Origin of the sequence: Allobosea rubneri, from assembly GCF_032464875.1 — a bacterium.
Lineage (GTDB): Bacteria > Pseudomonadota > Alphaproteobacteria > Rhizobiales > Beijerinckiaceae > Allobosea > Allobosea rubneri.
This window is the reverse complement of record NZ_JAWDID010000042.1, coordinates 1-45,404: the sequence shown is the minus strand read 5'-3', so window position 1 is coordinate 45,404 and position 45,404 is coordinate 1. Positions and strand designations below refer to the sequence as shown.

Annotated in this window: 52 protein-coding genes and 1 tRNA gene; 19 read left to right on the top strand and 34 right to left on the bottom strand. The window is 67.9% G+C overall.

Annotated elements, in window-relative coordinates; genetic code table 11:
• The coding region (locus RKE40_RS21785; protein ID WP_316020305.1) for a M48 family metalloprotease at nucleotides 1–813 on the bottom strand (813 nt) is incomplete at its 3' end.
• Nucleotides 814–826: 13 nt separating this feature from the next.
• Nucleotides 827–1,648 (bottom strand): hypothetical protein, encoded by an 822-nt coding sequence (locus RKE40_RS21780; RefSeq protein WP_316020304.1) that lies wholly within the window; start codon nucleotides 1,646–1,648, stop codon nucleotides 827–829.
• Between the two features lie 28 nt (nucleotides 1,649–1,676).
• On the opposite strand from RKE40_RS21780, the gene RKE40_RS21775 reads away from it, so the two are divergent.
• Both RKE40_RS21775 and RKE40_RS21770 read left to right on the top strand, forming a co-directional pair.
• Nucleotides 1,677–1,753 (top strand) — tRNA-Arg (locus RKE40_RS21775).
• Between the two features lie 202 nt (nucleotides 1,754–1,955).
• Nucleotides 1,956–2,231: a hypothetical protein gene (locus tag RKE40_RS21770; RefSeq protein WP_316020303.1), complete on the top strand. Its 276-nt coding sequence runs from the start codon at nucleotides 1,956–1,958 to the stop codon at nucleotides 2,229–2,231.
• A 27-nt stretch (nucleotides 2,232–2,258) separates the two neighbouring features.
• Here the strand turns inward: RKE40_RS21770 and RKE40_RS21765 are convergent, their stop codons facing one another.
• The 5 genes from RKE40_RS21765 to RKE40_RS21745 all read right to left on the bottom strand — a co-directional run bounded on the left by RKE40_RS21765 (nucleotide 2,259) and on the right by RKE40_RS21745 (nucleotide 5,887).
• The gene (locus RKE40_RS21765; protein ID WP_316020302.1) at nucleotides 2,259–2,630 is read right to left on the bottom strand and encodes a hypothetical protein; all 372 of its coding nucleotides are present in this window, start codon (nucleotides 2,628–2,630) and stop codon (nucleotides 2,259–2,261) included.
• A 98-nt stretch (nucleotides 2,631–2,728) separates the two neighbouring features.
• Entirely contained in the window at nucleotides 2,729–3,982 is a 1,254-nt protein-coding gene (locus tag RKE40_RS21760; protein WP_316020301.1) for an MFS transporter, read from the bottom strand.
• A 330-nt stretch (nucleotides 3,983–4,312) separates the two neighbouring features.
• Nucleotides 4,313–4,501, bottom strand: a complete 189-nt coding sequence (locus RKE40_RS21755) for a DUF3008 family protein (RefSeq protein ID WP_316020300.1) — start codon at nucleotides 4,499–4,501, stop codon at nucleotides 4,313–4,315.
• 73 nt (nucleotides 4,502–4,574) lie between these two features.
• Nucleotides 4,575–5,312 carry a spermidine synthase gene (locus RKE40_RS21750; protein WP_316020299.1) on the bottom strand — a complete coding sequence of 246 codons (738 nt, stop codon included), beginning with the start codon at nucleotides 5,310–5,312 and terminating at the stop codon, nucleotides 4,575–4,577.
• Between the two features lie 95 nt (nucleotides 5,313–5,407).
• On the bottom strand, nucleotides 5,408–5,887 hold the full coding sequence (locus tag RKE40_RS21745; RefSeq protein WP_316020298.1) for a DUF2938 domain-containing protein: 480 nt from the start codon (nucleotides 5,885–5,887) through the stop codon (nucleotides 5,408–5,410).
• A gap of 204 nt (nucleotides 5,888–6,091) precedes the next feature.
• Here RKE40_RS21745 and RKE40_RS21740 point away from each other — a divergent pair, with 204 nt between their 5' ends.
• Entirely contained in the window at nucleotides 6,092–7,198 is a 1,107-nt protein-coding gene (locus tag RKE40_RS21740) for an ROK family protein (protein WP_316020297.1), read from the top strand.
• Nucleotides 7,199–7,343: 145 nt separating this feature from the next.
• On the opposite strand, the gene RKE40_RS21735 is transcribed toward RKE40_RS21740, so the two are convergent.
• The 8 genes from RKE40_RS21735 to RKE40_RS21700 all read right to left on the bottom strand — a co-directional run bounded on the left by RKE40_RS21735 (nucleotide 7,344) and on the right by RKE40_RS21700 (nucleotide 13,630).
• Complete coding sequence (locus RKE40_RS21735; RefSeq protein WP_316020296.1) at nucleotides 7,344–8,333, bottom strand: alpha/beta hydrolase; 990 nt, start codon at nucleotides 8,331–8,333, stop codon at nucleotides 7,344–7,346.
• Between the two features lie 74 nt (nucleotides 8,334–8,407).
• The gene (soxA, locus tag RKE40_RS21730; RefSeq protein ID WP_316020295.1) at nucleotides 8,408–9,166 is read right to left on the bottom strand and encodes a sulfur oxidation c-type cytochrome SoxA; all 759 of its coding nucleotides are present in this window, start codon (nucleotides 9,164–9,166) and stop codon (nucleotides 8,408–8,410) included.
• Nucleotides 9,167–9,173: 7 nt separating this feature from the next.
• A complete protein-coding gene (soxZ, locus tag RKE40_RS21725) occupies nucleotides 9,174–9,500 on the bottom strand; it encodes a thiosulfate oxidation carrier complex protein SoxZ (protein ID WP_316020294.1) in 327 nt (108 codons plus the stop codon).
• A gap of 4 nt (nucleotides 9,501–9,504) precedes the next feature.
• Nucleotides 9,505–9,999: a thiosulfate oxidation carrier protein SoxY gene (locus RKE40_RS21720; RefSeq protein ID WP_316020293.1), complete on the bottom strand. Its 495-nt coding sequence runs from the start codon at nucleotides 9,997–9,999 to the stop codon at nucleotides 9,505–9,507.
• On the bottom strand, nucleotides 9,962–10,423 hold the full coding sequence (gene soxX / locus RKE40_RS21715; protein WP_316020292.1) for a sulfur oxidation c-type cytochrome SoxX: 462 nt from the start codon (nucleotides 10,421–10,423) through the stop codon (nucleotides 9,962–9,964). Before soxX ends, RKE40_RS21720 begins: the two co-directional genes overlap by 38 nt.
• Before the next feature lie 116 nt (nucleotides 10,424–10,539).
• On the bottom strand, nucleotides 10,540–12,729 hold the full coding sequence (locus RKE40_RS21710; RefSeq protein ID WP_316020291.1) for a xanthine dehydrogenase family protein molybdopterin-binding subunit: 2,190 nt from the start codon (nucleotides 12,727–12,729) through the stop codon (nucleotides 10,540–10,542).
• A 91-nt stretch (nucleotides 12,730–12,820) separates the two neighbouring features.
• Nucleotides 12,821–13,288, bottom strand: coding sequence for a (2Fe-2S)-binding protein (locus tag RKE40_RS21705; RefSeq protein WP_316020290.1), 468 nt, complete (start codon nucleotides 13,286–13,288; stop codon nucleotides 12,821–12,823).
• A gap of 108 nt (nucleotides 13,289–13,396) precedes the next feature.
• Nucleotides 13,397–13,630, bottom strand: a complete 234-nt coding sequence (locus RKE40_RS21700; protein ID WP_316020289.1) for a hypothetical protein — start codon at nucleotides 13,628–13,630, stop codon at nucleotides 13,397–13,399.
• Nucleotides 13,631–13,719: 89 nt separating this feature from the next.
• On the opposite strand from RKE40_RS21700, the gene RKE40_RS21695 reads away from it, so the two are divergent.
• Both RKE40_RS21695 and RKE40_RS21690 read left to right on the top strand, forming a co-directional pair.
• Entirely contained in the window at nucleotides 13,720–16,323 is a 2,604-nt protein-coding gene (locus RKE40_RS21695; RefSeq protein WP_316020288.1) for a DUF3772 domain-containing protein, read from the top strand.
• A 43-nt stretch (nucleotides 16,324–16,366) separates the two neighbouring features.
• Entirely contained in the window at nucleotides 16,367–16,849 is a 483-nt protein-coding gene (locus RKE40_RS21690; RefSeq protein WP_316020287.1) for a CAP domain-containing protein, read from the top strand.
• A 26-nt stretch (nucleotides 16,850–16,875) separates the two neighbouring features.
• Here RKE40_RS21690 and RKE40_RS21685 read toward each other — a convergent pair whose 3' ends face one another.
• Both RKE40_RS21685 and RKE40_RS21680 read right to left on the bottom strand, forming a co-directional pair.
• Nucleotides 16,876–17,700, bottom strand: coding sequence for an OmpA/MotB family protein (locus RKE40_RS21685; RefSeq protein ID WP_316020286.1), 825 nt, complete (start codon nucleotides 17,698–17,700; stop codon nucleotides 16,876–16,878).
• Nucleotides 17,701–17,714: 14 nt separating this feature from the next.
• Nucleotides 17,715–18,485, bottom strand: a complete 771-nt coding sequence (locus tag RKE40_RS21680) for a motility protein A (RefSeq protein WP_316020285.1) — start codon at nucleotides 18,483–18,485, stop codon at nucleotides 17,715–17,717.
• Between the two features lie 235 nt (nucleotides 18,486–18,720).
• On the opposite strand from RKE40_RS21680, the gene RKE40_RS21675 reads away from it, so the two are divergent.
• Both RKE40_RS21675 and RKE40_RS21670 read left to right on the top strand, forming a co-directional pair.
• Nucleotides 18,721–20,529 carry a glucan ABC transporter ATP-binding protein/ permease gene (locus RKE40_RS21675; protein ID WP_316020284.1) on the top strand — a complete coding sequence of 603 codons (1,809 nt, stop codon included), beginning with the start codon at nucleotides 18,721–18,723 and terminating at the stop codon, nucleotides 20,527–20,529.
• Between the two features lie 106 nt (nucleotides 20,530–20,635).
• Nucleotides 20,636–20,965 (top strand): DUF1330 domain-containing protein, encoded by a 330-nt coding sequence (locus RKE40_RS21670; RefSeq protein ID WP_316020283.1) that lies wholly within the window; start codon nucleotides 20,636–20,638, stop codon nucleotides 20,963–20,965.
• A 6-nt stretch (nucleotides 20,966–20,971) separates the two neighbouring features.
• Here the strand turns inward: RKE40_RS21670 and RKE40_RS21665 are convergent, their stop codons facing one another.
• Genes RKE40_RS21665 through RKE40_RS21655 form a run of 3 tightly spaced genes read right to left on the bottom strand, consistent with a single transcriptional unit; the run spans nucleotide 20,972 to nucleotide 24,013 of the window.
• Complete coding sequence (locus RKE40_RS21665) at nucleotides 20,972–22,279, bottom strand: HlyC/CorC family transporter (RefSeq protein WP_316020282.1); 1,308 nt, start codon at nucleotides 22,277–22,279, stop codon at nucleotides 20,972–20,974.
• Between the two features lie 10 nt (nucleotides 22,280–22,289).
• Nucleotides 22,290–23,435, bottom strand: a complete 1,146-nt coding sequence (aroB, locus tag RKE40_RS21660; protein ID WP_316020281.1) for a 3-dehydroquinate synthase — start codon at nucleotides 23,433–23,435, stop codon at nucleotides 22,290–22,292.
• On the bottom strand, nucleotides 23,432–24,013 hold the full coding sequence (locus RKE40_RS21655) for a shikimate kinase (protein ID WP_316020280.1): 582 nt from the start codon (nucleotides 24,011–24,013) through the stop codon (nucleotides 23,432–23,434). Before RKE40_RS21655 ends, aroB begins: the two co-directional genes overlap by 4 nt.
• A gap of 144 nt (nucleotides 24,014–24,157) precedes the next feature.
• Here RKE40_RS21655 and RKE40_RS21650 point away from each other — a divergent pair, with 144 nt between their 5' ends.
• The 3 genes from RKE40_RS21650 to xerD are packed head-to-tail and all read left to right on the top strand — an operon-like array spanning nucleotide 24,158 to nucleotide 27,125.
• Nucleotides 24,158–26,008, top strand: a complete 1,851-nt coding sequence (locus RKE40_RS21650; protein WP_316020279.1) for an aminodeoxychorismate synthase component I — start codon at nucleotides 24,158–24,160, stop codon at nucleotides 26,006–26,008.
• Nucleotides 26,009–26,038: 30 nt separating this feature from the next.
• Nucleotides 26,039–26,182, top strand: a complete 144-nt coding sequence (locus tag RKE40_RS21645) for a histidine kinase (RefSeq protein WP_066477230.1) — start codon at nucleotides 26,039–26,041, stop codon at nucleotides 26,180–26,182.
• A 7-nt stretch (nucleotides 26,183–26,189) separates the two neighbouring features.
• The gene (xerD, locus tag RKE40_RS21640) at nucleotides 26,190–27,125 is read left to right on the top strand and encodes a site-specific tyrosine recombinase XerD (protein WP_316020278.1); all 936 of its coding nucleotides are present in this window, start codon (nucleotides 26,190–26,192) and stop codon (nucleotides 27,123–27,125) included.
• Nucleotides 27,126–27,136: 11 nt separating this feature from the next.
• Here xerD and RKE40_RS21635 read toward each other — a convergent pair whose 3' ends face one another.
• The 3 genes from RKE40_RS21635 to RKE40_RS21625 form a co-directional block, all read right to left on the bottom strand.
• Nucleotides 27,137–27,466 carry a polyhydroxyalkanoic acid system family protein gene (locus RKE40_RS21635; protein ID WP_316020277.1) on the bottom strand — a complete coding sequence of 110 codons (330 nt, stop codon included), beginning with the start codon at nucleotides 27,464–27,466 and terminating at the stop codon, nucleotides 27,137–27,139.
• A gap of 118 nt (nucleotides 27,467–27,584) precedes the next feature.
• Nucleotides 27,585–27,794 (bottom strand): hypothetical protein, encoded by a 210-nt coding sequence (locus RKE40_RS21630; RefSeq protein ID WP_066477233.1) that lies wholly within the window; start codon nucleotides 27,792–27,794, stop codon nucleotides 27,585–27,587.
• A gap of 121 nt (nucleotides 27,795–27,915) precedes the next feature.
• Nucleotides 27,916–28,701, bottom strand: coding sequence for an IclR family transcriptional regulator (locus RKE40_RS21625; protein WP_316020276.1), 786 nt, complete (start codon nucleotides 28,699–28,701; stop codon nucleotides 27,916–27,918).
• 163 nt (nucleotides 28,702–28,864) lie between these two features.
• On the opposite strand from RKE40_RS21625, the gene RKE40_RS21620 reads away from it, so the two are divergent.
• The 6 genes from RKE40_RS21620 to RKE40_RS21595 all read left to right on the top strand — a co-directional run bounded on the left by RKE40_RS21620 (nucleotide 28,865) and on the right by RKE40_RS21595 (nucleotide 33,805).
• The gene (locus tag RKE40_RS21620; RefSeq protein WP_316020275.1) at nucleotides 28,865–29,527 is read left to right on the top strand and encodes an amino acid ABC transporter permease; all 663 of its coding nucleotides are present in this window, start codon (nucleotides 28,865–28,867) and stop codon (nucleotides 29,525–29,527) included.
• Entirely contained in the window at nucleotides 29,524–30,174 is a 651-nt protein-coding gene (locus tag RKE40_RS21615; protein WP_066477239.1) for an amino acid ABC transporter permease, read from the top strand. Before RKE40_RS21620 ends, RKE40_RS21615 begins: the two co-directional genes overlap by 4 nt.
• Entirely contained in the window at nucleotides 30,161–30,892 is a 732-nt protein-coding gene (locus tag RKE40_RS21610; RefSeq protein WP_316020274.1) for an amino acid ABC transporter ATP-binding protein, read from the top strand. Before RKE40_RS21615 ends, RKE40_RS21610 begins: the two co-directional genes overlap by 14 nt.
• Nucleotides 30,893–30,932: 40 nt before the next feature.
• Entirely contained in the window at nucleotides 30,933–31,715 is a 783-nt protein-coding gene (locus RKE40_RS21605) for a transporter substrate-binding domain-containing protein (protein ID WP_316020273.1), read from the top strand.
• A 108-nt stretch (nucleotides 31,716–31,823) separates the two neighbouring features.
• Nucleotides 31,824–32,864: a succinylglutamate desuccinylase/aspartoacylase family protein gene (locus tag RKE40_RS21600; RefSeq protein WP_316020272.1), complete on the top strand. Its 1,041-nt coding sequence runs from the start codon at nucleotides 31,824–31,826 to the stop codon at nucleotides 32,862–32,864.
• A complete protein-coding gene (locus RKE40_RS21595) occupies nucleotides 32,861–33,805 on the top strand; it encodes a threonine ammonia-lyase (protein WP_316020271.1) in 945 nt (314 codons plus the stop codon). Before RKE40_RS21600 ends, RKE40_RS21595 begins: the two co-directional genes overlap by 4 nt.
• 3 nt (nucleotides 33,806–33,808) lie before the next feature.
• On the opposite strand, the gene RKE40_RS21590 is transcribed toward RKE40_RS21595, so the two are convergent.
• Entirely contained in the window at nucleotides 33,809–34,555 is a 747-nt protein-coding gene (locus tag RKE40_RS21590) for a transporter substrate-binding domain-containing protein (RefSeq protein WP_316020270.1), read from the bottom strand.
• A gap of 236 nt (nucleotides 34,556–34,791) precedes the next feature.
• Between RKE40_RS21590 and RKE40_RS21585 the strand changes: the two genes are divergently transcribed.
• Nucleotides 34,792–35,067 (top strand): hypothetical protein, encoded by a 276-nt coding sequence (locus RKE40_RS21585; protein WP_316020307.1) that lies wholly within the window; start codon nucleotides 34,792–34,794, stop codon nucleotides 35,065–35,067.
• Between the two features lie 28 nt (nucleotides 35,068–35,095).
• Here RKE40_RS21585 and RKE40_RS21580 read toward each other — a convergent pair whose 3' ends face one another.
• On the bottom strand, nucleotides 35,096–35,743 hold the full coding sequence (locus tag RKE40_RS21580) for a YtxH domain-containing protein (RefSeq protein WP_316020269.1): 648 nt from the start codon (nucleotides 35,741–35,743) through the stop codon (nucleotides 35,096–35,098).
• 108 nt (nucleotides 35,744–35,851) lie between these two features.
• Nucleotides 35,852–36,061: a hypothetical protein gene (locus RKE40_RS21575; protein WP_316020268.1), complete on the bottom strand. Its 210-nt coding sequence runs from the start codon at nucleotides 36,059–36,061 to the stop codon at nucleotides 35,852–35,854.
• A gap of 135 nt (nucleotides 36,062–36,196) precedes the next feature.
• Between RKE40_RS21575 and RKE40_RS21570 the strand changes: the two genes are divergently transcribed.
• Nucleotides 36,197–36,649: a hypothetical protein gene (locus tag RKE40_RS21570; RefSeq protein WP_316020267.1), complete on the top strand. Its 453-nt coding sequence runs from the start codon at nucleotides 36,197–36,199 to the stop codon at nucleotides 36,647–36,649.
• A gap of 108 nt (nucleotides 36,650–36,757) precedes the next feature.
• Here RKE40_RS21570 and RKE40_RS21565 read toward each other — a convergent pair whose 3' ends face one another.
• The 7 genes from RKE40_RS21565 to RKE40_RS21535 form a co-directional block, all read right to left on the bottom strand.
• On the bottom strand, nucleotides 36,758–37,663 hold the full coding sequence (locus RKE40_RS21565) for a TIGR01459 family HAD-type hydrolase (protein WP_316020266.1): 906 nt from the start codon (nucleotides 37,661–37,663) through the stop codon (nucleotides 36,758–36,760).
• Complete coding sequence (gene phnE, locus RKE40_RS21560) at nucleotides 37,641–38,477, bottom strand: phosphonate ABC transporter, permease protein PhnE (protein WP_316020265.1); 837 nt, start codon at nucleotides 38,475–38,477, stop codon at nucleotides 37,641–37,643. The genes RKE40_RS21565 and phnE (RKE40_RS21560) overlap by 23 nt, the downstream gene beginning before the upstream one ends.
• Nucleotides 38,474–39,280 (bottom strand): phosphonate ABC transporter, permease protein PhnE, encoded by an 807-nt coding sequence (phnE, locus tag RKE40_RS21555; RefSeq protein WP_316020264.1) that lies wholly within the window; start codon nucleotides 39,278–39,280, stop codon nucleotides 38,474–38,476. The genes phnE (RKE40_RS21560) and phnE (RKE40_RS21555) overlap by 4 nt, the downstream gene beginning before the upstream one ends.
• A complete protein-coding gene (phnC, locus tag RKE40_RS21550; RefSeq protein WP_316020263.1) occupies nucleotides 39,277–40,116 on the bottom strand; it encodes a phosphonate ABC transporter ATP-binding protein in 840 nt (279 codons plus the stop codon). Before phnC ends, phnE (RKE40_RS21555) begins: the two co-directional genes overlap by 4 nt.
• The gene (gene phnD / locus RKE40_RS21545) at nucleotides 40,116–41,105 is read right to left on the bottom strand and encodes a phosphate/phosphite/phosphonate ABC transporter substrate-binding protein (protein WP_316020262.1); all 990 of its coding nucleotides are present in this window, start codon (nucleotides 41,103–41,105) and stop codon (nucleotides 40,116–40,118) included. Before phnD ends, phnC begins: the two co-directional genes overlap by 1 nt.
• Nucleotides 41,106–41,193: 88 nt before the next feature.
• Nucleotides 41,194–41,979, bottom strand: a complete 786-nt coding sequence (locus tag RKE40_RS21540) for a DeoR/GlpR family DNA-binding transcription regulator (protein WP_316020306.1) — start codon at nucleotides 41,977–41,979, stop codon at nucleotides 41,194–41,196.
• 253 nt (nucleotides 41,980–42,232) lie between these two features.
• Nucleotides 42,233–43,132, bottom strand: a complete 900-nt coding sequence (locus tag RKE40_RS21535; RefSeq protein ID WP_316020261.1) for a hypothetical protein — start codon at nucleotides 43,130–43,132, stop codon at nucleotides 42,233–42,235.
• 703 nt (nucleotides 43,133–43,835) lie between these two features.
• Between RKE40_RS21535 and RKE40_RS21530 the strand changes: the two genes are divergently transcribed.
• The gene (locus tag RKE40_RS21530) at nucleotides 43,836–44,156 is read left to right on the top strand and encodes a hypothetical protein (RefSeq protein ID WP_316020260.1); all 321 of its coding nucleotides are present in this window, start codon (nucleotides 43,836–43,838) and stop codon (nucleotides 44,154–44,156) included.
• Nucleotides 44,157–44,175: 19 nt separating this feature from the next.
• On the opposite strand, the gene RKE40_RS21525 is transcribed toward RKE40_RS21530, so the two are convergent.
• Nucleotides 44,176–45,342, bottom strand: coding sequence for an autotransporter outer membrane beta-barrel domain-containing protein (locus tag RKE40_RS21525; protein WP_316020259.1), 1,167 nt, complete (start codon nucleotides 45,340–45,342; stop codon nucleotides 44,176–44,178).
• Nucleotides 45,343–45,404: the final 62 nt, after the last annotated feature.

Below are 45,404 nucleotides of genomic sequence, written 5' to 3'. Positions count from 1 at the left end.
GCGCTCGCCGATCCCGGGCGCACCGATCTGGCGGGCGCCGGAAGTGACCGCCGCGACGCGCTCCGGCGTCGAGGGGTGGCTGGAAAGGATGTCGAGCTTCTTGTCGCCGCCGCCCTCGCGCCCGGCGCGGAAGGCGGTGTTGCGGCCGAGCGAGACGAGGAAGCGGCCGGCGCCGTAAGGGTCGTAGCCGGCCTTGGCGATGTTGCGCACGCTGATCTGGTCGGCGAGCAGTTCCTGTTGCCGCGAGAACTTGGCGAGCGTCAGCTTCGAGCTCGCCTGGACCGCCGCGCCAGTTGTCGGATCATTCAGAACCTGGGCGACGACCTGGCTGACCAGCGCCGATTCGAGCTCCATCTCGGCCCGCTCGGTGGCGTGGCGCGCGGTGACATGGGCGATCTCATGCGCCATCACCGAAGCGATCTCGGACGTGTCGTTGGCGAGGGCGAGCAGGCCGCGGGTGACGTAGAGGCGCCCGGTCGGCAAGGCGAAGGCGTTGACGATCGGCGAGTTCAGGATGGTGATCTCGTAGTTGCCGATCTGCCCGTCGCTGGCCTTGGCGAGGCGGGCGACGATCTCCTCCAGCACGGCGCGGACATTGGCGGAGCGGTACTCGCCGCCGAAAGCCTGGAGCAGGCGCAGATGCTCGCGGTCCGTGCCGCGCTGCAGGCTGGCGACGCGCGGAGCCGCCTCGCCGCCGGGCTGATCGAGCGGCGGCAGCAGGGAACTCTGGTCGCCGAAGCAGGCGGCCAGCAGCAGAGCCGGCAGCGCCATGGCGACGAGGCGCCCCCGGGCTGGCTGTCGATATCGCTGCATTGCCTGCATCAACCTAGTCGACCATCTCCAGGGCGGCGCGCGACTCGATCGCAATGAGGAGGCCGTCGCGCCCCTCGATCACGCCGCGCACGCGCACGCGTTTACCGGTCAGCGCGGATGCGGTCCAGCCGCCGCGCTGCAATTCCCGCCACAGGGATCGCGACAGCACGATGCTGCCGCCCGCTCCGCGACGGCGCGTAAAGTTGAGATAGGTTCGCTGAGCCCGTTCGCCAACCGCTGCGATGCGCCCCTCAACCACCGCGATCCGGCCCGCCTGCGCCTTCATCGCGGCGGGATCGTGGCCGTCGACCACCGGCAGGCCTGCAAGGGCAAGGTTTGTTGCCGGCGTGGCGGAATCGGCACGGTCCGCGGCCGTCTTGGCGAGGAAACCCGACTCGGCCGCCTGCCAGAGCGCGTTGCAGCCGCCGAGGCCGGGCTCTGGAAGGTGCAGCGCCGCTCCGGCCGCCAGCAGGAGGCCGGCAAGGTCGCGCTTGGCACTGTTCTCGGCCGCGCCCGCCGGAAGCAGGAGGCGCGCCGGAGCCCGGCCCCAGCGATCGGCGCTGCCGAGAGCCGCAAGCTCGAACTCGCTGCCCAGCCAGGGCTGGAGCGCAGCTGAAAACCGCTCGCGCTCCGTTTCGCCCTGTCGCGGCGCGAGCCCGGCCAAACGAAGGACAGTTCCGTCCGCCAGAACGAGATCACCATGGCGGTCGAGCCCGGCCAGCCGGACCTTGCGGGTTTCCTCGGGTGCAACGCAGTCTTCGGCGGCAGCGGGCCGCGCCGCCGCAGAAATCGCAGCGAGCCCCGCAATCACGATAAAGGAAGGCTTCACGCGCATCTGCTTTATGCTAAACGCAATCGCGTGCGTCCCGGTAGCTCAGCAGGATAGAGCAACGGTTTCCTAAACCGTAGGTCAGGGGTTCGAATCCCTTCCGGGACGCCATTTCTTCCGCAAGCCATCCGCCCGAACGGCCTTTGGCCGGCCTGTGCCTGTCGGCCCCGCCGGCCGGAAGGAGCCTGCGCGGAGCTTTGCGCAGGTTTCTCGTTCTTTTCGCCACCGGTGTTTGTCCCGCCATCTGAGAGGAGATGTGCCTTGCCAATCTTGATAGAACAAAATAGGAACAAATGAAACCAGGAGGTGAGCCATGGCGATGCAGATGCGGATTCGGCGGACATGGCCTGAGATCGACCACCTCTTTCATGTCGAGGCCGAAGGCGGCGAACGGATCGCCGTCATCACGCACGACAAATACGCGCCGAACGGCGCACCGCGCTGGCACTGGGCGATGTCGGGGCGTCGGCGCCTATCCTCGGCCGATTTCGGACGCTGCCACGATATCGAAGAGGTGAAACGGAAAATCCGTGAGAGCTGGCCGGCCTCCCACACCGCTTCGGCCTGCGCGGCAACGCCTGCGAACTGACGCGGCAGCGCGGCAAGCTCGGCTCGCTTATCTGACCGTGGCCTCGAAGTTGAGCCTGGCGCAGCCCGAACCCCAGGTGTCCTTGCCGCAGATATAGATCACATAGTTGTCGTCGCCCCTGAAGCCGAGCTTCGGGATGTAATAATAGGTCACCTCGCCGATCTGCCGCAGCGAGCCGTTGGCAGGCGGCTTCAGCGCGACGAGCTTTTCCATTCTCCAGGTGCCGGCGACGCCGAAACTGTGGCCGCAGCCCTGCGAGTCCATCTCGGCCTTCAGCGTGACCTTGTCATTGGTGTGCAGGTACCATTTGGGGCCCGTGACGCGGCATTCCGCGAGGGAGGGCAGGCACTGCAGCAGCAACGCCGCGAAGGCGGACCAGCCCATCATCCCGCGATGCATCGCCCCTCCAGATCGTCGTCGGAGTTCGCGCCATCATCATCCTGGCCGAGGGCCGGCGTCCAGCCTGCCGATCGTGGCGGATGCGCGTTCGCGCTCGCTCAGGTCGCGTCCTGTCTCGGGCGCGGCCCGAGTTCGGGAAGAGAGGTCTCGGCGGGGGTACGGGCGGCGGAGGCCTCGGGCGCAATCGGGTTGGTCAGGATGCGCATCGCGAAATAGCCCGCGACCGCCAGCGAGAGGAGTCCGATATAGAGCAGCAGCCCCTGCGGCCCGACGATCTGCATCACTCCGGTCGCGACCAGCGGGCCGATCGTCGCGCCGACGCTCCAGAGGAAGAGCAGGCCGGCCGAGAGGCCGACCGCCTGGTCGCGCCCGAGCCGGAAATAGGCGTGGGTCACCGCCACCGTATAGAGCGGAACGCTGAAGCCGCCGGTCAGCGCGAACAGGGTGTAGAGCCACCATTCGCGCTGCGCCGTGCCCGAGAAGAAGAGCGCGCCGAGCGCCGCGGTGGAAAGGACGGTTGCAGAGGCGGCACCGAGCAGGACGCGGCGACTGTCGACCCGGTCGGCGAGCCAGCCGATCGGCCATTGCAGCAGGAGGGCGCCGAGCTGGATCACCGCGGTCAGCAGGATGGCGCGCCTCTGGCCGAGCCCGATCAGGATGCCATAGGCGGGGACGACATTGGTCAGCGGCCCGCTGACCAATCCGACATAGAGGCAGCCGATCACCGCGGCCGGCGCCTGCTGCCAGAGCGTGTTGAGGCGGACCGAGACCAGCTCGGCCGATTCCGGGCCCTTCGCCCGGGTGAGGCTGACCGGGATCAGCGCAATCGAGAAGGCGATGCTGGCGATCAGGAAGACGTCATGGGTCTGGATCGCGACATAGCCGATGCCGACCTGCGAGCCGATCAGGGCCAGCCGGTTCAGGATCTGGTACATGCCGAAGATCCGGCCGCGATGGCTCGAGCGGGCCTGTCCGCTGATCCAGCTTTCGATGCAGATGCTGTGGCCGGCGGCGGCGACGCCCATGACGAAGCGCGTCAGGCTCCACCATTCGACCGGCAGCACCGGGAAGCTGAGTGTCAGCGCCGCCTGCAGCGAGGCGAAGACGGCAAAGCCGCGAATATGTCCGACCCGCCGGATCAGCGCCGGTATCCAGAAGCAGCCGACGAGGAATCCGACCGAATAGGCCGAGCCGACCAGGCCGATCAGCAGCAGAGCCTGCTTCTCCAGGGCCATGCGCAAGGGCACGACCGTGTTCATGATCGTGCTGGCGACCTGCAGGATCAGCGCGCCGGTGACGATAGCGCCTAGCGCTGCGACCGAGCCGGACTGAGGTTTCGGCCCGTCACTCACGAGCGAGCCCGCGCCGTGAAGGCGAGCGGTCGCGGGGAGGCTGCTCGGCCGGGCGAGAACGGATTCTGGGTCACGACGGCGTTCTCGCGAAATCGATAGCCGGCCAATGCAAGCATCGGCAGGGATAGCATGTCCGTCCGGATAAGCCGCGCAAATTTTGGCGGAACTGAGCAGCCGGCAGAGCGTGGGCGGAATTGTCACCAGCGGGCTTGGCAGCGGGCGGCCCGTCGATGGACGATCTGCCTCGCGACCGGGCCCGCGCTCCCCGCCTTTCCGACGCGGTCATGGTGCGGACAGGCTTGGAATGCGGCCGAGTCTGCCCCACCCGGCTCAGTGCTTGGTCACATGCTCAGGCTTGCCCTTGCGCTTGGTCGAAGCCAACTCGTCGAGTTCCTTTTCGGTCATCGACTTCTCCATCGATTTCGACGCGCCCTTGAGATCGCTCTTGGGGATGTCGCCGCGCTTGGCGGCCAAGGCCGCTCCGGCGGCCTTCTGCTGTGCCTTGGATTTTGCGGGCATGGCTGGCCTCCTTCTCCGAAAAGGTCGGGGATGCCCGATCAACCGGAGGCAGGCACGATGGTTCCGGCAGGCCTCAGCGCCTGCGCGGGCCGCGCCGGGAGGGGGCACTTTCGGGCGGGCTCCAGTCGCGATCGGCGGCGGCTGCCGTCGCCAGCCAGACCACATGCCGCGCGCCGCCGCCGGAGGCATTGGCGCGGACCTTCTTCTCCTCGACCGAAAAGCCGCTCATGCGCAGGCGCTCGGTGAAGGAGCGGTCGGGGCCCGCCGACCAGATGGCGAGCACGCCGCCCTTGCGCAGCGCGGATTTCGCAGCGGCGAGCCCGGCGAAGTCGTAGAGCCGGTCATTGGCCGCGACCATCAGCCCGTCCGGCCCGTTGTCGACGTCGAGCAGGATCGCGTCATAGCCGGCCTTGCCGGCGCGGATCAGCGAGGCGACATCGGCCTCACGGATGCTGACGCGCGGATCGTCGAGGCAGCCGGCGAAGATCGGGGCGAGCGGGCCTCTGGCCCAGGCGACCACTTGCGGGATCAGCTCGGCGACAGAGATCTCGGCATCGGCCGGCAGCACCGCGAGCGCGGCGCGCAAGGTGAAGCCCATGCCGAGCCCGCCGATCAGGAAACGCGGCCGCGGGCGTTTGCCGAGGCGCTCGGCGGCGAGCGTCGCCAGCGCCTCCTCCGAGCCGCGCAGGCGCGAATTCATCAGCTCGTTATGGCCGAGCGTGATCGAGAACTCGCTCTCGCCGCGTTGCAGCAGCTTCAGCGTGCCGCCGCCCGGGATCGGCGCGGCGTCGAGCTGCGTCCAATGCGCCATGGCCTGCACTCCTGCTGAGTTCCTGTCCGGCTGAGGCCGGTCAGGGGCTCTTAATGCAGCCGGCCGAGCTTGGCGAATGTCGGACCGTCCGCCGGTCAGCGGGTCAGCAGCGCGGTGAGGTAGAGGCCGAGGCCGAAGACCACATGGTTGACGAGGCCGACGAGCCGGACCTGGCCGGGGTTCGGCCGCTTCGAGGCCGCGACGCCGAAGCCCATGCCGGGCTGCAGGATGAACCAGCCGCAGCCGACGGTGACGACGCCGACGATCAGCGCCGGCACGAGGGTCGGTGCCTTGGCCCAGCCGAGCCCCCAGATCAGCAGCAGCACGGCGGCGAAGAGGATGCCGACCACGTAGTGCATGATCCAGCCGATGCCGAGCTCGCCGGACACCGGCTCGGAGGCCGAGATCGGATCATGCATGAAGCGTCCGCGCGGCAGATGGGCGAACCAGCGCCCGACCATCGCCCAATTCGCGAGCGGGATGCCGAGCGTGCGGTTGAGCAGCAGGGCCCAGAGATCGAGAATGGCGGTGGCGCCGACGCCGATCACGATGGCGCGGCCGAGAAATTCGAACATGCTTCACCCCTCCGAGCGGTCCCGAAGGCCGCGTCCCCAAGCGAGTCTTATGGAGGGGAAAGCGAGGGAAGAGGTCAACGAAAAGGGCGGCGTCATCCCCATTGCCGGCGCAGGGGCGGCATGCGCCAGGCATGGGCCATCGGTCGCAGGGGGAACCTGGGGCGGCACCATTCGTTTCCTCCGGGACGGCAAGGGGAGCGAGCGATGGCGGTTGCGACGGCGGTGAAGGCGGGCACGAAGGGCGGACATGGCGCAGAGGAACTGCCCTCGGTCACCGTCACCAGCTACAATCTCGAAATCCGCGATGGCGACGGCTTCGTCGGCGACAAGGCGAGCCGGGGCGCCTTCATGGACCATCTCGCCGAATTGCGCGGCCATCTCGCCGAGAACGGCGAGGACCCGCTCGGCGACACCGACGCGGCCCCGAGCAAGTCCGAGCTCGACGAGCTGATCACCAATGGCGAGGCACGGGAGGCCGCGCTGGTGCTCTCCGCGGTCGAGCGCTTCGCCCAGTCGCTGTCCTTCGTGATCCGCCGTTTCCTCCGGCAGAAGGCATGGGCTCCGGTCGAGCGCATCGTCGTCGGCGGCGGCTTTCGCCAGAGCCGTGTCGGCGAACTCGCCATCGCCCGGGCCGGGATCATCCTGCAATCGGAAGGGCATGCGATCGAGCTCGTGCCGGTGCGCCACCATCCCGACGAGGCGGGACTGGTCGGCAGCGCGCATCTCGCGCCGAAATGGATCTTCGAGGCCTATGACAGCCTGGCCGCGGTCGACATCGGCGGCTCGAACATCCGCGCCGGAATCGTCGAGCTGCGCCAGGACAAGGCGCCCGACCTCGCCAAGGCGCGGGTCTGGAAATCCGAGCTCTGGCGCCATGCCGACGAGGAACCGAGCCGCGAGGAGGCGGTGAAGAAGCTCGGCAAGATGCTGCGCGAGCAGATCAGGCTAGCCGAGAAGGAGGGCCTGCGCGTCGCGCCGTTCATCGGCGTCGGCTGCCCCGGCTGGATCGAGGCTGATGGTGCGATCGATCGCGGCGCGCAGAACCTGCCGGGCAACTGGTCGAGCAGCCGCTTCAACCTGGTCGAGAGCATTCGCGAGATGGCGCCAGAGATCGGCGAGCACGAGACCGTGGTGGTGATGCACAACGACGCGGTGGTGCAGGGCCTCAGCGACATGCCGTTCATGCAGGATGTCGAGAACTGGGCCGTGCTGACCATCGGCACCGGCCTCGGCAATGCGAGCTACCGCAACCGGGAGAAGCCCAAGGGCAAGGACGCGGAAGAGAAAGCCGGCAAGGGCAAGAAGGACTGATCTGTCCGTTCTGGCCTCCGTCATCCAGGCTGGAGCGAAGCGGAGCGCCGGAAACCATCATAGGGCACTCCGCTCGACGATGGATCCCGGAGCGGCGGCGCTTCGCGGCTTGTCCGGGATGACGGCACACGCTGCGCAGTAATCCTCAGTCCCGCCTCGCCGGCAGCGCCCACATCAGGCCCCGCGTGATGATCGCCGGGAAGACGGTGAGGTGATCCTCGCCGGGGATGATCTCGCTGGTCAGCGACAGGCCAGGATAGTCGCGCGAGCGCAGCGCCTTCTCGAATTCCTGCATGTCGGCGATCATGTCGAGGTTGCGGCTGAAGCGCGGGTCGTTGGAGGCCTTGTTGACCGTCTCGTAGGAGGCGATCGCCATCAGCACATTCGCCTTCAAGTCCTTGTTGGCGTCGGCATAGGCCTTTTCGCGGGCGAACATCACCTTCTGGTCGAACCAGAGCGAGGGGCTGCCGAGGATGTAGTGCGAGAACATCTTCGGCTCGGTCAAAAGGATGTGGACACCGAACAGCCCGCCATAGGAGTGGCCGGCATAGATGCTGCGATTGGTGTCGGTGCGATAGGTCGCGGCGACGAAGGGCATCAGCTCGTCGGCGAGGAAGCGGCGATACTCCTCCGCTTCGCCGAAGACCGGCGGGCGGCCGGACTCGTCCCTCGTCTTCTCCCCGTTCGGCGTCGGCGTGTAGTCGCGCCGCCGGCTGAACTGCCTAGTATCGCCGACCGCATAGGAAAGTCCGACGAGGATGAACTCCTCCAGCCCCTGGGCGCGGTTGCCGACGCGCTGCGCAATGCTGCGGACCAGCGGGAAGGAATAGTCGCCATCGCTGACAAACAGCACCGGGAAGCGCCGCCGGGGCGCGGAATGGTAGGATGGCGGCAGGCTGACATAAATCTCGTAGTCGCGCTGCAGCGCCTTGGCGCGGATCGTCCTGACCTCGGTGTCCTTCAGGACGAAGGGGGCGGGATTCGCGGCAGCGGGCGGAGCTGCTGCATTGGTCGCGGCCGCATTCGTGGCGGCTGGGCTTGCCGCGGCGACCGGAGCCTGCGTTTCGGCGGCTGGCTGCGCGAGCGCAGCGGCAGCGCAGAACAGCATGGCGAGCAAGGCAGGCAGGCGTAGCATCCGCCGCATCTCCGACAGGAATGTGCCGGCATCGTGACGGCTTCGGTCCACCGGGCCAAGCCAGATCCGGCCGGTCAGCGCCGCAGTCCCGGGCTCTCCAATGGCAGGCCCTTGGCGCGTGCGGCGAGATAGAGCTCCAGCGCGAGATATTCCGGCGCGCCATAGTCGAACTGCGTCGCCCTGACACCGAGGGAACAGGCGCGCAGGCGCCGATGCAGCGATCCGACGCCGTTCCATTCGAGGCGGTAGGCGGGATAGCCGGTGCTGACGCCATGGCTGATCGTATCGCCACGCAGCTTTTCGCCGACGAGATCGTCATGGCACTGCCGGCAGGAGAGGTTGAGCTGGCCCTGCCGGCGCTCGTAGAAGGCCCGGCCGGCTTCGAGATAGGGCTTCGCCGCGCCATCGGTCGTCACGCTCATAGGCTGGCCGCGCGAGAGCGAGGCGACATAGGCAGTGAGGCCGAGCAGTTCGGGACTCTCATAGCCAAAGGCCGCCTGCTTCTGGCGCTGCGTCCGGCATTGCTCGATACGCCCTTCGAGATTGAGCAATTTGCCGCTGCCGGCATCGACCTGCGGATAGCGGGTCGCGGCGCCTTTCAGGCTCCGCCCCGGCTCGGCATGGCAGGCGATGCAGGCCGGTGTCTCGCCGCTGCGCCGGCTGAACAGTTCCTCGCCCTGCTCGACCCAGAGGAAGCCGGGATTGCGCGCCTCGTCGGATTGCTGCCGGCGCATCTCCGGCGAGAGGAAGGCGCTGCCCGGCTTGATCTCCTGGGCTGTTGCTGCGGTGGTCGCAAGCAATAGACCGGCGAACAGGGCTGCGCGTGTCGTCACTGGCTCCTCACGTCACGACGAGGCGCGCGGTGCGGGTGAAGACCGCGCCGCCATCCTCGCGCCATTCGAAGACGAGGTCGCCGGTCTCGACCGCGCGGGTGGTGAAGCTGACGAAGGGGTTGGCGGAGACGCCGGTGTGCATGTCGTAGCGAAAGACCGGTTCGCCGGCATAGGTCACGGTCAGCCGGTTGAGGATTTTGCGCGGCACGATGCGCCCCTCTGCATCGACCTGGCCGCCGCGATCCATGGGATGGCGGACGAGAACCCGGATCTCGACGATCTCCCCAGCCTTGGCCTCGGCGGGCATGGTGATGCGGGCGTTGAACGTCGACATGAAGTCAGCCTCCGTCGATGCAGGCGCTGAGCGTCACCACGATATCGGCATCGCTCATGATGTAGCCGCCGCGGCTGAGGGCGGCGACGACCGCGACCTTCTGCGAGGTCGCGAGACGCAAGGTCGCTGATATCCGGGCACGGCCGCTCCGCGGCGAAAGATGAAAACGCGCCACGTCGGGATAGGGGTTCTTCTCGGCGATGACATGAATCCAGCGGACATGATCCTCTTCGGTCATCGGGCTGTCGATGCCGATCGCGACATCGACCGAATTGCCGTTCTCGACCAGTTGCGGGATATCGAAGACGATGCCGCCGCGGACCGGCGTCGCGCCCTCCGTCACCCTGGCGATCAGCTCGGCCAGCGGCGTCTGCGTGGCGGGGAACGCCGCGCTGGGCAGGGCCGCGAGCGCGAGGCCAGCCGACCCGGCGGCGAGCAGCTGGCGGCGCGAAGGCTCGCGCTCACGGGGTGCGCAGGCTGGCGAGATAGGCGACGACATCCTCGATCTCCTGGGCGTTCAGGGCCGGCAGACCGCGAAATTGCGGGGCAACGTCTCGCAATCCTTCGGTGCGGAAATAGGGCGGCATCACGGTTTTCGGGTTGAGCAGGCTGGCATCGACGAGGCGCAGCCGCAGCTGGCCGACATCGAGCCTGGCGCCGGCGCCCGCGAGCGCCGGGCCGATCGTGCCCTGGAAAGGCTCGCCCGGCTCTGGCACCTGGTGGCAGATCAGGCAGTTGCCGCGCGTCCGGTCGAGCACGACCGCCCGGCCTCGGGCGGCGTCGCCGGAGACGCCACCGAGCGCGGCCGGGATGGCGTCGCCGGCGATCGCATAGGGTTCAAGCGCGCTCGCGGGAGCAGCGAGAAGCGTTGCCAGGACAAGCGCTAGTCGTCCCGGGCGGCCGCAGGTCGACCCGGGATCCATGCCTGAGCACGTCAGGTCAGCGTTCCGGCATGGATCCCGGCTCTTCGCTTCGCTCCGGCCGGGATGACCTCGTGCTCTTGCGAATGGCAGCTTGCCTCTCGCAGTGTCGAGCAACCTCACGCCTTGCGCAGATCGGTGTGGCGAAGCGGCATGGACCGCACGCGCTTGCCGGTGGCGGCGAAGATCGCGTTCAGCACGGCTGGGGCCGCGACCGCGATGGTCGGCTCGCCGACGCCGCCCCAAAAGCCGCCGGAGGGCACGATCACCGTCTCGACCGCCGGCATGTCCTCCAGCCGCATCACCGGGTAGCTGTCGAAATTCTCCTCGACGATGCGCCCGTCCTTGACCGTGCATTCGCCGAAGAGCGCGGCGGACAGGCCGTAGACGAAGGAGCCCTCGACCTGCCGCTCGATCTGCGCGGGGTTGACGGCATGGCCCGGATCGGTCGCGGCAGTGATCTTGTGGATCTTGAGCTTGCCCTCGGGGCTGACCGAGACCTCGGCGACCGCCGCGACATAGGAGCCGAAGCCCATGGTTTGGCAGATGCCGCGATAGACGCCATCGGGCGCCTTCGTGCCCCAGCCGGCCTTTTCGGCGACGGCATTGAGCACGGCGAGGTGCTTGGGATGGCTCTTCATCAGCGCGCGGCGGAATTCGAGCGGGTCCTTGCCGGTGGCATGGGCGAGCTCGTCGATGAAGCATTCGAGATAGATCGTGTTCTGGTTCAGGTTGACCCCACGCCAGAAGCCCGGCGGCACATGCGGGTTGCGCATCGCGTGGTCGATCAGGAGGTTCGGGACGGTGTAGCCGATCGAGGCCTCCGGCCCCGGCGGGTTGAGGCCCTGGAAGACGGCCGGGTCGCGGCCGTTCTGGATGTTCTGCGGGAAGATGCCGGCGACGATCGACTGGCCGGAAATGCGCATGTGCAGCCCGGTCAGGTTGCCGTCCTTGTCGAGCGCTCCCGTGAGCTTGCACTGGGTCACGGGGTGGAAGCGGCCATGCAGCATGTCCTCCTCGCGCGACCAGATCAGCTTCACCGGCGTGCCGGGAATCTGCTTGGCGATGGCGACGACCTGGCGGACCCAGTCATGCACTGCGCCGCGTCGGCCGAAGCCGCCGCCGAGGTCGATCTTGTAGGCCTCGCATTTCGCCAGCGGCAGGCCGGAGGCCTCGGAGGTCGCGGCGAGCGCAGCCTCGCCGTTCTGGGTCGGCGTCCAGACCTCGCAGCGCTCCGGCGTGTAGAGCGCCGTCGCGTTCATCACCTCCATGCAGGCATGGTTCTGGAACGGGTAGGAATAGACCTGCTCGACGGTCCGGGCCGCGCCGGCGATCGCCGCCTTGACGTCGCCGACCTGGTTGCCGACGGCAGCCTGGGGCGCGTCGAGCCCTTCCTTCAGCCAGGCGGCGATGCTCTCGCTCGAGACCTTGGCGTGCTCACCCTCGTCCCAGACGATGGGCAGCGCGTCGAGCGCGGTCTTGGCGCGCCACCAGGTGTCGGCGACGACCGCGACGGCGCTGTCGCCGACCGGCAGGACATGCTTCACGCCCGGCATGTCCTTGATCTTGGCGGCGTCGAAGCTCTTCACCTTGCCGCCGAAGACCGGGCAGTCCTTGATCGCGGCGTTGAGCATCCCCGGCAGCTTGAAATCCATGCCGTAGATTTTCTTGCCGTTGGTCTTGTCGGCGGTGTCGAGCCGCTTCAGCGGCTTGCCGGCGATGGTCCAGTCCTTCGGATCCTTCAGCGGCACCTCGGTCGGGGGCGAGAGCTTCGCGGCGGCGGCCGCGACCTCGCCATAGCGCAGCGAGCGGCCGGACGCCTTGTGGCTGATCACGCCCTTGGCGACGCTGCATTCGGCGGCCGGCACCTTCCACTCGGCGGCCGCGGCCTGGACCAGCATGATCCGCGCGGCCGCGCCGCCCTTGCGGACGTAGTCGTGGGATTCGCGGATGCCGCGGCTGCCGCCGGTCGAGAAATTGCCCCAGACGCGGTTGCGCGCGAGATTCTGGCCGGGCGTCGGATACTCGGTCGTGACCTTGGCCCAGTCGCATTCCAGCTCCTCGGCGACGAGCTGGGCGAGGCCGGTCAGCGTGCCCTGGCCCATCTCGGACCGGGCGATGCGGATCACCACCTTGTCGTCGGGCTGGACGACGACCCAGGCATTGATCTCGGGCGTCGCGCCCTGGGCCCGGGCCTCGTCGGCGAAGGGCACGGAAAAGCCGAAGGTGAAGGCACCGGCGGCGGCGGCCGAGCCGGCGAGCAGGCTGCGGCGGGAGAGCTTCATCTCGACGGCAGAGGCGGATGTCATGGCGTCCTCCAGAATCTGGTCGGCGCGGGCGAGGCGAACGGCCATGCGGCGGATCGCGATCGAGCCCGGCGCTGTGAACGGGAAAGTGGGTTCAGCCGCGGCCGAGTTCGCCGCCGGCGGCGACCTGCTGGATGGCGGCCTTGACGCGGTTATAGGTGCCGCAGCGGCAGATATTGGTCATCTCGGCCGCGATATCGGCTTCCGACGGCTTCGGGTTGGCTTGCAGCATGGCGGCGGCGGCCATGATCATGCCGCTCTGGCAGAAGCCGCATTGCGGCACGTCATGCTCGATCCAGGCCTTCTGGAGCGGATGGTTGCCGTCGGGGGACAGCCCCTCGATGGTGATGATCTTCTGTTCGGCGGTGACGGCGCTCACCGGCATCGAGCAGGAGCGAGTGGCGACACCGTCGATATGCACGGTGCAGGCGCCGCACTGGGCGACACCGCAGCCATATTTGGTGCCGGTCAGGCCGATCTGTTCGCGGATTACCCAGAGCAGCGGCGTGTCGCCGTCGACCTCCACATCGATCATCTTGCCATTGATGGTAAGCTTAGCCATCGCAAACCTCCCGGTTTCGATTCCAGAGCTGGCGAGAGAGCCAGCGCGCCTCGCCGTTCGGTCGCCCGGCCGCTTCAGGGCCGGATTTATATTGGTCGAAATACAAACTCAGTTGGGGAGGGAGCGCCAGTGCCCCTGCGGCATGGCGGCGATCACGGTCTCGCGGGGGGCGCGAAGCCGACGCAAATCGCGCAGGCGACGGGGTTCCGCCATCATGCTGTCCGGTTTCTTGCGGAAAAGGCGCTGCATGACCGCAGCCACCCGGCTCGCTTTCACGGGAATGTGATGCCCTTGTCCGATCCTCGCCATCCGGCGCGGCTTTGCCGCGACGCCGGCCTGCAACCGCTTTTCTTCGGAATGCTTGATTTCGCTGCGCGGCGGTGGCGAGGCTGCGCAAGGACGCGAATCAGCCCGGCGGGATCGGAATGCCAGTGACGTCGCAAGCCCGTTACGCCTTCGTGCCGCTGGCCGGCCGGCTCGGCGCCTTGCTGGTCGCGCTGTTCCTGCTGCTTCCTTTGGCGGCGCTGGCACAGCCGGCCGACCCGGCCTCCGCCCGCGCCAAGGTCGATTCGATCAGGGGCGAGCTGACCCAGATCGAGACCGTGCTCAACAACCCCGCTGCCTCTGAAGCGGAGTTGCAGCGGCAAAGGCTGCGTCTGCAGCCCCTGCTGGAACAGATCCGCATCCTGGCCGACGAGCAGGCGCCGCGTTTCGAGCAGGCGAAGACGCGGCTCGACCAGCTCGGCCCGAAGCCCGACGCCAAGGCCCCGCCCGAGACTGCCGATGTCGCCCGCGAGCGCGAAGCCCGCGAGAAGGGCTTCTCTGAAGCCGACGAACTGCTGAAGCTCGCTCGCGCCACCGTGCTTCAGGCCGAGCAATTGCAGACCTCGATCAGCGATCTCAGGCGCGAGCGCTTCGCCAAGATGCTGTTCGCGCCCGGGCCTTCGCCGCTGAGCCCCGAGACCTGGACCGCGACGGTCACGACCTTGCCGTCCGACCTGCGGGCCTCGCACCTCGTCTTCGGAGACTGGCTTTCGGTCTTCAGCGACGCCTTGCTGAGCCCGCGCGGGGTGATCGTTCTGCTCGGCTTCATCGGCGCGATCGGCCTCTATGTCGCCCGCGCGCGCTATCTGCCGCGCTTGAGCGGGCGCCTTGCCGCCAGCGAGACCGACAGCGGAGTTCATTGTCTCTACAGCGCGCTGGTCCGGCTGATCGCGCGCGCGGCGCCGCCTGCGCTGGCGAGCTGGCTGATCTATGCCGCGTTCAACACAGCCGGCCTGCTGCCGCCGCGCATCCAGCCGGTGATCCTCGCCATCGTCTACGGGCTCGCGCTCTTCGCCTTCGTCCAGGCGCTGGCGGATGCGCTGTTCGCCCCGGGAGAGCCGCAGCGCCGCCTGGTCAGCGTGATGGAATCGACGGCCCGGACCGTGGTCTGGATGGCCGGCTGGCTCGCCATCGTCATGGGTGTCGGCAAGGTGCTGGAGGCCTGGCTGCAGGCGATCGCCGCCGGGCTGACGCTGTCGATCATCGTGCGCAGTGTCGTCGCCTCCTTCTTCGCGCTGACGCTGGTCGTCGGGCTCTACCGGTTGCGCGACAATGACGAGATCGAGCAGGAGGCCTGCCTCGGTCCCTATGTCCCGGTCGACGGCGCCAGTCTCGGTCCGGTCCGCATCCTGTCCTGGGTGGTCGGGCTTGCCATCATCCTGGCAGTGCTTCTCGGCTATGTCGTGCTCGCCACCTTCCTGACCGAGCAGGTGCTCTGGCTGGGCATCCTCGCCGGCCTCTTCGTGCTGCTGATGCAGCTCATCGAGCTCGGCATCGGCAATCTCTTGACCGGTGACGGACGGTTCGCGCTGAGCCTGCGGGCGGGTATCGGCCTGCGGGCAGCGACCCTGCAGAAGATCGCGGTGGTGCTGACCGGCGTGCTCAAGATCGTGCTGATCGTCGTGATGATCATGCTGGTCCTGGCGCCCTGGGGGCTGGAATCGACCGATCTGCTGACCTCGCTGCGGGCGGCGTTCTTCGGCTTCCAGATCGGCGGCGTCACCGTTTCGCTGTCCTCGATCTTCTTCGGCGCGCTGATGTTTGCGCTCGGGCTCGCCGCGACGCGCTCGCTGCAGGGCTGGCTGAACGAGAAGTTCCTGCCGACGACCAAGCTCGACACCGGCCTGCGCAATTCGATCACCACCGCGGCCGGCTATCTCGGTTACACCGCGGCCGTCGCGCTCGCGGTCTCGACGCTCGGCTTCAGCCTGGAGCGGCTGACGCTGGTCGCCTCGGCGCTCTCGGTCGGTATCGGTTTCGGCCTGCAATCGGTGGTGTCGAACTTCGTCTCGGGGCTGATCCTGCTCTGGGAGCGGCCGATCCGGGTCGGCGACCAGGTGCTGGTCGGCGACGCCGAGGGCATCGTCAAGCGCATTAATGTGCGCTCGACAGAGATCGAGACCTTCGACCGCTCGACGGTGATCCTGCCGAACTCGAATCTGGTTTCGGGCGTCGTGCGCAACCGCGTCCGCTCCGACCGGACAGGGCGCGTGCTGATCTCGATCAGCGTGCCGCGTACCCTCGACCCGACCGAGGTTCGTTCCGTGCTGGCCGAAGCCGGCGCCGATCATGGCGACGTGCTGAAGAAGCCGCCGCCGAACGTGCTGTTCAAGAAGATCGGCACGGCGACCCTGGATTTCGACCTGATCTGCGTGGTCGGCGATGTCGACCAGGTCGGGCGCGTCACCAGCGACCTCAACTATGTCATCCACAAGCGCCTCGCCGAGCTCGAGAAGCCGGCTGCGGCGGCCGAGCTGACGGTGAAGGGCCTGGAGGGCATCGAGCAGTCGCTGGGCAGCATCGCAACCGCGGTAGCCGGCGAGCGCAAGGCGCCGCCGCGCTCGGCTGCGGGCAAGGTGAAGGCGAGCCGCTCCCGCGCGGCGAACGACGCCGTGATGGAAGACGCCGAGGAAGCGGTTCCCGCCAAGAACGGCTCCGCGCCGGATGCCGGCAAGGACGAGGCCGGCGGCAAGGACGACAACAAGGAATGATGCGATGCTTTCGTTTTCCGCTCGTCCGCCCCGCGGGCGCGCAATGAGCTGCCCTGCCGCATTGGCCGGCGCCCTCGCGCTCTTCAACATTGCCGGCTGTACCGAGCCGGTGCGGACCCAGCCGGCCTTCTATCGCGATCTCGGCTCGCCTTCGGCCCGCGTCGACGCAGAGGCCGCCCGCGCGACGATCTCGGCCTATCGCCTCAATGCCGGGCTCGCCACGCTGAAGCTCGATCCGGAGCTGATGCAGGCGGCCGAACAGGAGGCGGCGGCGATGGCGGCCGCCGACAAGCCGGCCCAGGCGGACGCGGTCAAGGGGCGGCTCGCACGCGCCGGCCAGCCCGGAGCCGAGGCCAATCTCTCCGCCGGCTACCGGCGGCTGGCAGAGGCCTTCTCCGGCTGGCGCGATTCGCCCCAGCACGACCGGGTCATGAAGGCGCCGAACGCGACCCGGATGGGCATTGCCTCTGCCTATGCGCCGGGCTCGAAGTATCAGGTCTACTGGGCGCTGATCGTCGCGCCCTGAGTGGTTAGGCTAGGTCGGGGCCGGCGTCAGGGCCTGGCGCCGTTGGGCAAGGGCGGGGCGTCGGCCTTCAGCACGATGCCGACGCGGCGGTTGAACGGCAGATAGGGATTGTCCTTGATCAGCGGCTCGGTATCGGCCTTGCCGGTGACCGAGGCGAAGCGCTCGTCGGGCACGCCGGCACTTCCGAGGATCTCGCGGACCGCCGAGGCGCGGCCGACCGAGAGCGACCAGGGATTGCTCGGCAATAGTGTGCCCGGCCGCGGCGTCGCGGTGTGGCCGGAGATGGCGATCTTGTTGGGCATGCGGCGCAGCGTCGGGGCGATGGCGGCCAGCAGTTTGCGCATGTTGGCATTGGGCTGGACCGAGCCTTCGTCGAACATGGCGCGCCCTTCCTGGTCGACGAGCTGGATGTCGAGGCCCGTCTCCGAGACTTCGACCAGGATGTTGCGCGAGAGCTCGCCGATCTCCGGCATCTCGCGCAGGGCCTGACGCAGTGAGGCGGCTGCAAGCGCGAAGCCGCGGTCGTGCGTGGCCGAGATCAGCCCGTCTTCCTTCTGCTGGTTGTGGTTCGGCGCGGTGTTATCGGACGCGTCCTCAATCGGGCGGACAAAGGCGTTCTTGATGTGGGTCTTGGTCGGAATGCCGTCGACCTCGACGATGCCGGCGAGGCGGACGTCCCTTTGCGAGCCGAAGGCGTCGCGCATCGAGCCGGCGACGATCTGCAGCTTCTGCTTGTCCTGGCTCGAATAGGCCGCGACCATCACGAAGAAGGCCATCAGCAGCGCCATCAGATCGGCGAAGGTCACGAACCAGCCGTGACCGCCATGGCCGCCGCGCTTCTTCTTGGCCATCGTTCAGCCGCCCTTCAGCTGGCTTGCGCCATCTCGGCCCGATGATGATCGGGCAGATAGGCCAGCAGCATCTCGCGCACCAGGGTCGGGCTCTTGGCGTCGCGCATCTGCAGCACGCCGTCGATGATCAGCGTGCGCGAAATCTCCTCCTCCTCGAGCTTGATGTGCAGCTTGTCGGCGATCGGCAGGGTGAACATGTTGGCGACCATGGCGCCGTAGAGCGTCGCCAGGAGCGCCGTCGCCATGGCCGGGCCGAGCTTGGAGGGGTCCGACATGTTGGCGAACATGGTGACCATGCCGAGTATAGTGCCGATCATCCCCCAGGCCGGCGCGCAGTCGCCGATGGCGCGATAGACCTTGGAACCTTCGTCGAGCCGCTGCAGGAAGTTGTCGCGGTCACGCTCCATCGTGTCGCGGATGAAGTCCTTGTCGTAGCCGTCGGCGATGTAGCGCAGGCCCTGGGCGAGGAACGGGTCGGAGACCTCGACGTTTTCCAAGGCCACCGGGCCGCTCTTGCGGTTGATCTCGGCGACGCGGGTGATCTCGTCGATCAGCTCGCGCGGATGGGTCGAGCGCATGGTGAAGGCGAAGCGGATGCCCATCGGTAGACCATGTGCGATCACCGAGAAGGGGAAGCGCAGCATGGTCGCGGCGGAGGCGCCGCCGAAGATGATGATCGCGGCGTGCTTGTCCCAATAGGCGGCGAAATTGCCGCCATCGATCATGATCAGCGCGACGACGGTCGCGATGCCACCGATAATGCCTGCGCCGGTCGCGATATCCATGAAAGGCCATCCTGATGCGCGCCGCCGCCGACGCTGCTCGTCCGGCCTCTCGCATGGAGCCGAGGATAGGGGCCGCGGGTTGAAGGAAGCGTTAAGGTTGAGAAACTCCTCACGGCGGGCGGGGCTGGTAGCGGGATACGGCTTTCGCGAAAGCCGGCGGTGCCCGTTTGATTTCGCGCCGGCTTTTCAGCACAACCAGAGTCGCGTCCCCGCGCCGATGCTCTAAGGTCCTGCAATGTCCCTGTTTGCGCTCTATGCCCGCGTGCTCGGCGAACTTGGCCCGGAGAGGCGCCTGGGGCTGATCCTGGCGCTCGCCAACATCGCGCTGGCGGCGGCGGCCTTCGCCGAGCCGATGCTGTTCGGCGCGCTGATCGACAAGCTGACCAGCGTCCAGAATTCCGGCAGCAAGCCGACCTGGAGCGACATCAACCTCCTGATCGCCGCCTGGGTCGGCTTCGGCCTGTTCAACATTGCTGCCGGGGTGTTCGTTGCGCTGTTCGCCGACCGCCTGGCGCATCGCCGGCGCCTCGCGGTGATGGCCAACTATTTCGAGCACGCGCTGACATTGCCGCTCGCCTATCACACGCAGACCCATTCCGGCCGTGTGCTCAAGGTGATGCTGGAAGGCACCAGCGGCATGTGGGCGCTCTGGCTCTCCTTCTTCCGCGAACACTGCGCGAGCTTCGTCGCTCTCTTCATCCTGCTGCCGTTCACGCTCTGGAAGAACTGGCAGCTCGGCCTGCTGCTGATCTGCCTTGTCGTGCTGTTCGGCACGCTCACGGCCTATGTGCTGCGCAAGACCGACAAGCTGCAGAGCAATGTCGAAAGCTATCATTCGAGCCTCGCCGAGCGGGCCTCGGACGCGCTCGGCAATGTCCCGGTGATTCAGAGCTTCACCCGGATCGAGGCTGAGGTGCGCGGCCTGCGCAACACCATCACCAGCCTGCTCGAAGCCCAGATCCCGGTGCTGACCTGGTGGGCGGTGGCGACGGTGGCGACGCGCGCCTCGGCGACGCTGACCGTGCTCTCGATCTTCGTCGTCGGCACCTGGCTCCTGATGCAGGGGCAGACCACGGTCGGCGAGATCGTCACCTTCATGGGTTTTGCCACCATGCTGGTCGGCCGGCTCGAACAGATCGTCGCCTTCGTCAACTTCATCTTCATGCAGGCGCCGAAGATGCGGGAGTTCTTCGAGGTGGTCGACACGCTGCCGGCGGTGCGCGACCTGCCGGGTGCCCCCGATGCCGGCCGGCTGCAAGGCCGCGTCACCTTCGACGACGTCTCCTTCTCCTATGACGGCAAGCGCGCCGCCGTGGCCGACGTCTCCTTCGAGGTCATGCCCGGCGAGACCATCGCCATCGTCGGCTCGACCGGCTCGGGCAAGTCGACGACGCTCGGCCTGCTCCACCGGGCCTTCGACCCGCAATCGGGCCGGATTCTCGCCGATGGCCGGGATATCCGCGAGATCTCGCTGATCTCGCTGCGCCGGAACATCGGCGTCGTCTTCCAGGAGCCGATGCTGTTCGCCCGCTCGATCCGCGAGAACCTCACCGTCGGCAAGCCCGATGCGACGGATGCCGAGATGATGGAGGCGCTCGACCGGGCGCAGGCGACAGAGGTGATGGCGCGCCAGCCCGAAGGGCTCGACACCATCGTCGGCGAGCGCGGCCGCACGTTGTCCGGCGGCGAGCGCCAGCGCCTCTCGATCGCCCGCGCCCTGCTGAAGAATCCGCCGATCCTGATCCTCGACGAGGCGACCTCGGCCCTCGATGCAGCCACTGAGGTCAAACTTCAAAAGGCGCTCGACGAGGTGATGAAAGGGCGCACCACCTTCGTCATCGCCCACCGTCTCGCGACCATCCGCAATGCCGACCGGATTCTGGTCTTCGAGCAGGGACGGGTGATCGAGATGGGCTCCTTCGAGGAGCTGGTCGCCAAGGGCGGCCGCTTCGCGGCGCTGGCGCGGGCGCAGTATCTCGTTACCGACAAGCCGACCGAGGCGAGAGAATCCTCGCTGGCCGGCAAGGGCATCGTCGACGGGTGAAGTCGGGACGCTTTCGGTTACCTGCGAGGTAATCGACCCGCTGCCGCTTGCGAGGCATGGTCCCCGGCATCGCGGGCCGAGGCCCGCTTCGAAAGGGGATCGGACCATGACCGCCTACGCCATTGCCCATCTGCGTGACGTCGATCTCAACGCGGAGATCGCCGATTACATCCGGCGTATCGACGAGACCCTCGTGCCCTTCGGTGGCCGCTTCCTGATCCATGGCGTGACGCCCGAGGTCCTGGAGGGGCCCTGGGAGGGCGATCTCGTCGTCATCGCCTTCCCGGATCGGGAGGCCGCGCAGGCCTGGTACGCTTCGCCGGGCTATCAGGCGATCCTGCCGCTGAGAACCCGCAATTCCCGCAGCGCCGCCTTCATCGTCGCTGGCGCGCCGGAAGGCTATCGGGCGACCGACTTCCTGGCGAAGCTCGGCTGATCGGCTTCAGGCCGCGGGTGGCGGCGCCGTATCGCCATTGCCGACCGGCGCGATCTTCAGCGAGGTCACGCGGTTGCGGCTCTTGCGCATCACCTCGAAGCGGAAGCCGTGGAAGGTAAAGGCCTGGCCGGCATCGGGAATGGCTCTGGCCTCGTGGATGACGAGACCGGCGACCGTCGTCGCCTCCTCGTCCGGCAGGTTCCAGTCCATGGCGCGGTTGAGATCGCGGATCGGCGCGCCGCCCTCGACGATGACCGAGCCGTCGGCCTGCTGGCGCAGGCCGGGCAGGGCGATGTCGTGCTCGTCGCGGATGTCGCCGACGATCTCCTCGAGGATGTCCTCCAACGTCACCAGCCCCATGACCTCGCCATACTCGTCGACGGCGAGGGCGAAATGGGTCTTGCGGGCGAGGAAGGCCTTGAGCTGCTCCGGCAGCGATGTGTTCACCGGCACGAACCAGGGTGAAAGCGCGATCTCGCCGACATCGAGCCTGCCGGCATCGCCGCCGGCGGCATCGAGGGCGCGCAGCAGGTCCTTGGCGTGCAGGATGCCGACGATGTTCTCCGGCTTCTCGCGCCAGAGCGGCAGGCGGGTATAGGGCGAGGCCAGCACCTCACGCACGATCGCCTCGGGGCCGAGATCGAGATTGATCGTCCGCATCTTGGTGCGGTGGATCATCACGTCGGCGACTTCGAGGTCCTTCAGGTCGAGCAGGCCGCTGACCATGTCGCCATCGGCCTTCTCGACCGTGCCCTGCTGGCGCATCAGCTCGACCTGGTCACGCAGCAGCTCATCCGTGGCGAGCACCGGACGCTGCGAATCGATCCGCAGCCCGAACAGGCCGATGCTACGTCGGGCCAACCATTGCAGCAGGCGCAGCGGCGGCCCGAGGATGGCGAGCAGGCGCGCCACCGGCCGGACGAAGAAGAGCGCCGTGCGGTCCGGCTTGGCGACCGCCACCATGCGGGGCGCAAGCTCGCCGAAGACGATGGCGAGCAGCGCGACGACGGCGGCGGCACAGAGCGCGCCCGATGCGCCATGGGAAACCGCGGCCGCATAGGTCGCGAAGGCCGCCGTCGCGGTCTTCACGAGCGTGCGCGCTAGCAGGAGTACGCCGCTCAGCCGCTCGCGGTTCGACAGCGCGCGCAGCGCGATCGCGGCGCGCCGGCTGCCGGCCTTCTCCTGCGCCGTCAAGCGCGCGCGGGAGGTCGCATTGAGCGCTGCCTCGCTCGCGGAGAGGAACCCGGTCAGCAGCAGGCCGAGGACGACGACCGCGACTGCCAGCCAGGGATCGATGGGGACCAGCGCGGCCATTGGCGTGCGATCAGGCTCCCGCGAGTTCGCTTTCGATGAAGCGGCGCACCTCGTCGGCGGGAACGCCCGGCGCGATGAAGCTCTTGCCGATGCCATGGGCGAGGATGAAGGTCAGCGCGCCGCGCTTCACCTTCTTGTCCTGGGTCATCGCCTCGACGATCTCGGCAGCGCTGCCAGTGCCGCCCGGCACGTCCTGCAACCGGGAGGGCAGGCCGACCGAGGTCAGGTGTGCCGCGACGCGCCCGGCATCCTGGCCCGGGCAGAGGCCGAGCCGCTGCGAGAAGCGGAAGGCCAGCGCGAGGCCGATCGCGACCGCCTCGCCATGGACGAGGCGCCTGGAATTATAGGCGGTGAGCCGCTCCAGCGCATGGGCGAAGGTGTGGCCGAGATTGAGCAAGGCGCGGTCGCCGTCCTCGCGCTCGTCGCGCACCACGATCGCCGCCTTGGCGCGGCAGGCGGTGGCGACGGCATGGTCGCGCTCCGGCCCGCCGGCGATGACACGCCGCCAGTTCGCCTCGCACCAGTCGAAGAAGGCGGCATCGTCGATCAGCCCGTACTTCACCACCTCGGCATAGCCGGCCTTGAACTCGCGCTCGCTGAGCGTGTCGAGCAAGGCGGTGTCGCAGATCACCAGCGCCGGCTGGTGGAAGGCACCGATCAGGTTCTTGCCATGGCCGGAATTGATGCCGGTCTTGCCGCCCACCGAGGAATCGACCTGGGCGAGCAGGCTCGTCGGAATCTGGACGAAGCGCACGCCGCGCCGCAGCACCGAGGCGGCAAAGCCCGAGAGGTCGCCGACCACGCCGCCGCCGAGCGCGATGACGAGGTCGTTGCGCTCGATCTTGGCAGCCAGCAGCCCGTCGCAAAGCTCGACGAAGCAGGCATAGGACTTCGAGGCCTCGCCCGGGCGGATGGTCAGGCGGGTCGTCGCGATGCCGGCCTGGTGCAGGCAGCTCTCCAGGGCCGGGGCGTGCAGCTCGGCGAGATTGTCGTCGGTGACGATGGCGGCGCGGGCACCGGGGGCGAGCTCCGCGATGACGCCGGCCGCCTCGCAGAGCTGGTGGCGCCCGATCAGGATGTCATAGGCGCGCTCGCCGAGCGGAACGGGAACGAGAATGCGCTCGACGCGCGCGGCATCTGCTGCTTGCTTGGTCATCGGCTGCTCGTTGCGCGCTCGAGTTCGGCGAGCGCGGCTTCGACGACGACCTCATGCGGGTCGTCGCTGGAAATCACGGTGATGTCGGCCTGGGAATAGACCGGCTCGCGTTCGGCGAGCAGGCGGCGCATCGTCCCTTCCGGATCGGCGGTGCGTAGCAGCGGGCGGTTGCTGCGCTTGCGCACGCGACGCATCAGCACGTCGACATCGGCCTTGAGCCAGACCGAGATGCCGAGCTCGGCGATGCGGGCGCGGGTGTCGGCATTCATATAGGCGCCACCGCCGGTCGCGAGGACCAGGGGGGACCGGGTCGTCAGGATGCGGGCGATGACGCGGCGCTCGCCGTCGCGGAACTCGGTCTCGCCGCGCTGGGCGAAGATGTCGGGGATCGACATGCCGGCCGCCGTCTCGATCTCGGTGTCGGCATCGACGAAGGGCAGGCCGAGACGCGCGCCGAGCCGCTTGCCGACCGAGCTCTTGCCCGATCCCATCATGCCGACGAGCACGACGGAGCGCTGGCCAAGCGCGGCGCGCAGGGCAGCGACATCAAGGGTTTCGACAGTATCCGCCATCAGCATCGCAATGTTTCCTCTTGCCGCTCTAGCATGTGCGATGCCTTGCCGCCACGTCCTCCTGATGCGCCGGAGAATCCCGGTTGCGCCTTGACCTGCCGGAGCGAGTCAGACTGCTACCGGCCGGTGCAAGGGCGAGGAGAAAGCGGCATGCCGAGGCCGGAGCGGGAGGTCGAGATCGCTGCCCTGCGTGCGCCTTTCGTGCTGCTCGATGATCGCAGCACTGGCGCGGGGGCGGCGCTGCTCTATGCCGAGCCGGTGGAGCTGGTCGAGGCACGTGGCCTCGACGAGGTTCCCCAAGCGCTCGCCCGGATCGAAGCCGGGCTGGCATCGGGGCTGCACGCGGCCGGCTTCCTCTCCTATGAGCTGGGCTATGCCTTCGAGCCGCGTCTCGAGGGGCGGATGCCGGAGGGGCGGGCCCTGCCGCTGCTCTGGATCGGATTGTTCCGCGAGCCGCTCGCCCTGGACGGCGCCGCGCTCGACCGGCAGTTCGCCAGCCTCGCCGCGCCGCCGCCGCTGGAAGATCTGGCATTCGGGCTCGACGCCGGGCAGCACGCCGCCGCCGTCGGGCGGGTCCTGGACTATCTGCGGGCCGGAGACGCTTATCAGGTCAACCTGACCTTCCCGGTCCGCTTCCGTTATGAAGGCGACCCGCTCGCGCTCTATAGTGCCTTGCGGGCGAGCCAGCCGGTCGCCCATGGCGGCATCGTCGCGACGGGCGCGGCGACGCTCCTCTCGGTCTCGCCGGAGCTCTTCGTCGAGACCCAAGACGGGCGGGCGACGACGCGGCCGATGAAGGGCACGGTCGCACGCGGCGTGGATGCGGCGGGCGATGCCGCGGCGATGGCGGCCTTGCGGGCCGATCCGAAGCAGCGCGCCGAGAACCTGATGATCGTCGATCTCCTGCGCAACGATCTCGGCCGGGTCAGCGAGATCGGCTCCGTCGCCGTGCCAAAGCTCTTCAGCGTCGAGACCTATCCGACGCTGCACACCCTCACATCGGAGGTGACAGGACGGCTCCGGCCCGGCCTCTCGGCGGGCGAGCTGATCCGGGCGATGTTCCCCTGCGGCTCGGTCACCGGCGCGCCCAAGCTGCGCGCCATGGAGATCATCCGCGAGCTCGAGGCCTGGCCGCGCGACGCCTATACCGGATCGATCGGCGCGATCGCGCCGAATGGCGATCTGCGCTTCAACGTCGCGATCCGCACGGCGAGGCTGCTGCCCGGCGGCGAGGGCGTCTATGGGGTGGGCGGCGGCATCGTCGTCGATTCCGAAGCTGCGAGCGAATTCGCGGAATGCCGGCTCAAGGCCCGGGTCCTGACCGATCTCGCCGAGGATTTCGGTCTGTTCGAGACGCTGCTCTGGTCGCTGGAGGCGGGCTATCGCCGGCTCGATCTGCATCTCCAGCGGCTCGGCAACTCGGCTGCTGAACTGGGTTTTCGCTTCGAGCGTGAGAGGTTGAAGGAGAAACTGGCAGAGCTCGCCGACGGCTTTGGAAACGCGAGGGAGCAGCGTGTTCGCTTCGAGCTGAAGCGCGATGGTTCGGTGATGCTACGGCATATGCCGCTGCCGCCGGAGCAGGGCCGCGCGCTGACGATCGCGATCGCGGCGGAGCGCGCCGATGCCGCCGACCCGTTCGCACGGCACAAGACGACGCGCCGGGCGCGCCATGAGCGCTGCTTTGTCGCTGCCGAGGTGCAAGGCTGCGACGACGCGCTCCTGCTCAACCGCCAGGGCTTCGTCACCGAGACGAGCCGAGCGAACGTCTTCCTCGAGCGCGACGGGCTGCTGCTGACGCCGCCGGCCGCCCATGGACTGCTGCCGGGGGTGCTGCGGGGCGAGCTGCTGGAGGCCGGCAGCGCACGGGAAGCGGCGCTGCGGATCGAGGATCTGGCGGGCGAGGCGCGCTGGTTCGTCGGCAGCAGCCTTCGCGGCCTGCGGCAGGCGCGCCTGATCGCCGACGATCCAAGGCTTGCATCTGCGGTGGCGGATCGGGAATAACCGACAGGGTTAACAAGGAAATCGCCGGCCGTGCCGACGCTGTTCAAGTTCTTGACTTTCCTCGCTGTGATCGGCGGGCTGGTGTTCGGCGGCATGGTCGCGCTCGTCACCTTCGTCAAGCCGGAGCCGCGCGAGATGGTCGAGGTGATCCCGCCCTCGAAGCTGCAGAAATGAGCCGCGGATGACCCGGCAAGCGCGCGCCTGGGTGAACGCCTTCCTCGACATGCTCGCTGCCGAGCGCGGCGCGGCGAAGAACACGATCGAGGCCTATCAGCGCGATCTCGACGATTACCTCGAATTCGCCGCCGGGCATGGCGGCCCGGCAGACGTCGCAGCCGCCGATATCCGGGCCTTCCTGGTCGAATTGTCCGAGCGCGGCCTGAAGGCCTCCTCGGCGGCGCGGAGGCTCTCGGCGGTGCGGCAGTTCCACCGCTTTCTCTACACCGAAGGCCTCGTCGGCAGCGATCCGACCGCGGCGATCGAGGGGCCCAGGCTCGGGCGGCCCTTGCCGAAGGTGCTGTCGGTGGCCGAGGTCGACCGGCTGATCGCGACCGCCCATCAGGCGGCGGAGCGGGAAGGCCAGTCGCCGGCGGCACAGGCGCGTAGCCTGCGGATGCGCTGCCTGATCGAGATGCTCTACGCCACCGGCATGCGCGTTTCCGAGCTGATAGCGCTGCCGCTCTCGGCCGCGACGACGCGCGAGCGCTTCCTGGTGGTGCGCGGCAAGGGCGACAAGGATCGGCTGGTGCCGCTCAACGAGGCGGCTCGGCTGGCGGCCGCCGCGCATCTCGCCTTCTTGCGCGAGCAGGGCGATGCCGGCGGCCGCTGGCTCTTTCCCTCCGACGGCGAGAGCGGGCATCTGACGCGGCAGGCCTTCGGGCGCGATCTCAAGTCGCTCGCGGCGGCGGCGGGGCTGTCACCGGCCAAGGTCAGCCCGCATGTGCTGCGTCACGCCTTCGCCAGCCATCTCCTGCAGAACGGCGCGGATTTGCGCGTGGTGCAAGAACTGCTGGGCCATGCCGATATCGCCACCACGCAGATCTACACGCATATTCTCGACGAGCGCTTGAAGAGCCTGGTGCGCGACCTGCACCCGCTGATGGATGGCGAGGGTTAGTACCGGCGCGCTCAGGCCTTGGCCGGCTTGTGCTCCAGCAGAATCTGGCCCTGCTTCTCGACACCGAGACGCAGCTTCTCGGCGAAGACAGCGAGCATCCAGGGCAGCATCACCTCGACGCGGACGAGGCTGTCCTCGATATCGAGCTTGCCGTTCACAGTCTGGCCGAGGGCGGCGACGCCGAAATGCAGCGTGTCGCCCTGCCAGTCCTCCTGCGTGAGCTGCATGTGCAGCGTGCCGAGCTTGTCGCGGACCTTGTCGACGCCGCCCTGGAGACGCGCCCGGGCCGCCTCGCGCCCGAGCGTGTGGGAAACTGTGATGGTGACGGGGCGTTTCATCATCGGCGGCTCCGGCTCATGCCTTTGGGCTGTCGCTGTCCCAGAGATGCGCATCGCCGCGCGCAGTTGCAACCCGCCGGGCAGTTCCAGCGGGGCGGAGCGCACGGCGCCGGCTGGCTGATCAGTTGCTATGGGCCTGGAGAGCCTGCTGGCCCTCCTGGGTCACGTTCCAGCGCTCGTCGCCGGGCTCAGCCAGGCCGCGTCCCTGAAGCAAGCGCAACATCGCTTCGCCGAAGATGAAGCGGCGGGTTTCTTCGTTGATGCTCTCGAGCGCGATCCACTCGGGATCGGTCATCACGGGTGCCTGCGTGTTCGTCGCGGTCTCGGCCATTGACGGTCCTCCTCCGTGCCGTTTGTTGCGGTCAGGGGGAAAATCGCGAGCAATCTTGGAGAGCTTGTGGCGTTGGCAGGGTATCCCTGAGGCAAATGCCGGCGGTTTTCTCGCTTTCGGCTCAGCCGAGGGGCAGGCGCAGGCCAGCTTCGGCCGCGCAGGCCTTGAGCGTCAGCAGGATTGCTCCCACGTCGGTGTCGACGCCGTGGCGTTGCAGGCACGGTACCAGGATCGCCGCCTCGGCATAGCCGGACAGGCCGACCACCGGGCAGGCGATGTCGGTGACGGCGAGGATGTCGCGGCTCGGCGCGATGCGGTGGCCGAGCTCGCGGATTTCGGCGAAGACCGCCTCGGTCTCCGGCAGGTCGAGGCGCTGGCGGAACTCCGGCTCGGCTTCGCGCATCAAAGCCCGCCGCCGCGCCTCCGACTGGAAGGCGAGGATGAGCAGGCCGGAATTGGCTTCCAGCGCCGGCCTGCCATAGCCCGGCCGGACGATGACGCTGGCATCGAGATGGCCGGCCGTCGTCGCCAGCACCACGGTCTGCGCCCGGCTGAGGACGACGAGATGGGCGGCCTGGCCACTCTCCTCGCTGAAGCGCTCCATCAGCGGCAGCACGGCGGAGGTCAGCTGCTTACCGCCCGGCGTCCTGATCCCGAGGTCGAACAGGCGGCGCGACAGGCCGAGCCGGTCGGTTCCCGCCTCGCGTTCGAGATAGCCGCGCTGCTGCAGCACGAAGACCATCCGGAAGATCTCGCTCTTCGAGCGCCGCAGCCGCTCGGCGATCGTGCGCGTCGAGAGCGGCTCGCCGACCTCGGCCAGGAGCTCGAGGATATCGAGGCCCTTTTCCAGCGCCGGCGCGGCGTAGGAGGCCTTGTCGTCAGGTTCGGCTTCGACGGGATCGCTCATGACGCCCATACCGGTCTGGTTTCATATATGAAGCTTGACATCAAATAAGAAGCCAATCTAGCCTCCCCGTAAAGAGGGAGAGAAATGACGCCATTGCCGCAGCAAGCGTGGGCAGTCCTTCGGCACCGGACCGCCGGTCCGCGGGCCTGGTGGGCCTGACGCGATGAAGTACGGTCTTCAGTTCCGCGACGTCTTCGCCGCCTGGGAGTCGATCCTCGAGGGCGTCTGGATCACGCTGCTGCTCTCCGGGGTCGCCATGATCGGCGGCCTGGCGATCGGCGTCCTCTGCGCCGCGGCGCGCGTCTACGGTCCGGGTTGGCTGCGCCGCCTCGTCGGCGCCTATGTCGAAATCATCCGCAACACCCCGCTGCTGGTACAGCTCTTCCTGATCTTCTTCGGCCTGCCGAGCCTCGGCCTGCGGCTCGACGGCCTGACCGCGGCGATGATCGCGCTGGTGATCAATCTCGGTGCCTACACCACCGAGATCGTGCGCGCCGGCCTGGAGGCGGTGCCGAAGGCGCAGATCGAAGCCGGCCACTCGCTCGGGCTCTCCGGCCTGCAGGTCTTCCGCTACATCGTGGTCTTCCCGGCGCTGAAGGCGATGTTCCCGGCGCTGGCCAGCCAGTTCGTGCTGATGATGCTGGCGACCAGCGTCGTCTCGCAGATCTCGGTGCAGGACCTGTTCCATGCCGCCTCGATCGTGCAGTCGCGCACCTTCCGCGATTTCGAGGTCTATACCGTCATCGGCGTGCTCTATCTCTCGCTCGCCTTCGCCTTCCGGGGCCTCTTCGCGGTGATCTACCGCCTGGCTTTCGTGCAGCGATGATCAGAGAATTCGGCTTCATCGACGTGATGTACCTCGTCGGCGCGGCACGCTGGACGCTGCTGCTGACCGTCACCGCCTTCGCCGGCGCCTCCGTCCTCGGCCTGGCGATCGCGATCGCGCGCATCCTGCCGTTCGCGCCGGTGCGCTGGATCGCCGCCGGCTATACTCACATCGTCCAGGGCACGCCGCTGCTGGTCTGGCTGTTCCTGATCTTCTTCGGGCTGCCGCTGATCGGAATCTCGGTCAACCCCTGGCTCGCCGCGGCCGTCGGCTTCTCGGTCTATGGCAGCGCCTTCCTCGGCGAGATCTGGCGCGGCGCGCTGGTCTCGATCGCCAAGACGCAATGGGAGGCCGGCGCCTCACTCGGCCTCTCCATGGCGGAGCAACTGCGCTACGTCATCATTCCGCAGTCGGTACGGGTCGCGATCCCGCCGACCGTGGGCTTCCTGGTCCAGTTGATCAAGAACACCTCGCTCGCGGCCGTGATCGGCCTGGTTGAGCTGACCCGCGAGGGTCAGCTGACTGCGGCGGGCACCTACAAGCCCTTCGCGGTCTACATCACCGTCGCCTGCATCTATTTCCTGATGTGTTTCCCTCTGACCCAATGGAGCCGCTCGCTCGAGCGGAAGCTCGATGTCGCTCGTTGAAATCCGGGAGATCAGCAAGAGCTACGGCGCCGTCCAGGTGCTGAAGGGCGTCTCGCTCGATGTCACCAAAGGCGAGGTCGTCGCCGTGATCGGCCGCTCAGGCTCCGGCAAAAGCACCCTACTACGCTGCGTCAACGGGCTGGAGGTGATCCAGGCCGGCACGATCCGGGTCGACGGCGTCCAGGTGAACGACCCGGCGACCGATCTGCGCAAGCTGCGCCAGCAGGTCGGCATCGTCTTCCAGAGCTTCAACCTGTTTCCGCATCTCTCGGTTTGCGACAACATCACGCTTGCGCCGCGGGTGGTGAAGAAGCAGGCCCCGGAGCAGGCCCGCGAGATCGCCCGCGACGTGCTGCGCCGCGTCGGCCTCGAAGGCAAGCTCGACGCTTTCCCGTCGCAGCTTTCCGGCGGCCAGCAGCAGCGGGTCGCCATCGCCCGCTCGCTCGCCATGCAGCCCAAGCTGATGCTGTTCGACGAGGTCACCTCGGCGCTCGACCCGGAACTGACGGGCGAGGTGCTGAAGGTACTGGAATCCGTGGCGCAGGAGGGGATGACCATGATCCTCGTCACCCACGAGATGGGGTTCGCCCGCCGATTCGGCTCGCGCGTCGTGTTCATGCACGAGGGCCGGATCCACGAAGAAGGCCAGGCCGCGGCGGTGCTCGCCGAGCCGCAGACGCCCGAGCTCAAGACCTTCCTCAGCGCCGTGCTGCACTGAGGCGAAGAAACCAGTTCCGGTCCACGAGGGGAGAAAACACATGCGTAAGCTGTTTGCAGGTCTGGCGGCCATGGCTATCGCCGCCTTCGGCGCCGCCGAAGCCCGCGCCGACAAGCTCCAGGACATCCTGTCCAAGGGCGTGGTCCGCATCGGCGTGCCGCTCGACGCGCCGCCCTTCGGCTCGCAGGACGCCAACCGCAAGCCGATCGGCTTCGACATCGAGTTCGCCGAGATGGTCGCCAAGGGCCTCGGCGTGAAGCTGGAGATGCAGCAGATCACCGGTGCCAACCGCATTCCGTTCCTGCTCACCGACAAGGTCGACATCGTCATCTCGGTGATGGGCCTGTCGCCCGAGCGCGCGCGCCAGATCCAGTTCACGGCGCCCTATGCCAACACCTTCCTTGCGGTCTACGGGCCGAAGTCCTCGACGGTGAACAGCGCAGCGACGCTCGGCTCGGCCCGCATCGCCGCCGCCAAGGGCACGACGCAGGAACTCGCCATCACCGAAGCCGCCCCGAAGGCGAACGTGATGCGCACCGAGGACGACGCCACTGCGGCGGCGGCCTACATCACCGGCCAGGCCGATCTGCTCGCCACCAACTCGATCGTCGCCCAGGCGCTCGCCAAGCAGAACCCGAACAAGGAGTTCGAGCGCAAGTTCACCATCCGCCGCAGCCCGGCCCATATGGGCGTGCAGATGGACCAGCACAATCTGGTGCGCTGGCTCGACGGCTTCATCTTCTTCAACAGCCTGAATGGCGAGCTCGACCGGCTGCACAAGAAGTATCTGGACATGCCGATGGATCCGCTGCCGACCCTCTGAGCAGCTTTCCTTCTTCGGCCAGGCACTTCGTGCCTGGCCTCCTTTCTTTTCCGGCGAAACCACGGGGCCGATCGGCCCCGATCGCCCTTTCGCGTCCGCGAGCCCGCCATGACCAGTTCCCGCCAGAAGACCGCCTCACGCCCGTCCTCAGCCTTCCTGACCGTCGACCCCGAGAAGAACGGCAAGCAGGTCGGCTTCCTGATGATCCCGCATTCGCCGCATGACGACGCCTGGGGCGCGACGCGCATCCCGGTCGCGGTGATCAAGAATGGCGAGGGCCCGACCGCGATCCTCGAAGGCGGCAATCACGGCGACGAATACGAGGGGCCGATCGCGATCTGCGAGCTGATCCGCGATCTCGATCCCGGCCGCGTCCAGGGCCGGCTGATCCTTATGCCGGCCAACAACGTCCATGCGGTGATCGCCGGCCAGCGCACCTCGCCGGTCGACGGGCTGAACTTCAACCGCACATTTCCGGGCGATCCGCGCGGCACCATCACCCAGCAGATCTCGGCCTTCGTCAACGACCAGATCATGCCGCTCGGCGACGCCTTCCTAGACCTTCATTCGGGCGGCTCCTCGCTCGACATCATCCCGAGCGCGATCGTCGAGCCGACCGATGATCCCGAACTGCACAAGCGCAATGTCGCGGCGGTCCAAGCCTTCGATGCGCCGATGACGGTGGTGATCTCCAATCTCGGCGAGCCGCGCACCGCCACCGCCGCGGCCTGCCGCAATGGGCTCGTCACGGTCGGCACGGAGATGGCCGGCGCCGGCACGGTCTCGCTCGAGGCGCTGAAGGTCTGCCGGCGCGGCGTCGCCAATGTGCTCGACCACCTCGGCATCGTCGCGCTCGAAAAGCGCGAGCCGAGGCGCGGCGACGCCCAGGTGCTCGAGCTGCCGGGCACGGCCGCCTATGTTTACGCCACCGCCGACGGCGTCTTCGAGCCGTTCCACGCCAATGGCGAGAAGGTCAGCGCCGGCCAGCCGGCCGGCCGGATCCACTGCACCTGGGATCCGACGCGCCCGCCCGAGACGCTGCACTATGCCGCCGACGGCATTCTCTACGGCCGGCGCCAGCCGGGCCGGGTCAAGCCGGGCAATTGCTGCCTGATCGTCGCGGCGCCCTACCGGGGGACGCTGTCGTGATCGGCCTCGAAGACATCCAGGATGCGCGCTGGCGCATCGCGCCGCATATCCGCAAGACGCCGCTGCTGCCCTACGCCCATACCAGCACGGGCGAGGATTTCGGCGGCAGCGTCACGCTGAAGCTGGAATTGCTGCAGGCGGCAGGCTCGTTCAAGGGCCGCGGCGCGATGAACCGCCTGCTGACGCTCTCGGCCGAGCAGCTCAAGGCGGGCGTCGTCACCGCCTCCGGCGGCAATCACGGCCTCGCCATCGCCCGTTCGGCCCATGTGCTCGGCGCCAAGGCCAAGATCTTCCTGCCTTCCAATGTCGTCGCCGACAAGGTCGCCAAGCTCAAGAAGTGGGGCGCCGACGTCGAGATCGTCGGCGCGGTCTGGGACGACGCCAATGCCGCGGCGCTCGCCCATGCGCAGAAGACCGGCGCGACCTATGCCCATCCATTCAGCGACCCGGTCGTGGTCGCCGGCCAGGGCACGCTCGGTCTCGATATCCTCGACGAGATGCCCGAAGTCGACGTCATCCTCGTCGCGATCGGTGGCGGCGGCCTGATCACCGGCCTCTCGACTGCCGTGAAGGCGCTCCGGCCGAAGACCCGCATCATCGGCATCGAGCCCTATGGCTCGCCGACGCTGCATGCCTGCCTCGCGGCCGGCAAGCTGGTGACACTCGACAAGCTCGAGACCCGGGTCGCCACCATGTCGTGCCGCCAGACCGACCAGGCGATCTACGAGGCTGCCGCCAGGAATGTCGACGAGATCGTGCTGGTCAGCGACGAGGAGATGGAGGCGGCGGCACGCTCGCTCTGGTTCGAGTTCGGTCTTGCGGCCGATCTCTCGGGCGCGGCGGCGGTCGCAGCCCTGCAGTCGAAGCGCTTCGTTCCGGAGCCCGGCAGCAAGGTCTGCGCGCTGGTCTGCGGCGCCGGGACGGACGGGACGGGTGCCTGAGCCTCAGCGCGCGACGCTGAGGCCCTCGACGCCGTGCTTGCGGATCAGGGCCTCGATGAAGCCCGACGCTTTCGCCGCCTCGACGAAGCGGGTGAGATAGGCCACCGCCTCGGCCTTCGGCCGGGGCACGCCGATCGCCTGCTGCACGGTCATGAAATGGCCGTCGAGCAGGCGTGTCCCGGGGATCGCGGCGCGGTCGGAAATGAGGCGTGGCCGCAGGCCGGCCAGGGCTTCGAGCTTCTGCTCGACGAAATCCACGGCGGCCTCGTCGAGGGTGCCGGAGCGGATCAGGGTCGCCTTGCGGATATGGCGGTCGAGCCAGAGCCCGTAGGCGGCGCGGCCGGTCACGGCAATGCGGACGCCATCCGCGTCAACGTCGGCAATCCGGCGCAGCGGCGAGGCGTCCCGCACGAGATAGGTCGCCTCGATCTCGGCATAGGCCGGGGTGAAGCCGATGGTCTCGGCCCGCTGCGGTTCGGCGCCGATCAGCCCGACATCCCATTCGTCGCGGAGCGCCGCATCGGCGAGCAGGCCGGGATTGGCATAGGGCACATAGCGCAGGCCGGTCCCGAGATGCCCGGCCAGTGCGCGCGCCAGATCGGGCGAGACGCCTTGCGGCTCGCCTTCCGGGGACCGGCTCGAAACCAGCAGGAAGTTCGAGAGGTTGATGCCGGCGCGCAGCATGTTGCCGGGCGCCAGGTGCTCGCGAGTGGCGGGGGAGAGCGTGCCGATATCCGGGCGAAATTCCATCGTATTCTTCCTGCAGCTGCGAGCCGCGCAGTTATGCGCCTAGCGCTGCCGCATGGGCAAGCTGGCCCTGCGTCATGCCTTCAGGGCTTGCCTTGTCGGTAAATGGCCTCTACCTCGCTGGGTGATCGCTCGCTTGCCCTGCTGACGGCCGCAGACGCGGCCCCGCGCCCATGCGCGTCAAGGAATTTCCGGCGCGTCGCGACCGCCGAGCGTCCAACCGACGAACAGGATTTGGTATGTCCCGCAAGAAATCGAAGCCGCTCGATGCAGAATTCGTCATGTTCGACGTGTTCTACGAAGATGGCTCGCGCACCTCGAACCGGCGCGTGCCGAGCAATCTCCTCGGCGGGCTCGACGGCGACGAGCCGGCGCGCGACGCGATCATCGAGCAGGATCGCGTGATCGCGGAGAAATCCGGCAAGCCGAGCCTAGCGATCTCGTCGATCGTGCGTTCCGGAAAACCGACGGTCGAGAAAGCCGGCAAGGACAAGTCCGGGCGCAAGGGCGGCTAGTTCCCGCGCCCGACCTCGTCTTCGGGGCTCAGCGCTTCGCCGCGCGCCGCTTCGCCGGCTGGGGCGTGCTGCTGCCGGTGAAGAGCGAGCCGAGCACATAGAGCGCGATGCCGACGCCGAGTACCGCCGCGAGCGGCTCGCGCTCGGTCCGCTGCACCAGCATCCGCCCGCCCTCGCGGGCATAGTCGCGACCGGTATCGACATAGTCCCGGCTCCGGGCGAGGTAGTCGCGGCTCTGGTCGAGCTGCTCGCGCCCATTGCCGAGAAACTGGCGGCCCGCCCGCAACGCGTCGTCGCTATAATCGCGCAGCATCCGGCTCCAGCCGCTGGTGTCCGGCTGCCAGCTCGTCGAGCGCCGCCCGGTCATTGCCCAGGCGATCAGGCCGACGCTGACCGCGCCGAGCGCGAAGGCCGCCAGGGGATGACGCTCGACCGTCTCGACCGCAGCCTCGCCGGTTTCCTGAACATAACGCCCGGCATCGCGCAGGCTTTCGCGCGGATCGATCTCGGCGACCTTCTCGCGAGCCCGCTCATAGCTGCCCTTGACGCTATCGACGGTGCGGTTGGCGAGCTCGCTCGCCCGCTCGGCGACGCCGTTGGCGGCGCGCTCGATCTCGTCCCTGGCTTCGCTGCCGCTGCGCGGCACGTCAGGCGGCATACGCTTGTCGCTGTCCATGGCTTGAAACTCCATCTCTCGTATCGGGGCTCCCTGTCGAAACGAGATTGCGACGGCAGGGTTCCGTTCGAAGACCAGAAAGAGTGAGGCGAGCAGCCGCCTTTCCGCTCAGCGGGTGGCACGCCGGGTCGCACGGACGACGGTCGGAGCACTGACCGCGCCCGCGGCCCCGCCGACCACGGCGCCGACCGGGCCGCCGACGACCGCGCCGGTGCCGGCGCCGACCGCCGCGCCGCCGACGCGCTGCTCGACAGTGTTGCAGGCGGCCAGTGCTAGCGCGAGGCTCACGGCGGTGACGAAGGCAACAGGCCGGTTCATCTCATGCTCCCGAAAGATTGCGGCGAGGGGAACGCATCGTGAGCAAGGAAGTTCCTGCATGGCGATGACAGGATGACGCATCGCGGCTTAATCTCGCGCTGGTGAGTGCGACTCATCGCCCGAAGGAGACTTCCCATGAGAAACCTCGTCTTTTCGACTGCGCTCGCATGCCTTGCCGTGGGCTTCATGGCCGCGCCGGCCTCGGCGCTGACGATGAAGGAATGCAGCGCGAAGTATCAGGACGCGAAGAAGGCGAACACGCTTAAGGGCCAGAAGTGGAACGACTTCCGCAAGGCGCAATGCGGCGATGACGACGCGGCCGATGCCGATGCCGCCGCTGCGGTGACCGAGACCCCGGCCGCCACTCCCGCCAGCGCTCCGGCCAAGCCTATGGGCAAGGCCAAGGCAGCGGTCTTCCCGAAGGCGGTTGCCTCGAAATACAGCAACGAGACGGCCGGCAAGGCTCGCCTCAAGACCTGCGCCGACCAGTACAACGCCAACAAGACGGCGAACGCCAATGGCGAGCTGAAATGGATCGAGAAGGGCGGCGGCTACTGGAGCCAGTGCAACGCCAAGCTGAAGAGCTGAGCGTCAGCGCATTCCCGGCCAATCGCATCGGCTATGATCTCACCCCCGGCGCCTTGCGTCGGGGGTGAAGCGTTTCCGGCCGGGCGAGGGGACTACGACGCTCGGGTGCTAATTCCACTGGAACCAGGGTAGTACGAACTGCGGCGCCAGGCCTTCGCGTGCGAAGAGGCGCCGGCAGCTCGTGGACTCAAGTTCGCCCGTCGCCGACCAGCGCAGTTCGCCGCGATGAATGCCGCCGGCGATGAAGGCGGCGTCGATCCCGGCCCTCGCCGCGCCGGCGACATCGTGCTCGAGCGAGTCGCCGATCGCCAGCAATCGGGCGGCGGGGAGGCCCGACAGGCGCAGGCAGGTCCGATAGATCCGCGCATGCGGCTTGCCGTGATAATGGACTGTCCCGCCCATCGCCTCATAGGCCAGGGCGACGAGGCCCGGCGCCTCGTGGAGATGGCCGTCGGCATGGACGCGGTGGCGGTCGGGATTGGCGCAGATCATCGGGATGCCGCGGGCGGCGGCCCGTTCCAGCAAAGGGCGCCAGCCGACGACGGACTGGGCCGGCGGCTCCATGCTCATCAGCAGGATGAAATCGGCGGCCTCCGGATCGTCGGTCGGCGTCAGGCCGAGGCCGTCGGCGAGGCGCTCCTCGCCCGGGCGCACCAGCAGCAGGCAGTTGCGGCCGAGCCCGCGATAGGCCGGCTCGCCGCCTGCCATCAGCGCGTCGCGGGCATCGTCCCCGGCCGAGACCAGATGGTCGTAGAGCGCGCGCGGAAAACCCAGTCTCGCCAGCGTCGCCTCGTTCTCGCTGCCGGGTTTGCCGGAGTTAGAGAGGATGATCACCGCCTTGCCGGCCTGTCGCATCCGCTCGAGGCAGGCCAGCGCCTTCGGATAGGGCCGGCTGCCGTCATGCAGCACGCCCCATTGGTCGAGCAGGAAGCCGTCATAGCGCGAGATCAGGTCGCGGATGCCGGCCGGGAAATCGGTGAGGCTGCGCTGCTCAGACGATGCGGGAACGGACATAGGCGGAAAGCGCTTCGCTGAGGATGACGATGCCGAGGATGGCGATCAGGATGACGATGGCCTGCGACCAGGCGAACTGGTTGATCGAGGCATAGAGCAGGAGGCCGATGCCGCCGGCGCCGACGAAGCCGAGCACGCTGGATTCGCGGACATTGATGTCCCAGCGATAGATCGTGGTGCCGATCAGCACCGGGAGGATCTGCGGCAGGATCGCCACCGCATAGACCTGGAAGGTGCGGGCGCCGGAGGCCTCGACCGCCTCGATCTGGCCGGCATCGACCTCCTCGATCGCCTCGGCAACGAGCTTGGCGATGAAGCCGACCGAACGCGCCGCGACGGCACAGATGCCGGCGACCGGGCCCGGCCCGAAGATCGCGACGAAGAGCAGACCCCAGATCACCGTATTGATCGAGCGCGAGAGCACCAGCATGGCGCGTCCGATCAGCCAGGTGCCCTGGTTCAGCGTGGTGTTGCGCGCCGCCAGGAAGGCGACGGGCAGGGCGAAGAGCACCGCGATCATCGTGCCGAGCGTCGCGATATGCAGCGTCTCGATCAGGGGCTGGACGATGCGCGGGAAATAGGACCAGCGCGGCGGCCACATCCGTTCGATCAGGTCGGCCGCCTGCTCATGCGCATCGGCGAAGAAGGCCCATTCGATGTCGAGCGCAGAGACCGACCAGGCGGCGGCGAAGGCGATGCCGCCGAGCCAGAGCCAGTGGATGAGCCGTTCCTTGAACGAGTAGCGCTCCCAGCTGTCGGGATAGAGGCGGGCCGGCACGGGCGTGCCGCGCGGCTCGGGCTGATGCACGGTCATCTCAGCCTCCGCCGTGCCCAGTCGCTGAACCATTCGCCGAAGGCGACCATGGCGGCGATGGTCAGCAGGATGGCGCTGGCGAAATCGAAATCATAGCGCGAGAACGAGGCCGAGAGTGTCTGGCCGATGCCGCCAGCGCCGACGATGCCGATCACGGTCGAATGGCGCAGATTGGAATCGAGCCGGTAGATCAGCACGCCGAGCGTCTTGACCAGCACCTGCGGCACCACGGCATAGCCGAAGATCTGGCCGAAGCTGGCGCCGGTGGCGCGGATCGCCTCGACCGGTCCGGGCTTCATGTTCTCGATGTCCTCGGCCAGCATCTTTCCGAGGAAGATCGCCGAGGAGAAGGCGAGCGTCAGCAGCCCGGCAACGGGGCCAAAGCCGAAGAGCTTGACGAAGAAGATCGCGATGATGACCTCGTGAAAGGTCCGGCCGACCACGATCAGCCCGCGTGCGGCAAGATAGAGCGGGCGCGGCGAGAGATTGGCCGCGGCGGCGATGCCGATCGGGATCGAGAGCACCGCACCAACGATGGTCGCGGCGATGGCGATCTGCACGCTCTCGACCATGCCGGTGAGCAGCAGCTGCCAGCGGCTGAAATCCGGCGGGACCATTCGCTCCAGGATGTTCCAGGCCCGCGGCAGGCCGGCGAGGATGCGGGCCGTGTCGACGTTCAGCGTCGACAGCGACCAGGTGAGATAGGCCGCGAGCGCGAACCAGAAGGCGAGGCGGCGCCCCGGGCTGCCGAAGATGCTCGGCGCGCGCCAGTGCGCCGGATGGTGCGAAGCCGGTGCGCTCACGGCCGCATGCCGATCAGCGCGGGCTCGTCATCATCCTCGCTCGGTGCGGGAGCCCAGTCCTCGGCGCCGTAGATCTCGGTCAGCGCAGCCTCGGTCAGGGCCGAAGCTTCGGCGTCGAAGACGACGATGCCGTCGCGCAGGCCGATGATCCGGTCGGCATAGGCGCGGGCGAGCGCGACGTCGTGGATGTTGATGATCGCCGGGGTCTGGCGCTCGGCAACGAGCTCGCGCACCAGCCGCATGATCTGCCGCGAGGTCTTGGGGTCGAGGCTCGCAGTCGGCTCGTCGAGCAGCAGGAGGTCCGGCCGCTGCATCAGCGCGCGGGCGATGCCGACACGCTGGCGCTGGCCGCCGGAAAGCGCATCGGCACGCTGGTTGTGGTAGCCGTCGAGCCCGACACGGTCGAGCAATGCGAAGGCGGCCTGGATGTCCTCCGGCGGGAAGCGCCAGCGCAGCGAGGCGATGAGCCCGACATAGCCGAGTCGCCCCGAGAGCACGTTCTGCATCACGCTCAGCCGCTCGACCAAGTTGTACTCCTGGAAGATCATACCGATGCGGCGCCGGGCGGCGCGCAGGCCCTTGCGGTCGAGCGCGACGATGTCCTCGCCATTGAGGAGTATGCGCCCGGAGGTCGGTTCGACCAGCCGGTTGATGCAGCGGATGAAGGTGCTCTTGCCGGCGCCGGACGAGCCGATCACGGCCACGAGCTGCGGCCGGTCGATCACGACATCGATGCCGCCGAGCGCCTTCTTGCCGGTCGGGTAGACCTTGGTCAGCCCTTCGACGGCGAGGAGCGGCGAAGAGCCGCCCGTCGCCGCATGGAAGCTGTCAGACATCAGTCGCCCTTCAGCTTGGCGAGGCCGTCCTGGGTATAGGTGATGCCGCTTTCGCGCTGGATCACGATGATGTCCGACCAGGCGGCCTTGTAGCTCAGCTCCTTGAAGCCCTTGGTGTCCTTGAACTCCTTGGCGAGTCCGGACTTGAGGAAGTCGAAGGAAAGGAAAGCTTCCTTGATCTTGGCCTGAAGCTCCGGGTTGAGGTCGTGGGCGATGCCGAAGGCGGTGCGCGGGAAGGGCGCGGATTCGTAGACGATGCGGACGTCGTCGCGCTTGAACATGCCGCGATCGGCCATGCGCTCGAGCACGCTGGAGGCGACGGGGGCCGCGTCATAGTCCTTGTTGACCACGCCCATGATCGAATTGTCGTGCTTGCCGGAATAGAGGACCTCGTAGTCCTTGCCGGGCACGATGCCCTTTTCCTTGAACAGGATGCGCGGCGCGGTGTCGCCGGAGTTCGAGGATGGCGCGACATGGGCGACGCGCTTGCCCTTGAGGTCGGCGATCGACTGGATCGCGCTGCCCTTCGGCACGATCAGCTGCAGGGTGTAGCCGATCGAGTTGTCGTGCTTCTCCATCGCCACGATCGGCCGGAAGCCGGCGAGGTTGACCGCGAAGGGCGTCGGCCCGCTGGCGACGCCGGCGATGTGCAGGCGGCCGGAGCGCATGGCCTCGACCTGGGCCGCATAGGATTCGGCGCCGAACCACTTGACCTTCTTGCCGGTGACCTTGGTGAGATGGGCCAGGAAGTCGGCGAAGACGTTCTCGTAGACCGACGGGTCCTCGACCGGCGTATAGGAGAAGATCAGCGTGTCCGGGTCCTTCTGCCGCGCCTTGTCCGACGGGATGTCGGCGAGCAGATCGCCATCGGCGTCGCAATAGCGGGCGTCGAGCGTGCCACGGTTGGGACAGGTCTGCGCCTGTGCCGGGCTGGCAAGGCCGAAACCGAGCGCGATCAGGCAAAGCGACGCGATCTTGGCGCGCAGCATGGCAACCTCCCTGGAAGCGGCGCTCCGTTGATCGGGCGCATGTAAGATTTCTTACATCCTGATCAACCTTGGCTGGCTAAGCAAGGCTTTAGGCGACAAGGCAGGCGATTCCTGTGCGTTGCCAGGCCTCGCGCAGGCGTGCCGGCGGCTCGGCATCGGTGACGATCATGCGGAACGCGCCTGGAGCCGCGATCCGCGCCGTGCTGGTCTGGTCGAATTTCGAGCTGTCCGCGACCCCGAGGACCTGGCCGGAGCGGCTGATCGCGGCCTGGCGCACCGCGATCTTCTCGAGGTCGAAATCCATCGGCGAGCCATCGTCGTCGAAGCCATTGAGGCCCAATACGGCGTAGTCGAAGCGGAAGCCCATGATGCAGGCGACGGCCGCCTGGCCGACCAGCGAACCATTGGCGCCGCGGGTGCTGCCGCCGGTGACCACGACGTCGAAAATCCTGTGATTGCAGAAGATCTGAGCGACGGAGACGCTGGACGTGACCACGCGTAGCCCGGGCTTGCTCAGCAGGGCCCGCGCCACGGCCTCGACCGTCGTGCCGACATCCAGAAAGATCGAGGCGCCTGGCGGCACGATCTCGGCGACCGCCGCCCCGATGCGCTGCTTGCCTTGCGGCGCCACCATCAGCTTCTGGGCATAGGCCGAGCGATAGCCGCCGGAGGCGAGGCCCGCGCCGCCATGGAAGCGCTGCAGATAGTTGCTGGCCTGCAACTGGATGATGTCTCGGCGCACCGTCTGGGCGGAGACGCCGAAGCGCTCGGCAAGCGTCTCGATCGTGGTGAAGCCGACCTGCTGGACGATCGCGAGAATCTGCTGCTGGCGCGACGTCAGGCCCTTGGCGCCGGAGGCGTCTTCGCTGCTCATCTCGTTCACGATGCTTCGCCCGATCCGTGGTTGTCGGTCATCTGCGAGAGGCGCCGAACATGGGCCCGAAGCTACGCGATCGAGGGATGCAGCTCCGGTGGGGTTCGGCTCGAGCGCCGCGATCGATGTCGTGCATCTTCAGCCTTCTCCCCGCGAATCGGCTCACAGCGAAGCAGGAGCGGGGCAGAAAATCGAGCCGATGATGTGGCGCGGCGCAGATCTGCCGGCAGCTGTCCCGCTCGGCATGCGCCGCTCAGAAGGTCCAGCCGATGTCGAGCTGGACGAGGTGGCGACTGAAATTCGTCAGGTCGAGCTGGCCTGGCTGGCCTTTCTCCTCGCCATAGAGCTGGACGTTGTAGGCCAGAGAGAGCGCGAGCTGTTCGGTCGCCTGCCAGTAGATGCCGGGGCCGACGAAGGTGGCGTGCCCGGCGAGCTTGCCGAAGCCGAGGGTGTCGTGCTGGCGCATATGGCGGACCTCGCCGCTCAGATAGATACTCTCGACGACCTGCCAGGCGAGCGCGCCGCCGATGACGAAAGTCGAGGCCCGCTCATGCGGGGAGGGGCCGGACCAGATCAGATTGTGCGACAGGTTGAAGGCTGCATGGAGCGTGTCGGGGATCAGGACCTTGTCGGCCAGCAGGCGCATCGTGGTGTTGTAGGTCGAGAAGCGACCCTCGCCGTGGCTCTCGTTGCGCTCCAGTCCGGCATCGATGCCCATGGTCAGACCGAGGCCGTGCCGGCCATGGCTGAGCAGGCGATAGCGCGCCTCGAAGCCACCGCCATAGGCCTTGTCCTTGAGCCCCTGGCGCTCGATCTGCGAGCGCGTCGTTCCGCCGAGCAGATAGGGGCTGACCTCCAGGCAGGGCAGCAGGCCATAGGAGCCCTGCAGCATCGCGCCGCGGCCCATGGAACGGCCGCGCCGGACGCCGCCATCGGCATTGAGCGTCAGGCCGAGACTGCCGCGGCCGAGGTCGGCGATGCCGGAGCCGTCGGTGAAGCCGAAGGCGTCGGTCGGGGCGTCATCGTCATTGTCGCAGACAGAGCTTGCCGCCTTCGGCTCGGGCCTGCCTTCGATGGCCTGCGCCGGAGCGAGCATCGAAAGAAAAATCGCGAGGCCGGCAGCCAATGCGCCGAGAGAAGGGAAGTTCGCCAAGATCGTGTATCCGCCATGTCAACCTGAAGGCTGCCATGGCGGGCACGCTCCTAAGTCGGCGTGAAAATCAGAACAGCAAGCGTCGGCGCGGGCCGAAACCTGCCCCGTTTTCGTCGCAGCGGTTAACAGATCGCTTGCAGGCGATGTCGTCTTGTCGGGATCGGGGCCGCAACTCGCCGGTCCCCTTGCGGGAACGGCGCCGGGCTAGCGCGCCACGCCGCTGCAGCATCTCATATTGCTGCTGCGTGACGACGGGCGAGAATTGCCGAACTGGATTGCGGGTCCGTAACGCCTGCGATCCGCTTCCATGCGGCGCCTATCCTCGGCGTTACGCTTGGCAAAGGCCTGTTCGCCTCTGTAGCGCGGGGTGTCGCGAACATTGTAGCTCCGGCTCGGTACCGTCGAGGTCGGCCGCCATTGCTGGGTCTGCTTCAGCCTGATCTGGGCGCTCGCCTCGCCGGGCAGGACGAGGCTGCCCAATGCCAGCGCAGCGGTCGTGAGAAGCGCACCGCAGGATAGGGAGCGGGCGGTACGGGGCAATCTGGTCGGTTTCATCGGTCACTCCATGGTCGGCGGTCCACAGAGCTAGCCGGTGCCTCCGCGTTGCGCTTCACCAGAACGGGGGAAGCGGTGCGAACGATGCCGGGCCAGACTGGCGGCGAGAAGGCTGCACAGCCGCAGCGCCATGGGGGAGTCGATGGACATGAGGCCGATTCTTGCCGCCCTCGGGCTGCTCGTCATCACGCAGGCGTCGCCGGCGGCGGGGCAGGCGAACTGCGTCCGTGCCGGCCAGCCTTCGTTTACGGGCAACAAGACTTTGGTGAACGGCTGCGGGCGGAGCGTCACCATCAGCTACAGCGACGATTTCTCCTGCGGGCCCGGCAAGGAGATCTGCACGGTCCAGATCCGGGCCGGCAAGTCCGCGGTGATCTCGACACCGGCCGGGCAGGGCAATTCCTGGATCGCCTGCTGGGGCAGCAAGCGACCGTGGCCAGGCGCAGGCGGCGCTGTCCTCTGCGAGTGAGCGGGGCCTTGGCCCAAGATCAGAAGCTGATCCTGAGCTGGGCCGATCCGCCGATCCGGCTGCCGCGGTCGGAGAGCTCCCCGTCGAGGTTCAGGCCGAGCGAGACGCGCTCGCTGAGCTTTGCCGCGACGCCGGCGCTGAGGAGCGCACTGTTGCGGCCGATCTCGGCGCCCGTCGCGGCGAAGCTCGCACCCGGAAGCCCGACAAGACTCGCGGTCAGTCCGGCATCGCGCTGGAAATAGTGCGCCCAGGCGGCGCGGACATAGCCGGTGACCGGCACGCCTGCGAGCAGGCTGTCGGCATCGAGCTGCAGGCCGAGCTCGCTGCGGCTGGTCACGTCGCTGCGCCTGGTCAGCGCGAGCGCGCCGGCATTGGCCCCGGCCCAGTTCGCCTCGGTCACTGCGGGACTGCGCGCCCGTGTCGCCTGCAGCGCGGCCAGCGGCGAGAGCGAGAGTCCGTTCCATGCGAGCAGGGTGGTGCTCGCCTGCAGGCGCCCACTCCAGGCGGTGGTGTCATAGGAGGAGGCGAGGCTGGAGCCGAGCGCGGGAATGCTGCGCCGCACATCGTTGTCGAGCCTTGCATAGCTCAGCGCACCGCCGAGCTTGACCGGGCCGAGCCGGGTCACGCCGTAGAGGCCGGCCTGGAACACGTCGGCATCCATGCTGCCGAGGACGCCGGGCAGCGAGGCGCGCGCCTTGCCGCCGGAGACCGCGATGCCGGCCACGGTGCCGGGCATCAGCCTGATGTCGAGACCGGTGGCCAGATGCGCGCTGTCGACGGTCCGCTTGGCGGTACCGGCCGCCGCATTGCCATCCGCTGCGCCATAGGAGCCATAGGCCGAGCCCCAGACCGAGTAGAACGGGGCGTCGAGCCGCGAGGGGGCGGCGGGCTGGTCGTCGCCCTTGCGCACGAGGCCCGAGAAGGCGGCGGCGCCCGGCCCCGCATTGCCGGGCTCCAGCCGCCCGGCGGCCATCGGGTCGAGCATCGTGCGCAGGAACTGGTCGGAGGCGATATGCGCCATTGCCGGCGCTGCGCTGTGGATCTCGCCTGAGAGGCTGTTCACCGCAGCCGGGATCGATGCCGCCGGCAGGTTGTAGATGCCGAACAGCGAGGACGGATCGCCGCCATTGGCGATCGCCTTGTCGATGGACTTCGCGATCGCATAGGCGTTGGCTGGTGCCGTCACGCCGATGATCCGCGGTCCGGCAGGCGGGGGCGGTGGGGGTGATGGCTCGACGGTAGGTGGCG

What these genes read in the sequence shown, in the direction of transcription:
- RKE40_RS21780 (WP_316020304.1), bottom strand. Translation starts at nt 1,648, where the DNA reads ATGCGCGTGAAGCCTTCCTTTATCGTGATTGCGGGGCTCGCTGCGATT.
- RKE40_RS21770 (WP_316020303.1), top strand. Translation starts at nt 1,956, where the DNA reads ATGGCGATGCAGATGCGGATTCGGCGGACATGGCCTGAGATCGACCAC.
- RKE40_RS21765 (WP_316020302.1), bottom strand. Translation starts at nt 2,630, where the DNA reads ATGCATCGCGGGATGATGGGCTGGTCCGCCTTCGCGGCGTTGCTGCTG.
- RKE40_RS21755 (WP_316020300.1), bottom strand. Translation starts at nt 4,501, where the DNA reads ATGCCCGCAAAATCCAAGGCACAGCAGAAGGCCGCCGGAGCGGCCTTG.
- RKE40_RS21750 (WP_316020299.1), bottom strand. Translation starts at nt 5,312, where the DNA reads ATGGCGCATTGGACGCAGCTCGACGCCGCGCCGATCCCGGGCGGCGGC.
- RKE40_RS21745 (WP_316020298.1), bottom strand. Translation starts at nt 5,887, where the DNA reads ATGTTCGAATTTCTCGGCCGCGCCATCGTGATCGGCGTCGGCGCCACC.
- RKE40_RS21740 (WP_316020297.1), top strand. Translation starts at nt 6,092, where the DNA reads ATGGCGGTTGCGACGGCGGTGAAGGCGGGCACGAAGGGCGGACATGGC.
- RKE40_RS21735 (WP_316020296.1), bottom strand. Translation starts at nt 8,333, where the DNA reads ATGCTACGCCTGCCTGCCTTGCTCGCCATGCTGTTCTGCGCTGCCGCT.
- soxZ (WP_316020294.1), bottom strand. Translation starts at nt 9,500, where the DNA reads ATGTCGACGTTCAACGCCCGCATCACCATGCCCGCCGAGGCCAAGGCT.
- RKE40_RS21720 (WP_316020293.1), bottom strand. Translation starts at nt 9,999, where the DNA reads ATGTCGTCGCCTATCTCGCCAGCCTGCGCACCCCGTGAGCGCGAGCCT.
- soxX (WP_316020292.1), bottom strand. Translation starts at nt 10,423, where the DNA reads ATGGATCCCGGGTCGACCTGCGGCCGCCCGGGACGACTAGCGCTTGTC.
- RKE40_RS21710 (WP_316020291.1), bottom strand. Translation starts at nt 12,729, where the DNA reads ATGACATCCGCCTCTGCCGTCGAGATGAAGCTCTCCCGCCGCAGCCTG.
- RKE40_RS21705 (WP_316020290.1), bottom strand. Translation starts at nt 13,288, where the DNA reads ATGGCTAAGCTTACCATCAATGGCAAGATGATCGATGTGGAGGTCGAC.
- RKE40_RS21690 (WP_316020287.1), top strand. Translation starts at nt 16,367, where the DNA reads ATGAGCTGCCCTGCCGCATTGGCCGGCGCCCTCGCGCTCTTCAACATT.
- RKE40_RS21685 (WP_316020286.1), bottom strand. Translation starts at nt 17,700, where the DNA reads ATGGCCAAGAAGAAGCGCGGCGGCCATGGCGGTCACGGCTGGTTCGTG.
- RKE40_RS21680 (WP_316020285.1), bottom strand. Translation starts at nt 18,485, where the DNA reads ATGGATATCGCGACCGGCGCAGGCATTATCGGTGGCATCGCGACCGTC.
- RKE40_RS21675 (WP_316020284.1), top strand. Translation starts at nt 18,721, where the DNA reads ATGTCCCTGTTTGCGCTCTATGCCCGCGTGCTCGGCGAACTTGGCCCG.
- RKE40_RS21670 (WP_316020283.1), top strand. Translation starts at nt 20,636, where the DNA reads ATGACCGCCTACGCCATTGCCCATCTGCGTGACGTCGATCTCAACGCG.
- RKE40_RS21665 (WP_316020282.1), bottom strand. Translation starts at nt 22,279, where the DNA reads ATGGCCGCGCTGGTCCCCATCGATCCCTGGCTGGCAGTCGCGGTCGTC.
- aroB (WP_316020281.1), bottom strand. Translation starts at nt 23,435, where the DNA reads ATGACCAAGCAAGCAGCAGATGCCGCGCGCGTCGAGCGCATTCTCGTT.
- RKE40_RS21655 (WP_316020280.1), bottom strand. Translation starts at nt 24,013, where the DNA reads ATGCTGATGGCGGATACTGTCGAAACCCTTGATGTCGCTGCCCTGCGC.
- RKE40_RS21650 (WP_316020279.1), top strand. Translation starts at nt 24,158, where the DNA reads ATGCCGAGGCCGGAGCGGGAGGTCGAGATCGCTGCCCTGCGTGCGCCT.
- xerD (WP_316020278.1), top strand. Translation starts at nt 26,190, where the DNA reads ATGACCCGGCAAGCGCGCGCCTGGGTGAACGCCTTCCTCGACATGCTC.
- RKE40_RS21635 (WP_316020277.1), bottom strand. Translation starts at nt 27,466, where the DNA reads ATGATGAAACGCCCCGTCACCATCACAGTTTCCCACACGCTCGGGCGC.
- RKE40_RS21630 (WP_066477233.1), bottom strand. Translation starts at nt 27,794, where the DNA reads ATGGCCGAGACCGCGACGAACACGCAGGCACCCGTGATGACCGATCCC.
- RKE40_RS21625 (WP_316020276.1), bottom strand. Translation starts at nt 28,701, where the DNA reads ATGAGCGATCCCGTCGAAGCCGAACCTGACGACAAGGCCTCCTACGCC.
- RKE40_RS21620 (WP_316020275.1), top strand. Translation starts at nt 28,865, where the DNA reads ATGAAGTACGGTCTTCAGTTCCGCGACGTCTTCGCCGCCTGGGAGTCG.
- RKE40_RS21615 (WP_066477239.1), top strand. Translation starts at nt 29,524, where the DNA reads ATGATCAGAGAATTCGGCTTCATCGACGTGATGTACCTCGTCGGCGCG.
- RKE40_RS21610 (WP_316020274.1), top strand. Translation starts at nt 30,161, where the DNA reads ATGTCGCTCGTTGAAATCCGGGAGATCAGCAAGAGCTACGGCGCCGTC.
- RKE40_RS21605 (WP_316020273.1), top strand. Translation starts at nt 30,933, where the DNA reads ATGCGTAAGCTGTTTGCAGGTCTGGCGGCCATGGCTATCGCCGCCTTC.
- RKE40_RS21600 (WP_316020272.1), top strand. Translation starts at nt 31,824, where the DNA reads ATGACCAGTTCCCGCCAGAAGACCGCCTCACGCCCGTCCTCAGCCTTC.
- RKE40_RS21590 (WP_316020270.1), bottom strand. Translation starts at nt 34,555, where the DNA reads ATGGAATTTCGCCCGGATATCGGCACGCTCTCCCCCGCCACTCGCGAG.
- RKE40_RS21585 (WP_316020307.1), top strand. Translation starts at nt 34,792, where the DNA reads ATGTCCCGCAAGAAATCGAAGCCGCTCGATGCAGAATTCGTCATGTTC.
- RKE40_RS21580 (WP_316020269.1), bottom strand. Translation starts at nt 35,743, where the DNA reads ATGGACAGCGACAAGCGTATGCCGCCTGACGTGCCGCGCAGCGGCAGC.
- RKE40_RS21575 (WP_316020268.1), bottom strand. Translation starts at nt 36,061, where the DNA reads ATGAACCGGCCTGTTGCCTTCGTCACCGCCGTGAGCCTCGCGCTAGCA.
- RKE40_RS21570 (WP_316020267.1), top strand. Translation starts at nt 36,197, where the DNA reads ATGAGAAACCTCGTCTTTTCGACTGCGCTCGCATGCCTTGCCGTGGGC.
- RKE40_RS21565 (WP_316020266.1), bottom strand. Translation starts at nt 37,663, where the DNA reads ATGTCCGTTCCCGCATCGTCTGAGCAGCGCAGCCTCACCGATTTCCCG.
- phnE (WP_316020265.1), bottom strand. Translation starts at nt 38,477, where the DNA reads ATGACCGTGCATCAGCCCGAGCCGCGCGGCACGCCCGTGCCGGCCCGC.
- phnC (WP_316020263.1), bottom strand. Translation starts at nt 40,116, where the DNA reads ATGTCTGACAGCTTCCATGCGGCGACGGGCGGCTCTTCGCCGCTCCTC.
- phnD (WP_316020262.1), bottom strand. Translation starts at nt 41,105, where the DNA reads ATGCTGCGCGCCAAGATCGCGTCGCTTTGCCTGATCGCGCTCGGTTTC.
- RKE40_RS21540 (WP_316020306.1), bottom strand. Translation starts at nt 41,979, where the DNA reads ATGAGCAGCGAAGACGCCTCCGGCGCCAAGGGCCTGACGTCGCGCCAG.
- RKE40_RS21530 (WP_316020260.1), top strand. Translation starts at nt 43,836, where the DNA reads ATGAGGCCGATTCTTGCCGCCCTCGGGCTGCTCGTCATCACGCAGGCG.